The sequence below is a fragment of the Capnocytophaga sp. genome (assembly GCF_030532915.1).
In the GTDB taxonomy this organism is placed as follows: domain Bacteria; phylum Bacteroidota; class Bacteroidia; order Flavobacteriales; family Flavobacteriaceae; genus Capnocytophaga.
The window spans coordinates 1-57,671 of sequence record NZ_JAUNKD010000015.1 but is presented as its reverse complement, the minus strand read 5'-3'; the positions used below and the strand labels follow the sequence as shown (position 1 = coordinate 57,671).

Annotated in this window: 58 protein-coding genes, 1 tRNA gene and 1 riboswitch (1 of these 60 running past the window's edge); of the genes, 39 read left to right on the top strand and 20 right to left on the bottom strand. The window is 38.5% G+C overall.

Features of this window, described 5'->3' with window-relative positions; all coding sequences use genetic code 11:
• The 6 genes from clpB to Q4D72_RS06380 form a co-directional block, all read right to left on the bottom strand.
• Positions 1 to 1,748, bottom strand: the 5' portion of a protein-coding gene (gene clpB, locus Q4D72_RS06405; protein WP_303076848.1) for an ATP-dependent chaperone ClpB. The gene continues 838 nt to the left of window position 1, outside the view; only the first 1,748 of its 2,586 coding nucleotides appear in the window; its start codon is at positions 1,746 to 1,748; its stop codon lies off the left edge, out of view.
• Between the two features lie 262 nt (positions 1,749 to 2,010).
• Entirely contained in the window at positions 2,011 to 3,483 is a 1,473-nt protein-coding gene (guaB, locus tag Q4D72_RS06400; protein ID WP_303076847.1) for an IMP dehydrogenase, read from the bottom strand.
• Between the two features lie 90 nt (positions 3,484 to 3,573).
• Entirely contained in the window at positions 3,574 to 4,419 is an 846-nt protein-coding gene (locus Q4D72_RS06395) for a DUF2911 domain-containing protein (protein ID WP_303076846.1), read from the bottom strand.
• A 114-nt stretch (positions 4,420 to 4,533) separates the two neighbouring features.
• Positions 4,534 to 4,917: a methylglyoxal synthase gene (locus Q4D72_RS06390; protein WP_303076845.1), complete on the bottom strand. Its 384-nt coding sequence runs from the start codon at positions 4,915 to 4,917 to the stop codon at positions 4,534 to 4,536.
• A 12-nt stretch (positions 4,918 to 4,929) separates the two neighbouring features.
• Entirely contained in the window at positions 4,930 to 5,817 is an 888-nt protein-coding gene (locus tag Q4D72_RS06385; protein WP_303076843.1) for an exopolyphosphatase, read from the bottom strand.
• A gap of 148 nt (positions 5,818 to 5,965) precedes the next feature.
• Positions 5,966 to 7,018 carry a hypothetical protein gene (locus Q4D72_RS06380; RefSeq protein ID WP_303076841.1) on the bottom strand — a complete coding sequence of 351 codons (1,053 nt, stop codon included), beginning with the start codon at positions 7,016 to 7,018 and terminating at the stop codon, positions 5,966 to 5,968.
• Between the two features lie 174 nt (positions 7,019 to 7,192).
• Between Q4D72_RS06380 and Q4D72_RS06375 the strand changes: the two genes are divergently transcribed.
• From Q4D72_RS06375 to Q4D72_RS06310, 14 genes are all read left to right on the top strand, one after another.
• Positions 7,193 to 7,714, top strand: a complete 522-nt coding sequence (locus Q4D72_RS06375; RefSeq protein ID WP_303076840.1) for a 30S ribosomal protein S16 — start codon at positions 7,193 to 7,195, stop codon at positions 7,712 to 7,714.
• Between the two features lie 3 nt (positions 7,715 to 7,717).
• A complete protein-coding gene (rimM, locus tag Q4D72_RS06370; protein WP_303076839.1) occupies positions 7,718 to 8,245 on the top strand; it encodes a ribosome maturation factor RimM in 528 nt (175 codons plus the stop codon).
• 237 nt (positions 8,246 to 8,482) lie between these two features.
• Positions 8,483 to 9,745 carry a hypothetical protein gene (locus Q4D72_RS06365; protein WP_303076838.1) on the top strand — a complete coding sequence of 421 codons (1,263 nt, stop codon included), beginning with the start codon at positions 8,483 to 8,485 and terminating at the stop codon, positions 9,743 to 9,745.
• An 11-nt stretch (positions 9,746 to 9,756) separates the two neighbouring features.
• The gene (locus Q4D72_RS06360; protein WP_303076837.1) at positions 9,757 to 10,611 is read left to right on the top strand and encodes a hypothetical protein; all 855 of its coding nucleotides are present in this window, start codon (positions 9,757 to 9,759) and stop codon (positions 10,609 to 10,611) included.
• A gap of 112 nt (positions 10,612 to 10,723) precedes the next feature.
• A complete protein-coding gene (locus Q4D72_RS06355; RefSeq protein ID WP_303076836.1) occupies positions 10,724 to 11,587 on the top strand; it encodes a hypothetical protein in 864 nt (287 codons plus the stop codon).
• 17 nt (positions 11,588 to 11,604) lie between these two features.
• The gene (locus tag Q4D72_RS06350) at positions 11,605 to 12,801 is read left to right on the top strand and encodes a clostripain-related cysteine peptidase (RefSeq protein WP_303076835.1); all 1,197 of its coding nucleotides are present in this window, start codon (positions 11,605 to 11,607) and stop codon (positions 12,799 to 12,801) included.
• Positions 12,740 to 13,084, top strand: a complete 345-nt coding sequence (locus tag Q4D72_RS06345; RefSeq protein WP_303076834.1) for a hypothetical protein — start codon at positions 12,740 to 12,742, stop codon at positions 13,082 to 13,084. The genes Q4D72_RS06350 and Q4D72_RS06345 overlap by 62 nt, the downstream gene beginning before the upstream one ends.
• A gap of 154 nt (positions 13,085 to 13,238) precedes the next feature.
• Positions 13,239 to 14,267, top strand: coding sequence for a rod shape-determining protein (locus tag Q4D72_RS06340; RefSeq protein WP_303076833.1), 1,029 nt, complete (start codon positions 13,239 to 13,241; stop codon positions 14,265 to 14,267).
• Between the two features lie 63 nt (positions 14,268 to 14,330).
• Positions 14,331 to 15,167 (top strand): rod shape-determining protein MreC, encoded by an 837-nt coding sequence (mreC, locus tag Q4D72_RS06335; RefSeq protein WP_303076831.1) that lies wholly within the window; start codon positions 14,331 to 14,333, stop codon positions 15,165 to 15,167.
• Positions 15,160 to 15,666 carry a rod shape-determining protein MreD gene (locus Q4D72_RS06330; protein ID WP_303076829.1) on the top strand — a complete coding sequence of 169 codons (507 nt, stop codon included), beginning with the start codon at positions 15,160 to 15,162 and terminating at the stop codon, positions 15,664 to 15,666. Before mreC ends, Q4D72_RS06330 begins: the two co-directional genes overlap by 8 nt.
• Positions 15,663 to 17,525 (top strand): penicillin-binding protein 2, encoded by a 1,863-nt coding sequence (gene mrdA / locus Q4D72_RS06325; protein WP_303076828.1) that lies wholly within the window; start codon positions 15,663 to 15,665, stop codon positions 17,523 to 17,525. The genes Q4D72_RS06330 and mrdA overlap by 4 nt, the downstream gene beginning before the upstream one ends.
• A 34-nt stretch (positions 17,526 to 17,559) precedes the next feature.
• Entirely contained in the window at positions 17,560 to 18,936 is a 1,377-nt protein-coding gene (gene hisS, locus Q4D72_RS06320) for a histidine--tRNA ligase (RefSeq protein WP_303076826.1), read from the top strand.
• A 167-nt stretch (positions 18,937 to 19,103) separates the two neighbouring features.
• Positions 19,104 to 19,844 (top strand): Fe-S cluster assembly ATPase SufC, encoded by a 741-nt coding sequence (sufC, locus tag Q4D72_RS06315; protein WP_303076819.1) that lies wholly within the window; start codon positions 19,104 to 19,106, stop codon positions 19,842 to 19,844.
• 199 nt (positions 19,845 to 20,043) lie between these two features.
• Positions 20,044 to 21,201 carry a class I SAM-dependent RNA methyltransferase gene (locus Q4D72_RS06310; protein WP_303076818.1) on the top strand — a complete coding sequence of 386 codons (1,158 nt, stop codon included), beginning with the start codon at positions 20,044 to 20,046 and terminating at the stop codon, positions 21,199 to 21,201.
• Positions 21,202 to 21,256: 55 nt separating this feature from the next.
• Here Q4D72_RS06310 and Q4D72_RS06305 read toward each other — a convergent pair whose 3' ends face one another.
• From Q4D72_RS06305 to Q4D72_RS06250, 12 genes are all read right to left on the bottom strand, one after another.
• Entirely contained in the window at positions 21,257 to 22,015 is a 759-nt protein-coding gene (locus tag Q4D72_RS06305) for a tetratricopeptide repeat protein (protein WP_303076816.1), read from the bottom strand.
• Positions 22,016 to 22,019: 4 nt separating this feature from the next.
• Entirely contained in the window at positions 22,020 to 23,783 is a 1,764-nt protein-coding gene (locus Q4D72_RS06300) for a BatD family protein (RefSeq protein WP_303076815.1), read from the bottom strand.
• A 52-nt stretch (positions 23,784 to 23,835) separates the two neighbouring features.
• Entirely contained in the window at positions 23,836 to 24,729 is an 894-nt protein-coding gene (locus tag Q4D72_RS06295) for a M48 family metallopeptidase (RefSeq protein ID WP_303076814.1), read from the bottom strand.
• 53 nt (positions 24,730 to 24,782) lie between these two features.
• Positions 24,783 to 25,814, bottom strand: coding sequence for a VWA domain-containing protein (locus Q4D72_RS06290; RefSeq protein ID WP_303076813.1), 1,032 nt, complete (start codon positions 25,812 to 25,814; stop codon positions 24,783 to 24,785).
• Between the two features lie 184 nt (positions 25,815 to 25,998).
• Positions 25,999 to 27,000, bottom strand: coding sequence for a VWA domain-containing protein (locus Q4D72_RS06285; protein ID WP_303076812.1), 1,002 nt, complete (start codon positions 26,998 to 27,000; stop codon positions 25,999 to 26,001).
• A 15-nt stretch (positions 27,001 to 27,015) separates the two neighbouring features.
• Positions 27,016 to 28,617: a hypothetical protein gene (locus Q4D72_RS06280; protein WP_303076811.1), complete on the bottom strand. Its 1,602-nt coding sequence runs from the start codon at positions 28,615 to 28,617 to the stop codon at positions 27,016 to 27,018.
• A gap of 153 nt (positions 28,618 to 28,770) precedes the next feature.
• Positions 28,771 to 29,637, bottom strand: a complete 867-nt coding sequence (locus Q4D72_RS06275) for a DUF58 domain-containing protein (RefSeq protein WP_303076810.1) — start codon at positions 29,635 to 29,637, stop codon at positions 28,771 to 28,773.
• 138 nt (positions 29,638 to 29,775) lie between these two features.
• Positions 29,776 to 30,459, bottom strand: coding sequence for a DUF6261 family protein (locus Q4D72_RS06270; RefSeq protein WP_303076808.1), 684 nt, complete (start codon positions 30,457 to 30,459; stop codon positions 29,776 to 29,778).
• A 406-nt stretch (positions 30,460 to 30,865) separates the two neighbouring features.
• Positions 30,866 to 31,258, bottom strand: coding sequence for a hypothetical protein (locus Q4D72_RS06265; RefSeq protein ID WP_303076807.1), 393 nt, complete (start codon positions 31,256 to 31,258; stop codon positions 30,866 to 30,868).
• Between the two features lie 31 nt (positions 31,259 to 31,289).
• Complete coding sequence (locus tag Q4D72_RS06260) at positions 31,290 to 32,291, bottom strand: MoxR family ATPase (RefSeq protein WP_303076806.1); 1,002 nt, start codon at positions 32,289 to 32,291, stop codon at positions 31,290 to 31,292.
• 176 nt (positions 32,292 to 32,467) lie between these two features.
• The gene (locus tag Q4D72_RS06255; protein WP_303076805.1) at positions 32,468 to 33,691 is read right to left on the bottom strand and encodes an HD domain-containing protein; all 1,224 of its coding nucleotides are present in this window, start codon (positions 33,689 to 33,691) and stop codon (positions 32,468 to 32,470) included.
• 117 nt (positions 33,692 to 33,808) lie between these two features.
• Entirely contained in the window at positions 33,809 to 34,408 is a 600-nt protein-coding gene (locus Q4D72_RS06250) for a DUF4254 domain-containing protein (RefSeq protein ID WP_303076804.1), read from the bottom strand.
• A gap of 157 nt (positions 34,409 to 34,565) precedes the next feature.
• On the opposite strand from Q4D72_RS06250, the gene Q4D72_RS06245 reads away from it, so the two are divergent.
• The 5 genes from Q4D72_RS06245 to Q4D72_RS06225 all read left to right on the top strand — a co-directional run bounded on the left by Q4D72_RS06245 (position 34,566) and on the right by Q4D72_RS06225 (position 37,738).
• Positions 34,566 to 34,796, top strand: a complete 231-nt coding sequence (locus tag Q4D72_RS06245) for a hypothetical protein (RefSeq protein WP_303076803.1) — start codon at positions 34,566 to 34,568, stop codon at positions 34,794 to 34,796.
• Positions 34,797 to 34,857: 61 nt separating this feature from the next.
• A complete protein-coding gene (locus tag Q4D72_RS06240; protein WP_303076802.1) occupies positions 34,858 to 35,310 on the top strand; it encodes a copper resistance protein NlpE in 453 nt (150 codons plus the stop codon).
• Between the two features lie 63 nt (positions 35,311 to 35,373).
• Positions 35,374 to 35,883, top strand: a complete 510-nt coding sequence (locus Q4D72_RS06235; protein ID WP_303076801.1) for a GNAT family N-acetyltransferase — start codon at positions 35,374 to 35,376, stop codon at positions 35,881 to 35,883.
• Positions 35,884 to 35,945: 62 nt separating this feature from the next.
• Positions 35,946 to 36,974: a YeiH family protein gene (locus tag Q4D72_RS06230; RefSeq protein WP_303076800.1), complete on the top strand. Its 1,029-nt coding sequence runs from the start codon at positions 35,946 to 35,948 to the stop codon at positions 36,972 to 36,974.
• A gap of 83 nt (positions 36,975 to 37,057) precedes the next feature.
• The gene (locus Q4D72_RS06225; protein WP_303076799.1) at positions 37,058 to 37,738 is read left to right on the top strand and encodes a DUF4377 domain-containing protein; all 681 of its coding nucleotides are present in this window, start codon (positions 37,058 to 37,060) and stop codon (positions 37,736 to 37,738) included.
• 128 nt (positions 37,739 to 37,866) lie between these two features.
• On the opposite strand, the gene Q4D72_RS06220 is transcribed toward Q4D72_RS06225, so the two are convergent.
• Positions 37,867 to 38,172 carry a hypothetical protein gene (locus Q4D72_RS06220; protein WP_303076797.1) on the bottom strand — a complete coding sequence of 102 codons (306 nt, stop codon included), beginning with the start codon at positions 38,170 to 38,172 and terminating at the stop codon, positions 37,867 to 37,869.
• Positions 38,173 to 38,393: 221 nt separating this feature from the next.
• Entirely contained in the window at positions 38,394 to 38,828 is a 435-nt protein-coding gene (locus tag Q4D72_RS06215; RefSeq protein ID WP_303076795.1) for a retropepsin-like aspartic protease, read from the bottom strand.
• 50 nt (positions 38,829 to 38,878) lie between these two features.
• Here Q4D72_RS06215 and Q4D72_RS06210 point away from each other — a divergent pair, with 50 nt between their 5' ends.
• The 20 genes from Q4D72_RS06210 (at position 38,879) to Q4D72_RS06115 (ending at position 57,496) form a co-directional block, all read left to right on the top strand.
• Positions 38,879 to 39,640, top strand: coding sequence for a TatD family hydrolase (locus Q4D72_RS06210; RefSeq protein WP_303076858.1), 762 nt, complete (start codon positions 38,879 to 38,881; stop codon positions 39,638 to 39,640).
• Positions 39,641 to 39,705: 65 nt separating this feature from the next.
• Positions 39,706 to 40,845 carry a 1-acyl-sn-glycerol-3-phosphate acyltransferase gene (locus Q4D72_RS06205; protein ID WP_303076794.1) on the top strand — a complete coding sequence of 380 codons (1,140 nt, stop codon included), beginning with the start codon at positions 39,706 to 39,708 and terminating at the stop codon, positions 40,843 to 40,845.
• Positions 40,842 to 41,873, top strand: a complete 1,032-nt coding sequence (locus tag Q4D72_RS06200; protein ID WP_303076792.1) for an asparaginase — start codon at positions 40,842 to 40,844, stop codon at positions 41,871 to 41,873. Before Q4D72_RS06205 ends, Q4D72_RS06200 begins: the two co-directional genes overlap by 4 nt.
• Positions 41,874 to 41,931: 58 nt before the next feature.
• A tRNA-Ser gene (locus tag Q4D72_RS06195) sits at positions 41,932 to 42,019 on the top strand.
• A gap of 85 nt (positions 42,020 to 42,104) precedes the next feature.
• On the top strand, positions 42,105 to 42,833 hold the full coding sequence (locus tag Q4D72_RS06190) for a MotA/TolQ/ExbB proton channel family protein (protein WP_303076791.1): 729 nt from the start codon (positions 42,105 to 42,107) through the stop codon (positions 42,831 to 42,833).
• 29 nt (positions 42,834 to 42,862) lie between these two features.
• Positions 42,863 to 43,252, top strand: a complete 390-nt coding sequence (locus Q4D72_RS06185) for a hypothetical protein (protein WP_303076790.1) — start codon at positions 42,863 to 42,865, stop codon at positions 43,250 to 43,252.
• A 4-nt stretch (positions 43,253 to 43,256) separates the two neighbouring features.
• The gene (locus Q4D72_RS06180) at positions 43,257 to 43,871 is read left to right on the top strand and encodes a biopolymer transporter ExbD (RefSeq protein WP_303076788.1); all 615 of its coding nucleotides are present in this window, start codon (positions 43,257 to 43,259) and stop codon (positions 43,869 to 43,871) included.
• 14 nt (positions 43,872 to 43,885) lie between these two features.
• The gene (locus Q4D72_RS06175) at positions 43,886 to 44,365 is read left to right on the top strand and encodes a biopolymer transporter ExbD (protein WP_303076787.1); all 480 of its coding nucleotides are present in this window, start codon (positions 43,886 to 43,888) and stop codon (positions 44,363 to 44,365) included.
• A gap of 133 nt (positions 44,366 to 44,498) precedes the next feature.
• Positions 44,499 to 45,026 (top strand): DUF3575 domain-containing protein, encoded by a 528-nt coding sequence (locus Q4D72_RS06170; protein ID WP_303076785.1) that lies wholly within the window; start codon positions 44,499 to 44,501, stop codon positions 45,024 to 45,026.
• A 176-nt stretch (positions 45,027 to 45,202) separates the two neighbouring features.
• Complete coding sequence (gene ccsA, locus Q4D72_RS06165; protein ID WP_303076783.1) at positions 45,203 to 48,325, top strand: cytochrome c biogenesis protein; 3,123 nt, start codon at positions 45,203 to 45,205, stop codon at positions 48,323 to 48,325.
• A gap of 229 nt (positions 48,326 to 48,554) precedes the next feature.
• Entirely contained in the window at positions 48,555 to 49,817 is a 1,263-nt protein-coding gene (locus tag Q4D72_RS06160) for a pyridoxal phosphate-dependent aminotransferase family protein (protein WP_303076782.1), read from the top strand.
• A gap of 76 nt (positions 49,818 to 49,893) precedes the next feature.
• Positions 49,894 to 51,378 carry a hypothetical protein gene (locus tag Q4D72_RS06155; protein WP_303076780.1) on the top strand — a complete coding sequence of 495 codons (1,485 nt, stop codon included), beginning with the start codon at positions 49,894 to 49,896 and terminating at the stop codon, positions 51,376 to 51,378.
• Positions 51,379 to 51,472: 94 nt separating this feature from the next.
• Positions 51,473 to 52,180: a polyprenol monophosphomannose synthase gene (locus Q4D72_RS06150; protein ID WP_303076778.1), complete on the top strand. Its 708-nt coding sequence runs from the start codon at positions 51,473 to 51,475 to the stop codon at positions 52,178 to 52,180.
• Between the two features lie 24 nt (positions 52,181 to 52,204).
• Positions 52,205 to 52,564 (top strand): diacylglycerol kinase family protein, encoded by a 360-nt coding sequence (locus Q4D72_RS06145; protein WP_303076776.1) that lies wholly within the window; start codon positions 52,205 to 52,207, stop codon positions 52,562 to 52,564.
• A 25-nt stretch (positions 52,565 to 52,589) separates the two neighbouring features.
• Complete coding sequence (locus tag Q4D72_RS06140; RefSeq protein WP_303076774.1) at positions 52,590 to 53,156, top strand: 1-acyl-sn-glycerol-3-phosphate acyltransferase; 567 nt, start codon at positions 52,590 to 52,592, stop codon at positions 53,154 to 53,156.
• 296 nt (positions 53,157 to 53,452) lie between these two features.
• On the top strand, positions 53,453 to 54,046 hold the full coding sequence (locus Q4D72_RS06135) for a hypothetical protein (RefSeq protein WP_303076773.1): 594 nt from the start codon (positions 53,453 to 53,455) through the stop codon (positions 54,044 to 54,046).
• A 206-nt stretch (positions 54,047 to 54,252) separates the two neighbouring features.
• Entirely contained in the window at positions 54,253 to 54,954 is a 702-nt protein-coding gene (locus Q4D72_RS06130) for a M949_RS01915 family surface polysaccharide biosynthesis protein (RefSeq protein ID WP_303076771.1), read from the top strand.
• Positions 54,955 to 54,984: 30 nt separating this feature from the next.
• Positions 54,985 to 55,545, top strand: coding sequence for a hypothetical protein (locus tag Q4D72_RS06125; protein ID WP_303076770.1), 561 nt, complete (start codon positions 54,985 to 54,987; stop codon positions 55,543 to 55,545).
• Positions 55,546 to 55,613: 68 nt separating this feature from the next.
• Positions 55,614 to 57,005, top strand: a complete 1,392-nt coding sequence (locus Q4D72_RS06120) for an RtcB family protein (protein WP_303076769.1) — start codon at positions 55,614 to 55,616, stop codon at positions 57,003 to 57,005.
• A gap of 70 nt (positions 57,006 to 57,075) precedes the next feature.
• Positions 57,076 to 57,174: riboswitch (SAM-I-IV-variant riboswitch) on the top strand.
• 58 nt (positions 57,175 to 57,232) lie between these two features.
• On the top strand, positions 57,233 to 57,496 hold the full coding sequence (locus Q4D72_RS06115; RefSeq protein ID WP_303076768.1) for a hypothetical protein: 264 nt from the start codon (positions 57,233 to 57,235) through the stop codon (positions 57,494 to 57,496).
• Positions 57,497 to 57,671: the final 175 nt, after the last annotated feature.

The window sequence follows — 57,671 nt, the reverse complement described above, 5'->3', positions numbered from 1 at the left end:
CGGCGAATGGCATCGGAAATGGCTTCGATGGCTTCCTCTTGCCCCACCACGCGTTTGTGGAGTTCGCTTTCCAATTTCAGTAATTTTTCGCGTTCGCCCTGCAACATTTTCGTAACCGGAATGCCCGTCCATTTGGCAACCACTTCGGCGATGTTTTCGGAGGTAACTTCCTCTTTTATAAGCGAATTACCTTGTGCTTCATCCAATTTTTCTTGTAACAGAACGAGCTTGTCTTGTGCTTCTTTGATTTTTCCGTAACGAAGCTCGGCTACTTTGGCGTAATCGCCTTCGCGTTCGGCTTTTTCGGCTTCCAATTTGTAATTTTCAATGGCTTCTTTGGTGATTTGCACCTCATCGATGACCGATTTTTCGCTTTGCCATTTGGCGAAAATGGCGTTGCGTTCTTCCTTTAAATTGGCTACGTCGGCATAAAGCGTTTTGAGTTTCTCTTCGTCGTCTTCCCGTTTAATTGCCTCGATTTCAATTTCTAACTGCATTATTTTTCGGTCAAGCACGTCCAATTCTTCGGGTTTGGAATTGATTTCCATTCGCAATTTGGCTGCGGCTTCGTCCATCAAATCAATGGCTTTATCGGGCAGAAATCGATTGGTAATGTACCGCTCTGAAAGTTCCACGGCGGCGATAATGGCTTCGTCTTTAATGCGGACTTTATGATGCGTTTCGTACTTTTCCTTAATTCCGCGAAGGATAGAAATGGCACTTTCCGTATCGGGTTCTTCCACCATAACTTTCTGAAAACGACGCTCTAAGGCTTTGTCTTTTTCAAAATATTTTTGGTATTCGTCTAGCGTCGTTGCCCCGATGGCACGCAATTCGCCCCGAGCCAACGCCGGTTTTAAGATGTTGGCAGCATCCATCGCTCCTTCGCCACCGCCTGCCCCGACAAGTGTGTGGATTTCATCGATGAACAAAATGATATTTCCGTCGGAAGCGGTAACTTCTTTCACTACGGATTTGAGCCGTTCCTCGAACTCGCCTTTGTATTTAGCTCCGGCGATAAGTGCCCCCATATCAAGTGAATAGATGATTTTATCTTTCAGATTTTCGGGTACGTCGCCCTGCACGATACGGTGTGCGAGTCCTTCGGCGATGGCGGTTTTTCCTACACCGGGTTCGCCCACAAGCATCGGGTTGTTTTTTGTTCTTCGCGAAAGAATTTGCAACACGCGACGGATTTCCTCATCACGCCCGATGACGGGGTCAAGTTTCCCGCTATCAGCCAGTTGATTCAAATTTTTGGCGTATTTATTGAGCGAATTGTAGGTTTCTTCGGCAGAAGCGGAGGTTACGCGTCCGCCTTTGCGAAGCTCTTGAATGGCTTTTTCGATGTCTTTTTCCTTTACGCCTTGGTCTTTCAAAGCCTGACCTATCTTGCTGTTTGACTTGAAGATAGCCAAAATCAGATGCTCGATGGAAACGTACTCGTCGTTCATTTTTTTGGCGATGATTGCTGCTTCGTTAAGCATTGTGCCTGCTTCCCGCGAAAGCGACATTTGTCCGCCACTGACTTTGGGGAAACTCTGTAAGGCTTTTTCCAGTACGTTGCTGAGTTGTTCCTTGTTGATATTCAGTTTTTTAAGTAGGAAAGGCAACACGTTTTCGTCGATTTCTTCAATGGCTTTGAAAAAATGTTCGTTTTGCAATTCCTGATGTCCGTACCCTTGTGCGATTTGCTGTGCTTGTTGTACGGCTTCTTGCGATTTAATGGTATAATTGTTAAAATTCATAGTCTTAAAATAATTTTGTGTGTTTCTGCGTGAAGAAAGGCAAGTTTTATGCCGAAGTGATTTTTATGACTTTTTGTCAGTTTTTGTAAGCGGAGTTTTTGTTGTTTTGAGCTTAGTTTGTTTGTAATTAGGTTTTTATTGATATTTTATATTAATGACAATTTGTCAAATTGTTTTAAGAAATAAGAAAGATTGCTGTGAATAGAGTTGTTTTTTTAGAGTATCATAAAAAAGCCTCACTTCTGTGAGGCTTTTTATCATTTTATCTTGAATAATTAGGTGCTTCTTTGGTGATGGTGATGTTGTGCGGGTGGCTTTCTGTAATGCCGCTGGCGGTAATACGAACAAAACGACTCACCTCTTGCAACGTTTGAATGTCTTTCGCGCCACAGTAGCCCATTCCGGCACGAAGCCCGCCGATGAATTGATGCATACTTTCTTGTAATTCACCTTTGTAAGCCACTCTGCCAACGATGCCTTCCGGAACTAATTTTTTAATATCGTCTTCCACATCTTGGAAATAGCGGTCTTTACTGCCTTGTTTCATTGCTTCGACAGACCCCATTCCGCGGTAGGATTTGTATTTTCTTCCTTCAAAAATAATGGTTTCACCGGGCGATTCTTTCGTGCCTGCCAGCAAAGACCCCAGCATCACGCAATGAGCACCTGCGGCGATGGCTTTCACGATGTCGCCCGTATATCGAATTCCGCCGTCGGCAATAACCGGAACGCCCGAGTTTTTCAGTGCGCCGGCAACTCCCATTACGGCAGAAAGTTGCGGGTATCCTACTCCGGCAACTACGCGCGTAGTACAGATAGACCCCGGTCCGATACCTACTTTTACGGCATCGGCGCCATTTTGAGCCAAGTAAACAGCGGCTTCGGGGGTGGCAATATTCCCGACAACTACATCTAAATCAGGGAATTTGGCTTTCACGGCTTTCAGTACCGATACAACGCCTTGCGTATGTCCGTGAGCGGTATCGATAATTACGGCATCAACGCCCGAATGCACTAAGGCTTCGGCACGTTCTACGGCATCGGCAGTTACACCCAACGCCGCTGCTACACGCAATCTGCCTAAACTATCTTTGTTGGAAATTGATTTTTCTTGCAGATTGGCAATATCACGGAAGGTTATAAGCCCGATGAGTTTGTTGTTTTTATCAACAACGGGCAGTTTTTCGATTTTGTTTTTTTGCAGAATTTTCTCGGCATCTTTCATCGAAGTACCTTCACTGGCGGTGATTAAATTTTCGGAAGTCATCACCTCGGCAATGGGGCGATTAGCGTTCTGTTCGAACCGTAAATCGCGATTGGTAACGATACCTTTTAGCGTTCCGTTTTGATCAACGATAGGGATACCGCCGATGCTGTTTTCTTTCATACACTTTTTGGCATCGGACACTTTGGTGTCTAAGCCCAGCGTAACGGGGTCGATAATCATTCCGCTTTCGGCACGTTTAACCTTGCGGATTTGAGTGGCCTGCTCGCTGATTGTCATATTTTTGTGAAGCACCCCAATACCGCCTTCACGCGCCATCGCAATAGCCATTGCCGCTTCGGTTACGGTGTCCATCGCTGCCGAAATAATCGGAACGTTCAGTGAAATGTTGCGTGTAAACCGGGTTGTGATGGAAACATCACGCGGAAGCACTTCGGAATAATTAGGAATAAGCAGTACGTCGTCATAGGTAAGCCCTTCACCTATAATTTTATTTTCTTGAAGATTCATAAAGCAACTTGAAATTTAGTTGCGTGCAAATGTAAGTATTTTTTTTCAAAATAAAAAACGAGTTGATTATTTTTCAACTCGTTTGGTGTTTTACTTTTTTTGCCATTGGGATATGTTTTCTTGAAGCACTTTAACATAACCTTCGTTACCGGCTTTTTGGGCTACTTCCAATGCTTTTTGAGCTGTTTTTAGGGCTTCTTTATAATCTTTTTTGGCGGCTTGAATGTCCGATTTTAGTTTCAACGTCCAATATGCGTTGGGACTCATTTCGGCAGCTTTATGTGCCCACTCGGCAGCCTTGTTTAAGTCGATATTTTCTTCAAAATAATATTGTGCGGCTCGGTGGTAATCGCTGGCGGTAGGCCCGTTCATTGTTTTTCCGATGCTTTCCATTACGGCATCACGCGTGTTTACTTTGATGGGAACTTTAACCAAAATATTGTCCCAAGCCAGCGTTAGTTGCGCATCGTTGTTTCTGACATTGTCAAAGCCGATTGAAAAAGTTTCTATTTTCGGGCTGACATTCTGTGTTTTAACGCTGGTTTGGGCTACGACTTTGTTGGGGTCGTAATTCTTTCCGGGGTCGCCCCATAGCTGATAATCAGCATACAATAACACTTTCCATTCATTGGCTTCGGGAACTGAATACAGTGCGTATTTTCCGGCTTTAACGGCTGTTTCTCCGAAAGTTACGTCGGTTGAAAATTCAATTACCGTGGCGGCATTGGCACCGGTACGCCAAATTTTTCCGTACGGAACTAAATCCCCGAAAACGGTACGCCCTTTGATGGACGGGCGGGAGTACACTACTTCAATATCAGTTAAGCCAACTGTTTGATTAATAACCGATTTAGGACTTGCGTTTGGGGTTTTCAGTTGTGCAAACCCGATGTTGAGAGCAAAAAATGCTGTAATTGAAATGATTATATTCTTCATAATTAGGTAATTTTTGTAATTGGGCAAATGTACGTTAAAAAGTGAAAAAATCAAAAGAAAATCGTGAAAACAAAAAAAGCAATCCTTTTTTTGAGGATTGCTATTATGTTGAATTTATTCGCTTTTAGTTTCATCGGCTAATCCTTTAAGGACAAGTTCGGCAGTGGCAGGATTGGTAGCGATTGGAATGTTGTGTACATCGCAAATCCGCATAAGCATCAGAATATCAGGTTCGTGAGGGTGTTTGTCAAGTGGGTCTCTGAAAAAGAACACGCCTCTGATTTTTCCTTCAACAATTTGTGCGGCTATTTGTGCGTCGCCTCCTTTGGGGCCGGAAAGCACCTTTTCAACTGAAAGTCCCGCATTTTGAGCGTGTTGCCCCGTTGTTCCGGTGGCTATGATTTGAATGTTTGCTGAGTGCAATACGTTTAAATTTTTCATCAGAAACGAAACCATTTCGGCTTTTTTTCCGTCGTGTGCAATGACTGCTAATTTCATTGGGTATAAATTTTATTTATTGTTGTAAATAGTTTTGATGATTCCGTCGGCTAAACCGATTCGGGGGACGTGAATTTTTTTGGCATTGCTCCATTTCATCGCACTGATGTAAATTTGGAGTGCGTGCAAGATTACGTCGGCACGGTCGGGGTTCAGTCCCAAAACGCGGATACGCTCTTCGTACGTAAAAGACGAAAGGTATTTTGCGTAATCCTTTAAGTACTTGTACGATAGCGGCTGTCCGTCTTTTTTACCTGAATTTTTGAACGTTTTGTTGATATTTCCGCCCGAGCCGATAGCTTCAAGATTGTCAATGTGTTGCGTTGCGTTTTTTATCCAGTTTTCGACTTCTTTCCACATTTTTGAACTGACCATTCCGTCCAAAAGCCGAACCGTACCGATGGGGAACGAGCGTGAATTTTCAATTTTTCCGTTTACGAAAACAGTAAATTCGGTGCTTCCACCGCCCACGTCTATGTACAGGTAGGCTTTGTTTTGTTTTTCGACCAATGAATAAATATCGGTAGAGGCGATGATGCGGGCTTCTTCCTGTCCGTCAATTATTTGAATGGTTACGCCTGTTTTTTTGAAGATTTCTTCGGCAACTTGCTTACCGTTAGAGGCTTCGCGCATTGCCGAGGTGGCACACGCCATATATTTTTCAACCTTGTAAACCTTCATAAGCAGACTAAAAGCCTGCATTGATTCGCTAAGTCGTGCAATATTTTCGTCGGATATTTGCCGATTAAGGAAAACGTCGGCACCTAAACGAATCGGCACCCGAACCAAGCTGCTTTTTCTGAATAATGGAGGTTGCCCTTCTGTTTCTAAAACGTTGGCAATTAGTAATCTAACGCCGTTTGAACCAATGTCAATAGCTCCTAACTTTTTGATTTTCATCTGATGGATGGTTTCCTTTGAATGTGATTGCTAAACGTGAGCAAAATTACTCAAAAAAATATTCAAAAAAGTATTTTTTTGTAAATTTTTTATCGGTTAGCAAAAAAGAATTGTTTTTAATTGTATGATAATTAGTTGTTTAGTGTGTTTACTCCACCCACAAACCTAATTGCTCGGCGAGGGCATAAATGACATATTTTTCGTCTTTTTGAGCAACGATAAAATTACAATCGTCGTTTCCGCTGGCAAGGTCGAGCAGGGTGTATTCGGTGTGGAGTTCCAATTTTTGGCGAACAAGCTCCCAATCGTTGCCTACTTCTTTGAAAGTGATTTTGAAAGGTTCACCGATTTCTTCGGAAATAAACCGACATAATTCTTTCACGTCAAATTTCCAATCGTCTTTAAATACCCGAAATTTTTCGGTAAACGCCCAGTACAGTAGATAATCTTTCTGATAATCATCTAAATACTCTAAATCTTCTTCGTACCAAATGCCTTCATCAATAAGTCGGTCGGCAAAGGCTCGGCGATTGTGATTGATATTTTTCCAATCGGTTTTTAATTCGGAAATATCGCTGTTTGTCAGATAGTTATTGTAATTCAGTACACACACCAATTCATCAAAGGCTTCCTCATCGGACAAAGATGCTTTTTCAAAATTCCCTTGGTTTTGTTTTGTTTCGATTTCAAGTTCCTTGCAAATATCTTCCGTGAATTTAAGCATCTCATCGAAATGAAATTTTCCTGTTTTGTCGGCAAATTCATAGATAAACGGCTCACTATCAATGAGCATTTGCTTGTAAGTGGATTCGGTATCGACATCGTTGCAGTGCATATAACCGAATTTTCCGTTATCGTACAACATCATCGCAAACGAAACGTTCTGTTTTTCAGTTGATTTGCTGTTTTTTCGGGTTCTAAAAAGCAATTGCATAATCATAAACCCGTTTCCTTTGCGAATTTCTTCCAATTCTTCTTCGTTCAGGCTTTTAAGTCCCACTTTGTGGAAAATGCTGTTAGTCAGTTCAATTTCTTCCTTGTAATCGTAATCGTCCGCCACTTCATCAGTATTGAAATAGAAGGGCATATACCAGAAAATAACATCGCCAATCCATTGACCATAAGTGTTATACACGTTTTCTTGACTCGTGTCATTATCACGCATATACTCGTAGATTTTCAGTAGGTTTTCGTGTTTCATAATTTTGAAAGAATTTTTTGAGTGCAAATGTAAGGCTTTTTCTCATAAACGCCAGCGGGCAAAACATTTAAAAGCGAGATTTTTTGTTACTTTCTCTTTGTAAATCAAAAAAATGATGTATCTTTGCGCCCTGAATTAATAATCGGGGTCGTGAACCCCATAAATTAAATTTTTATGCCTGTAAAAATCAGATTACAAAGACACGGAAAAAAAGGCAAGCCTTTTTATTGGGTGGTTGCCGCCGATTCACGTGCAAAAAGAGATGGTAAATTCCTTGAAAAAATAGGAACTTACAACCCTGTTTCAAACCCCGCTAAAATTGAACTTAATGTTGATGCGGCGGTTAAATGGTTAAAAAATGGTGCGCAACCAACTGATACTGCGCGTCGTATTCTTTCTTACAAAGGTGCGTTGCTGAAGTATCACTTGTTGGGTGGTGTTGCCAAAGGTGCCTTGACTTTGGAGCAAGCCGAAGCAAAATTCAACGCTTGGGTAGAGCAAAAAGCCGGAAAAATTGCTTCAAAAGAAGAAAAATTGGCAAAAGACAAAGCCAGTGCAAAAGCATCGGCGTTGGCTGCTGAAAAAGAAGCGAACGAAAAACGCAAAAACGCTGCAATAGCCAAAGCAAACGAAACTGAAAACGTTGCTGATGCTGAGGTAGTTGCAACAGAAGAGAACAACGAAACTGAGGCTTAATTTATGACATTGAAAGATTGTTTTTATGTAGGAACAATTGTGTCAAAGTTCAGTTTTAAGGGGGAAGTTTTAGTGAAATTAGACTCTGACGACCCTGAATTGTATGAAAATTTGGAATCAGTTTTTATTGCCTTGGGCAATAATCTGGTTCCTTTTTTTATTGAACGCTGTTCTTTGCATAAGTCTGATTTATTGCGTATTAAGTTTGAAGACGTTACCACCGAAGCAGATGCCGATGCCTTACTTAAACACAAGTTGTACTTGCCGCTGTCTTTCTTGCCGAAACTTAGCGGAAACAAATTTTATTATCACGAAATTATCGGTTTTGCGATGGAAGATGTCAGTTACGGATACGTGGGGGTAATCACGGGGGTTAATGACAGCACGGCACAAGCGCTTTTTGAAGTGGAAAATAATGGTTGTCAGGTGCTTATACCGATGAATGATGCGTTTATAAAACAAGTTGATAGAGAAAACCGAAAAATTGTTGTACAAACGCCCGAAGGGCTGATTGACTTGTATTTGGGTTAGAAAACGATTGAATGTGAATTGAGTTCACTAAAAAAAGAAGTTATTTTTTCTTATTAACGCAAAAGTTTTGTTTGTTGTGTTTTTATTTATATATTCGCTCCATTATTAATAACACAAACAGTATAATAATGAAAAAAATAATTTTGTTAGTAGGATTATTATCCTTAACGGCTTGTCAAGAAAAAGAATTCTTGACACCTGAAATTTGGTGATACGTCAATTACCAAAAATCGAAAAGTGGAAGATTTACATTTTCCGTTTGCTGACTTGGAAGAACTTGATCGGTTTAAAAACCTAAGCAATGTGGTTCATTATGAAATGGCTCGGAAAATCGCTTTGTTGGAGATGCAGTTGTCGGGACACGTTCAAGACTTGAACTGGAATGGCTATCATTTGTCAGAAAAGCCTATGTTAATTTATGATTTGGAATCTACTCCCCGTTTTTACGATTTTATAGCATTGGATGTAGAAAATAACCCAATAGGTACTCTACGGGTAAATGCTACAAAAAACCAAAATTCTGTAATTAAAAATATTTTTACAAAAACACTCAATTACAATGAGATGTTATCTAAATCTTCGGTAAGTACTCCTTCATTTTTTGTAGATTGGAAAGGGACTGAATTTATTGGTGTGAAATCAAAATTTGGAGACACTCCTACTCAGATTACTTCCATAGAGACAGGTGATATAATAGCACAAAATGAAATAAAGGAATTGAAAAATGACGAGATTATTGATGTTATAACAAAAATGCTATCAGAGTTTCATAAAGAAAACAATCAACCAATCGATATTAATGTAGTGCGTGATTCTATGCTGATAGCTTTGGAAGAAAATATAAAAGGAGCTGAAGCTTATTGGCAATCAATGGAAGAGATAGAAGATGAACTTATGGAAGTCTCGGACGAAGAAATTAACAACAGTAATAGCAAATTTTTTGGGAGAATCAGGCGTTGGTTCAGTAGAAAAGTTTTAAAAACAGATGAAACTCCGTATGTAATTGATAAGTATCATAATGAGAGATTTAATTACAGGCCAGGCAATGGTTTTTGGTGTGGACCTTGGGTATGTGGTTATATTTTGTGGGTAAATGAGCAAGTGGATAGATATGAAGAATTTTTAAGTCACGCATCCACAAGAGGGGAAATGTTTATACCAGGGGCTGTTTTTAGATGGTTTGGAGGAAGACCTATGACACCAGATGAGATGCACATTTCTATGCATACAATATCACAAGGTAGAATAACAATTAGCCCCAAATATAACTACAGAAGCGATACACCATATCAACATATTAAACACCAACGACCTGCTATACGCCTCTGTGCTACTGGGGGTGAATTACATTGGACTGTATGTTACGGAGCAAAAAAAACAGGACCTGTTGTTTGGCGTAGATATGAATTTCGTGAGATAGATAACGGAGCAAAAGTGGGAAAATCAGGTGATTTTGTAACTCCTGATTGGTGGAATGTTTGGTTGTTGGTACATTACTAATTGATGACGATATGAAAAAGATAATTTTTAAACTATTAGTGTTTATAGCCATTACTATTAGCTTTCAGGGGAGTTGCAGCAAACCCGAAGATGCCATAGTACAAGTAGGCAAAACAAAAGTTATTAAACACAACTACATAGTTGTTAATTCCGTCAGTAATGCACCTGTTCAAGTAGAGGTGAAATATTCGGTTTTTGTTGCAGAAAATTCTCAAAATATCATAAAAACAGAAACTTTTACTACGCCCTTTGTTATTGGTGGCGAGGAAGTGAAAGTTGTATATGACAGCATTCAAACTATTCATAATAAGCGAGTTGTTTCTGGATATACATCGTTAAAAAGAGATTACACTCCAAAAGGTGGTGAATATTTATCAATAAAAAATTTATCTTCTGAAACATTAGAATATTGTATTATAGGGAATAACAAAATAACTTTTGATGACATAAATAATGTAAAAACAAACCCTTTACCTGTTTATAAAGGGACACCTGTTTTGTTTTTGTTAAAGTCTAATGAGGCAGTATATGACTCCATTTTTGTCGCAAAATATGAAGGTTCAGCAGTACATAGAAAGCGAATAACTTTGAAAAAACCCATTCTCGGTGATATAACATTAACAGCACCTTATTCACTACAAGAAATCATTAGTTTGTATAAACAAGAAGCGAGTGGCGGAAATACATTGTTTTTATCATTGGAAGATTATGTAAATAACAGAGGTTCAATGGGTAAAAATAAACTTTTTGGGCAAATTTCCCCCAATGAAACGTTAAATAATGCTGGGCAAATATGGTTTTTAAATTTATATACAGGTTTTAGACCACTTGCTGGAAGAATAGATGTAAACGATACCCTAAATTAACGAGAAATATTTATGTATAATTAAATTATCCGTAGCAATGTAAGACATTACCTCATAAATACTTAATTGGTGGAATGTTTGGTTATTGGTTTGGGATTAAAATAGCTTAATTATGAAACGATATATCATAAAATTATTGCTCATTATTGGTATTTTTATTAGTTTTCAAGGAAGTTGTACTAAGCCTGAGATAGAGCGTGTTACAGAAAAAACAAAAACGCTTAAACACAATTATATTATAATCAATTCTGTTGATGGTTCTCCTGCGGAAGTAGAGATAAGCTATTCGGTTTTTGTGGTAGGAAATACTGAAAATATCGTAAAAACAGAAACTCTAACCACTCCTTTTGTTATTGGTGGAGAAGAAGTTACCGTGGTTTATGATAGTTTAACTATTGGTTATAGACCCAATGAAAAAAGGCATCTTCATAATCTGTTAAAAAGAAATTACAACCCAAAAGGAGCTGATTATCTTTCTGTTAAAAATTTATCAAATACAGAATTGGAATATTGTGTAATTGGAAATCAATCTATTCAGTATCATTCAGTAGCTGATGTAAAGCTAATATTTTCAAATACAAATGAGATAGACATAACGAGGGTTGTAAAAAGTAGCCCAAGTCCTATCTATAAAGATACGCCTGTTTTGTATTTGATAAAACCTGAGTTAGCCCCTCAAACAGATGTCTATACACAAAAAAACAATCCTAAAATAGCAGAAAAAATATCACTAAAAACTCCTTATTTTGGACAAGTAGTGGCACACACTCCCTATTCTGTTTCTCAAATAATTGATTTGTATAAACAGGAATATAATTACAGTAATGTTCTTTATTTCAGTTACTATGTTCAGTATGTTGAAAAAAATAGTGCAAATAGTGGTAAAAATGAAATTAAACATTACGGAAAAATTCCTGCTGGGCAAACCTTAACCAATTCAGGGCAAGTATGGTTTATAAATACGCGTCAAGGTTAATGATATTTTTGAAGAATATGGAGAATAATAAAATGTTAAAACCACTTGTAATAGTACTATTGCAGGTGGTTCTTTTAGTGAGCTGCAATAAAAGTGAATATACACAGACAGAACTGTTGCCCAAAAGCAATGCAGTATTCATTTATATGATAGCCGATAATGATTTGGATTTTTACGCCACTGCCAACATCAATGAAATGGAAGCATTTGCGGCACAAAATCCCAATGCGGGAAGTGTGTATGTATACATCGACCGAGCCAAAAATCGAAAAACAGCACATCCCGTTTTATATCAAATTTCGGCAGACACAACCGCAAAAATAAATTCCAAAATTTTAAAGGTTTATCCTGAAAATAATTCAGCAAATGAACAAATTTTTAAAAACGTTTTAGATGAAGTTTTTGCAATAACCATCACCAAAAATGAAAAGTTAAGGAGGCTTGTGCTTTGGTCACACGGCAGTGCTTGGTTGCTTCATAGTTCTTTGTTAACTTCAAATAGAGCCACTGCCGTAAAGTCATTTGGGTTAGACCAAACAAATATGGACGGAGGGAGTTTTCATTCGGAAATGGATATTCGAAAATTGGCTTCATCTTTAAAAGGCTGTCATTTTGATTTTTTATTGTTTGACGCTTGTTTTATGGCTTCTATTGAAGTTTTTTATGAATTAAAAAATAATTTTGATTATATTATAGCTTCTCCTACGGAAGTTTTGGCATCGGGCTTTCCGTATAAAGAAATATTGGGTGATATGTTGGCACAGCAGGTAAATTATAAAAATATTTCACAAAAATATGTGTCTCATTTTCAGCAGAAAAAAGGTATTTTGCAATCGGCTTCGGCAGTTGTAATTAAAACAGATGAACTTGATAATTTCGCCAAAGAACTTAAAAAATATGTATCTGATAGTAAAGAAATAAACACTGCAAATTGGTTGCAATATGACCAAGGAAACGCAGGCTATCTCTTTGATATGGGCGATTTTATAACACACTTGCAAGAAAACCAAGCCGATAATAAACTTTTAGACCAATTTGAAAAAATGAGGGTGGCATATCATCATACACCTTATTTTTTTAATACAATTCCGCTTGCAAAAAGTTCAGGGATTAGTGTTTTTATTCCCAAAAAAACAACAAAAAAAGAAGAATATGACTTTTACAAAACATTTTCTTGGAGTAGTATTGTTACTATGCTTACTCTTGCCAAATAGTGCTTGTAAAAAAGAACAGGTATTTCAAGAAAAGTATCGAATTGGAGTGCAAAATCATTATTTTGAAATGATTGATTCGGTAAAAGTGGGTGAACATATGATAAAGAATCCTATTTTGGTTGGAGAAAAAAGTTTTTTTGACAAAAAGTTTTCAAGTGCTTATTATTTGGTGCATTTTTATACTTCGTCCAATCTGATAGTGCAAGCCAAATTTAATGCAATTAGCCATCAAGATACCATTTTGTTAGCGCTAAATTCAGCCGGAAAAATTATAATAAAGTAAAATTTTACTTGGCAGTTGTATATCTTTTGTAGTAAAATCAAATTTCGTTTGGAAAAAACATTTTTTTTTTATAAAATTGCACTCGCATAAAACCGACAGTTGTTTTTAGTTAAACAACTGATTTATAATATTTTATTAATACAACTACAAAAATATGGGCTTTTTTGATTTCCTAACAGAAGAAATTGCAATCGATTTAGGTACTGCAAACACACTAATTATTCACAATGATAAAGTGGTGGTTGATAGCCCCTCGATCGTGGCGCAAGACCGTACCTCACACAAAATCATCGCCGTAGGGAAAGAGGCACGATTAATGCAAGGCAAAACACACCCCAACATAAAAACGATTCGCCCATTGAAAGACGGGGTTATCGCTGATTTTGACGCATCTGAGCAAATGATTAGTATGCTCATTCGTAGCGTGCCGGCTTTGCGCAGACGCTTTTTTTCGCCTTCGTTGCGTATGGTGGTTTGTATTCCGTCGGGGATTACTGAGGTAGAGACCCGTGCTGTTCGTGAATCGTGTGAGCGCGTTAACGGAAAGGATATTTACCTGATTCACGAGCCGATGGCGGCAGCTATCGGTATCGGGCTAGACATTATGCAACCCAAAGGAAATATGATTATTGATATCGGTGGGGGAACTACTGAAATTGCCGTAATTGCCTTAGGCGGAATTGTTTGTGATAAGTCGGTGAAAATTGCGGGGGATATTTTCAACTCAGATATTGTGCATTATATGCGTACGCAACACAACCTGTATGTGGGTGAAAGTACTGCCGAAAACATTAAAATAACCGTAGGTGCCGCTACTGAGGATTTGGAACTTCCGCCGGACGACATTATGGTGCAAGGGCGTGATTTGCTTACCGGAAAGCCCAAACAAGTGCAAGTATCATATCGTGAGATGGTTAAGGCTCTTGATAAATCTATCTTGCGCATTGAAGATTCCATTATGGAAACGCTTTCACAAACACCGCCTGAATTGGCTGCCGATATCTATAACACAGGTATTTATATGGCAGGAGGCGGAGCTATGTTGCGCGGATTGGACAAACGTATTTCACTCAAAACAGACCTTCCGGTGTATGTAGCCGAAGATCCGCTTCGTGCCGTGGTGCGCGGAACAGGTATTGCGCTCAAAAATATAGATAAATTTAAGAGTATTCTCCTTAAATAGTTGATAAGTAAGTGAATAAGGTGTTATTGCCTGTGATTACATTTAAATTATAATTTAGAAATTATGCAACAAATCATTTTGTTTTTTATCCGTAAAAGAAACTTTTTTGTGTTTTTGTTGCTTTTTTCTTTTTCTATCTTTTTGGTTGTCAAAGATAATTATTATCCTCAAAGTAAGTACATTAACTCGGCTAATGCGGTTTCGGGTAATTTGTATGATTTTTCAAACCATTGGGTGCAATATTTTCACCTGCGCACCGAAAATAATCTTTTGAGCGAAGAAAACCAACGCCTGCACAAGCAAATTTTTGCATTGGAAGAAAAATTAAAACAAAATACAATAGTCACGGATAGTTTATCATTGTCCGAAGGTGCTGTGTATCACGTTGGTAGAGCCAATGTTATTGATAATAGTTATTTACTGAAAAAGAATTATTTAACAATTGACAAAGGTGAGAAAGACGGCGTGAAGCAAGATATGGGAGTCATTTCTCCACAAGGTATTGTCGGGATTGTGGAAAGCACCTCGGGCAGGTTTGCTACGGTTCAGAGTGTGTTAAACACAAAATCGTCACTCAACGCAATGGTGAAAAAAACAGGGCATTTTGGTTCTCTTAAATGGAACGGACAAGAATTAAATATTGTGCAATTGGTTGATATACCGAATATTGCGCCCGTTCAAAAAGGAGATACGATTGTAACCGGCGGGATGTCAAGCATTTTTCCGAAGGGTATTCCGGTGGGGCGTGTGCTGAATATTTCCAGAAGTAAAATGGATAATTCACTGGTTGTTGATGTGAAGTTGTTTACCGATATGTCAAACGTAAATCACATCTATCTTGTTGAAAATAAAGATAAAGAAGAAATTGATAATTTAGAAAATCAAATCCCGAATGAATAATCTTTTTATCAGAAATACGTTTTTATTTATTGGGCTAGTATTTTTGCAGGTACTTGTGTTCAATAATATCAAATATTTGGGATACGTAAACCCGATGGTATACCTGATTTTTTTGATTCTTTATCCGCATAACGAAAATAAAATTCCGTTTCTGTTTGGGGCTTTTCTGCTTGGGCTAACCGTTGATATTTTTTCAAACACGGGCGGAATTCACGCGGCAAGTGCCGTTTTTATTGCCTATGTGCGTATTCAGATTTTAAAAATTATTTTTGGACAAAAACTTGACTTTCAGGAAATAAAATTAATGCAATTCCCCTTTGCGAAAGTTTTTTCGTACACAACAACCATAGTGTTGTTGCATCACACCTTGTTTTATTTTCTTGAAGTGTTTAACTTTAACCACCTGCTTACCACCTTTGTAAAAATCGGAATGGCATCGGCATCAACCATTGCCGTTTGTTTATTGTTCATCTATATATTCAGCTCTCAAAAGAAATGAGAAAATATTTGTTGTTTATCGTAATCATCTTAACATCAATTGTTTTTGTAATTCGTTTGGTGTATTTACAAGTGTTGGCATTTGATGATAATTCACGTCCGGATAAAGATGTGGCTATTGAGGTGGTGTATGATTATCCGGAGAGAGGGTATATTTATGACAGAAACGGCGAGCTTTTGGTTTCAAACCAGCCGGCGTATGATGTGATGGTTATTCCTAACGAAGTCAAGAAGTTAGATACCTTGGAACTTTGTCAGCTGCTTGCGATAAAAAAAGAAGATTTTGTCCAACGATTGGAAAAAGCCAAGAAATATTCGCGCCGAAAACCTTCGGTTGTGGTGAGTCAGCTATCAAAGGCTGATTATGCCGTTTTGCAAGAAAAACTACGAAAATTTGATGGTTTTTATATTCAAAGACGGTCATTACGCCATTATTTAACCCGAAATGCCGGAAATGTTCTGGGGTACATCAGCGAGGTAAACGAATGGGAACTGAAAGAAAATTCATACTATCTTTCGGGTGAACTAATTGGAAGACAAGGGGTTGAAAAACAATATGAATCTTTTTTACGAGGCGAGAAAGGCGTTCGTTATTTTCAGAAAGACCGCCACAATCGCCAAATAAGCAGTTATAAAAACGGAAATTTAGATACCTTGCCCGTAATGGGTCAGTCGCTTGAATTGACCATTGACATCGGTTTGCAAGCCTACGGCGAAGAACTGATGCAACACAAACGCGGCGGAATTGTAGCCATCGAACCGAAAACCGGTGAAATACTGGCGTTGGTTTCGGCACCGACTTTTGATCCCGGTTTGCTCGTCGGTAGGCAGCGCTCAAAAAACTATACCGCCTTATATCAAGATTCGATTGCTAAACCGTTGTATGACAGAACATTGTTGGCTGAATATCCGCCCGGTTCACCCTTTAAAGTCATCACGGCATTGATAGCCTTACAAGAAGGAATTATACAACCCTCAACCACTTTCAGCTGCGGAGGCGGGTATCGATACGGAAACCGAACGATGGGATGCCATTGCAGGCGCTCATCAAACGATTTACTGCACGGAATTGCTCACTCGTGTAATTCGTACTTTGCCAATTCATACCGAAAAACGATTGAAAAATCAGAAAAAGCCTCTATCGGAATGGATGTTTGGAGCAAACACGTTAAAAGTTTTGGTCTGGGAGGCTTTTTGGGAAGCGATTTCCCGACAGGGCGCCCCGGTAAAGTACCAACCACGGCATTGTATGACAAGCAGTATGGACAAGGGCGTTGGGCGGCAACTTTCAACATTTCAAACGCCATCGGGCAAGGCGAGGTGCTCACTACGCCCATTCAGTTGGCTAACGTAATGGCGATTATTGCCAATCGCGGATATTTTTATACGCCTCATATCGTGCGTAAAATCGACAATGCCGTAACGCCGTTTACCGAATTTACTACCCCAAAACGCACCACCATTGATGAAAAGCATTTTGACCCCGTCATACAAGGTATGAACACTGCCTACAATGCCGGAACCGCGCGAGGCACTCAAATTGAGGGGATTAACATAGGGGCAAAAACCGGAACCGCCGAAAATTTTATCCGAATAGGCGGTAAGCGTATGCAACTTACTGACCACTCCATCTTTGTGGCGTTTGCCCCCATTGAAGATCCAAAAATAGCCATTGCTGTTTTTGTTGAAAACGGATATTATGGTGCAAGGGTGGCAGGACCTATCGCTTCACTGATGATTGAGCGTTACATTAAAGGAGAGGTTTTTCGTTGCGATTTGGAAAAACGAATGTTGGAAAAAAGTCTGGAAGAGGAATATGCCAAGCCTTATAGCGGGCAACCTTTCCGAATTAATCAATAAAATAAACTGCTGTTTAAACTTAAAAAATCATTTTATGGCTGTACAAAAACCCGGTATCCCGAAAGGAACTCGTGATTTTTCACCGTTAGAATTAGCAAAACGCAATTTTATTATGGATAAAATTCGCACTGAATTTAAAAAATTCGGATTTCAACCCATTGAAACTCCGAGCTTTGAAAATTATCAAACGTTAATGGGAAAATACGGAGAAGAAGGTGACCGTTTGATTTTTAAAATATTAAATTCAGGTAATTTTGCCGAAAAAGTAAACGCTTCCGATTGGGAAAACAAAGACGTTCAGAAACTTACGCCACAAATTTCCGAAAAAGCACTACGATATGATTTGACCGTGCCTTTTGCGCGTTATGTAGTTCAGCATCAGAATGATATAACATTCCCGTTCAAGCGTTATCAAATCCAACCGGTTTGGCGTGCTGACCGTCCTCAAAAAGGGCGTTTTCGTGAGTTTTATCAATGTGATGCCGATGTGGTGGGAAGCAACAGCCTTTGGCAAGAAGTGGAGTTAATACAATTGTATGATTCGGTGTTTACTTCATTGAATTTGAGTGGTGTAACTATTAAAATCAACAATCGGAAAATATTGAGCGGTTTTGCCGAAGTTATCGGTGAGCGTGATAAACTCATTGATTTTACGGTGGCTTTGGATAAGCTCGACAAAATAGGGCAGGAGGGGGTTGTTACCGAAATGCTTGCAAAAGGAATTTCTCCCGAAGCGGTTGAAAAAATAACGCCCATATTTAAACTCACCGGAAGCTTCTCACAGAAAATTACGCTTCTCACAGATATTTTAAAAGATTCAGAAACAGGGCAAAAAGGTATTGAAGAGTTGGAATTTATTGAAAAAGTCATTGCCCAATTGCCATTGGAAACCGCCACGTTGGATTTGGATGTAACCTTGGCGCGCGGGCTAAATTATTACACCGGTGCTATTTTTGAAGTGGCTGCACCCGAAGGAGTTACGATGGGGTCTATCGGTGGAGGCGGGCGTTATGATGATTTGACCGGCATATTCGGATTAAAAAATATGAGCGGAGTAGGCATTTCGTTTGGATTGGACCGCATTTACCTTGTTATGGAAGAACTTTCGCTGTTTCCGAAAGCAATTTCCGATAGTTTAGATGTTTTGTGCGTAAATTTTGGTCAGCAAGAAGCCTTACAAAGTATGAAAGTCATTCAAAAATTGCGAAATATGGGGCTGAAATCTGAACTTTACCCCGATAATGCCAAAATGAAGAAGCAAATGGACTATGCCAATAAGCGAAACGTTCCGTTTGTGGTAATTATTGGTGAATCGGAGCTTCAAAAAGGAAGTTTTTTGCTAAAAAATATGCAAACCGGCGACCAAAAAGAGTGTTTTTTGAACCAAATTTCCGTTGAACTTTTTTCATAAAAACCAAATTTTTCTGAATTATCAAAAATTTTTAGGTATTTAGCACAGCAAAATACACATTTTGAAAACAAAATAGATTCTTTTATTGCATTGTAATTCAAGAAAAAAGTATATTTTTGCAGGCATATTTATCAAAAAACGAATAACAAACTAAAAAACTACTTAAAATGTTAGAAATAAAAAACTTACGTGCTTCCGTAGAAGATAAAGAAATTTTAAAAGGTATCAACTTATCCATTAAACCGGGTGAAGTACACGCGATAATGGGACCCAATGGTGCCGGAAAATCAACCCTTTCAGCGGTGATTTCAGGAAATGAAAGTTTTGAGGTAACCGAAGGCGATATCATCCTTGACGGGGAAAGTATTTTGGAAGATGCGCCCGAAGAAAGAGCTCACAAAGGCATTTTTATGTCATTTCAATATCCGGTAGAAATACCCGGGATTTCAGTAACGAATTTTATAAAAACGGCTGTAAATGAGGCTCGTAAAGCACGTGGTGAAGAAGAAATTCCTGCGGCTGAATTGCTCAAAAAAATCAGAGAAAAAGCCGAATTGTTGGAAATCAATAAAGACTTTTTGTCGCGCTCACTCAACGAAGGATTTTCCGGAGGAGAGAAAAAACGAAACGAAATCTTCCAGATGGCAATGCTTGAACCCAAAGTAGCCATTTTAGATGAAACCGATTCAGGGCTTGACATTGACGCACTTCGTATCGTTGCAAACGGTGTGAATAAACTCAAAAGTAAAGAAAATGCAGTGGTGGTCATCACGCACTATCAGCGTTTGTTGGAATACATCGTTCCGGATTTCGTTCACGTATTGGCAGACGGGAAAATTGTAAAATCAGGCGGAAAAGAGCTCGCTTTGGAGTTGGAAGAAAAAGGATACGATTGGGTAACAAAGTAAAGAAAATCAGTTAGATACAAAAAACGCAATTAATTTACAATTAGTTGCGTTTTTTATTTGAAATACAATTTAATTAACTGAAAAATAGTGTTTTATAAATCTGTTTTACTGAAAAAAGTTTTTTAACAAATGTTTTTACCTTCATTTGGTTAAAAATGCTGTTTTTTGTATTACTTTTGTGGCGTATTAATCAATAAAGATGGAAAAAAATTATCCGATGCTCGCTAAAACCTTTTTTGGTTTTGAAGATATTTTAGCAACCGAATTACAAAAATTGGGTGCCGTAAAAATAGAAAAAGGCGTTCGTAGTGTGTCTTTTGAAGGAGATAAAGGCTTTATGTACAAGGCAAATTTGTGTTTACGTACCGCTTTGAAAATCTTAAAACCGATTCACAAATTTTTTGTGCGGAATGAAAAAGATTACTATCAAAAATTGTACGATTTTGCTTGGGAAAAATATTTCTCTGTAAATCAAACGTTTGCAGTTTCGGTTACATTGCAAACGGAGCTGTTTAACCATTCACAATATGTGGCATTACGAGCCAAAGATGCTATTGTTGACCGATTTCGAGCCAAGGTGGGCAAACGTCCTAATGTTGATACGCTACATCCTGATTTGCAGATACATATACACGTTCAAAAAAATGAAGTTATCGTGTCATTAGATACCTCGGGTGTATCACTGCATCAACGGGGTTACCGTACTTCAACCAATATAGCGCCTATAAATGAGGTACTTGCAGCAGGGATTTTATTATTAAGCGGTTGGCAAGGACAGTCTGATTTTCTTGACCCAATGTGCGGAAGTGGTACTTTTTTGATTGAAGCAGCGATGATTGCGTGTAATATTCCGGCAAATATTCATCGTAAAGAATTTGCTTTTGAAAAATGGAACGATTATGATGCCCAGCTGTTTGAGACCATTTTTGAAAATTGCTTGAAAAAAACACGAGAGTTTCATTATCAGATAGTTGGCTATGATAAAGCTCCGTCGGCAGTGGCAAAGGCAAAAGAAAATTTAAAGAATGCCAATCTGTCTGATTATATTGACGTTTTTCAGAAAAACTTTTTTGAAACCCAAAAAGAAAACAAATCAACTGCTTTGCAAATGGTGTTTAATCCGCCGTATAATGAACGTTTACAGATTGATATTCAGCAGTTTTATGGCGAAATCGGTAATACGCTCAAAAACGGCTATCCCAATACAGATGCGTGGTTTATAACGTCTAATTTAGAAGCGTTGAAATATGTGGGGCTTCGTCCGTCGCGAAAAATAAAACTTTTTAACGGCAAGTTGGAGAGTAAACTGTTGAATTACAAAATGTATGAAGGAAGTAAAAAACAGCAATATTCATAAAAAATATCCCCTAAAATATTATTTTTTAGGGGATTTTTTTTACTATAAGATTGGATTACAATGTTTTAAGAACATTTTGTTTTATCCAACCTGTTTTCCCGTCTGCTAATTTAATTTTTACCCAATCGTTGAGGTTTTCTGTAATTTCTACTTTTGTGCCTTCGTGCAATGAAAAAACTTCGGAACTGTACGCATTAGGCTCGGAAAAAACACGCACATTTTTGTCAAATAGTATGGCAAATTTTTCCATTTCGATATTATTTTGGTGAAAATCAGCAATAAAATACGTCCCGATGCTGAAAATTACAGACACCAACATCGCCGTGAAAAAAATCCGTTTCAAAATGGTTCTTTCCAGAAAATAATACAACAAAAAACTGATTACAAAACCAAAAATCCCCAATATGGAAAAAACAGCCCACGTATCGGGTAAAAAAAGTTTGGTGATGCCGTCAGAAATTCGTTTCAGCCACGTTTTCGGAAGCGGCGTAATGGCATCAATGGTCATTTGATTGGCAAAAAACAAATTGTTTTTAGCATCTTCATTTTCAGGGTTTAACATCAATGCTTTTTCGTAATAATAAACGCATTCAGCCACGTGATTGAGCTTGTAGTGTGCGTTCGCTAAATTGTAATAAAGCGATGACGACTCAAATCCCGAATTTAAAATGGACATATAGGCATCTACCGCCTCTTGAAAATTTCCGGAATTGTAACTTTCAGTGGCTTTTGAAAAAAGTTTTTCATTATGCTGTGATTGCGAAAATCCTAAAAATGAGAATAATAGAATAGATATATATATAAAACGCTTCATTTGATTACTTTTTTATTTGTTTGTCTAATTCTGATAAGATTTGCACCGATTTTTGATAATCGTTTTCCATTGAAACTGTGTCAAAAGGCGAATAACGTGCCATTTCACAATTTTTTAGCAATCCTAAAAATTCCGAAACTGTTTGCTGACTTGCATTTCGTTGTAAGAGCAAATCCGAAATATTTTCTTTGCTCATTTCCGAAGTTTCAATTTTCAGTTTGGCTTTCAGATAGTTATGTAAAGCTCGCTCTAAGGCTTCATAAAACGTATTTTTATCGCCCAATTTTTGTTTGGCTTCACCTAAATATTTTTTTGCTAATCGATTGGCTGTTCGGGCTTTATTTCCTTCAATGTCGCCGGCTCTTTTTTGTCGGTTCTTCCAGAAAATCAACGAAATAGGGATTATCAATAGCGGAAGCAATAACCATAAATAATAACGCGTTGAGCCAAAAAACATTTTTTGGTTTGCGGGTTGTAAATCGGCATTGAGTTGCAAGAAACGGAATTGATTGGCTTGTGTGATAACATCTTGTTTTACAATATTTTCCGAAGGATTTCGCAGGTTTCCGCCCGTTGGACCTTCCGTAACGTCAATCCATATTTCATTGGATTTCAAGGTTTCATATTTTTCTGTTCTTGGATTGAAATATGAAAACGAAATTCCAGCAATCGGATATTTTCCTTTAAATTGTGGAACTACGGTGTAAAATTCCTCTACGCGACCTCGCATTCCTGACAATGAGGTATTTATGTCATCTTTCTTTTCCGGATTGTACACTTCCAAAGCCGTGGGGAAAGTCAGTTTGGGTATGTCAAACAATTTCAAATTCCCGCTTCCTGAAATTTCAACTTTGGCTTGCAGACTTTCATTGGCTTTTAATTCTCTTTTTGAGGTAGTTACGTTGAATGAAAATTCTCCAACGGCTCCTGAAAAATTGTCAGGCTTGCCTTGTTGCGGTAAATCTCTTATATTGAGCGTTTTCGTTCCTGCCGAAACCCTCTTGCTGACTTGCTCCATAACGGGTCTGCCAAAAAAATCACGTTGGGCGGTAGGTACGCTCAAAATGGCATCCAAACTGAGTGGTTCAAGGGTGATGTTACCTGTTTTTTGCGGGTACAAAACCACTTTTTTCACTACGATACATCGGAATGGCTTTCCGTTATGGGTGCAATTTTCAATTTCATAATTCTGCATTCGGATTTCCTGACTCCAAAAATTAGGAAATTTAGGAATGTCCACCAAACGTAAGTCATTGAGTGCCACTTGTCCGCCGACATACAACCGATATACAACGCTTACGGCTTCATTCAAAAACGGATTGGGTTTTGAAACTTCGGCAACCAAAAACAAGTTGTCTCTTGCTACGTCATTACTTGTTTTATCAATAGAAGGTGTGCTAACTGCCTCTGTTACCGTAATTTGCACGGTAGCGGTTTTGTAAGTTTTGCCTTTAATTTCAATGCTCGCCTGCCCGATGGTAAATTTTCCTTTGGCGTTGGGTTGCAAAATATATCCGTAAGTTTTTGAAAATTTGCGAGTTCCGTTTATCCACGACTCCGAAACGGATTGTGAAGGTCCCATAACCACCGTGAAGTTTTTGAAATTCGGCGGCGTGAAATTGTCCCCGTTTTCATTCATCGTAAACTCAATGCGTAAACGCTCATTCACACCCAGCGTTTCTTTGCTTACTTTGGCTGTAAATTCAACGTTTTGTGAATGCAACAGATTGATTACAAAACTAATAAAAAACAATATGCGGTATTTCATCTTCATTGTATTTTTAACATTGTCGGCTCTTTGTTTGGTGTTTCTTTTTTGATTACCAATCTTTTTCTGATTTTGAGCGAGTTCCTTTTACTTTTTGAGCGTTAATTTTTTCTTGTGTTTTTTGGTCTTCATTGTTCATTGCCTCCAAAATGCGTTCCATTTGCTGAGGCGACAGTGAAGACGGGCGATTTTGTCCTTTGCCTTCTCCATTCGGATTTTTGTCATCTCCTTCTTGGTTGGGGTCTTTTTGGTCTTTTCCTTGATTTTTGTCCTGCTTTTCTTTATTATCGCCTTGATTTTGCTTGTCTTTATCGTCGTTTCCTTTATTTTTATCGTTTTGTTTGTCTTTTTGGTCTTGTTTGTCCTTGTTTTGGTCTTTTTTGTCTTGATTTTCGTTGTTATTTTGATTGTTTTGCTGATTTTTATCGTCTTTATTTTGCTGATTGTCCTTATTATCTTTGTTTTCTTCGGGTTTTGGCGGATTTTTCTTTAACATTTCTTGTGCAACAGCCAAATTATAACGCGTTTGCTCATCAGACGGATTATTGCGAAGGGCTTCTTTGTAGGCTTCAACCGCTTTGTCATAAGTTTTTTCCTGCATAAAGGTATTACCCAGATTATGAAATATTTGATGTTTTTCTTCTCGGCTCACTTCATTGGACGTAGCTGCATTTTTCAGCCGAACAAAAGCCTCATTGTAGCTTTTTTGTTTGTAGTACATCGTGCCTAAATTGTACTGAGCCACGCCATTATCCTTGTTTTTGGCAATGGCATTGCGATAATCCACTTCGGCTTGTACGGGTTTATCATTTTTTAGCGCATCATTACCTTGATGAGTGTATTTTTTTGATATTTCTTTTGATTTTAACACCTCTTTTGACTCTTTTTGCTGAGCGAAAGAGAAAAATACGGTTAAAAATGCGATATATACTAAATTTCTTTTCATTTTTTGATTCAAAATAGGGTAATTCGTTTAAAATATAAGTATAAATGACTTCATTACGATTCGTTAAACAGATTTAATTTCTTAACCCAAAGCGTTTTTCGTTCAAAAATAAACAAATCTAAGAACAAAATGAGCAGAGCCCCTGCCAAAAACCACTGAAATTGGTCGTTGTAATCAACAAACTTCTGGGTTTCAAATTCGCTTTTTTCGGTTCCGTCCAAAATTTTACTAATTTCATCAACGGCTTGCTTGGTGTTGTCGCCATTTATGTACTTACCGCCCGCATTCTGAGCGATTTGCTGTAACAACTCACTGTTAAGCCGCGTGATGACAACCTCTCCGTTTCGGTCGCGTTTGTACGACTGCCCGTTTCCTTCCTTTATGGGAATGGGAGCTCCTTTTTCCGTGCCTACGCCAATGGTGTAGATTGAAATCCCTTGATTCATAGCCTCCGAAGCAATTTCCGTAGCCCCCATTTCGTGGTCTTCGCCGTCGGAAATGATAAACAACACGCGGGCTGTTTCCTGATTTTCATCGAAATAACTACTTCCCATTCGTATTGCCTCCTGAATTGCCGTGCCTTGCGATGAAAGCATATCGGTATTCATACTTTGCAGGAACATTTTCGCTGCCGAGTGGTCAGTAGTTAAAGGAAGTTGCGGATAAGCACTGGCGGCGTAAGCAACTATCCCGATACGGTCGCCTTTGAGTGTGTTGAAAGTTTCAAACACCAAACGTTTGGCTTTTTCCAGTCGGTTGGGGGCCACATCTTCGGCTAACATACTTTTTGATACGTCAATGGCAAAGACAACATCAACGCCTTCACGCTTAACGGTCTCAATTTTTGTGCCAATTTTCGGGTTTGCCAAAGCAACGCACAAAAGCACGATAACAACAGCCAGCAAAACGAACTTTACCCAAGGTTTGAAACGGGAATAATTCGGGGCGAGTCGTTTTAAGAGCCGTTCGTCAGCAAATTGTTTCTGTTTTTTGCGTTTTCGCAGTTGTGAAAGCACAAAAACAAGAAATAACACCCCTACAATGGGGATAAACCATAAATATATCTTTTCGTCAATATGTATCATACGGTGTGTTTTGAAATAAGATGTTACAATTTATATTGAAATCTTATAATTTTTCAGACTTATTTATTTTGTAATTACCATTTGAAATACGGTTGCAATCGTCAAACAGCTTTATTATATGGTGTAAGGCAATTGGTTTTAGTCTCAATCAGCAAGTGTTCAAGCTGTATATGATGTAATTTTGCTAAATTTCATTTCTAAGCAAGGTGTGTTTGAGCAAAAATTCAAGCAAAAGTAACAATCCTGCGAGAATAACCAGCGCTCGGAACTTCTCATCAACTTGGGTATATTTAAACTCTTCAACCTTTGTGGTTTCCATCTGATTGATTTCAGCGTATATCTCCTCTAATTTTTTGTTGTTTGTGGCACGAAAATAGCGTCCTTCGGTGGTTTTTGCGATATTTTTCATCAGTGCCTCATCGATTTCAACCTGTTGCATCCGATACATAATGCTCCCGTCGGCGTTAAGGGCATATGGCGAGAGCGCCATACCGTTTGTGCCGATGCCAATGGTATAAACCTTGATACCATATTCGGCTGCCAGCTCGGCGGCGGTCTGCGGGTCGATAAAACCACTGTTGTTCACTCCGTCAGTAAGCAGAATGATAACGCGACTTTTAGCTTTACTCTCTTTGAGACGATTAACGGCTGTTGCAAGTCCCATTCCTATGGCGGTTCCGTCCTCAATCTGTCCGTAAGTAAGCTCTTTAATGGCATTCAATATAATGGATTTGTCCGTGGTTACGGGCGTTTTGGTGTAGCTCTCGCCCGAATAGACAACCAACCCGATGCGATCAGAAACGCGATCCTTTATAAACTGCGAAGCTACCTTTTTTAGAGCCTCGAAACGGTTTGGTTTTAAGTCTTGTGAGAGCATACTTGCCGAAACATCGATTGCCATAACGATGTCAATGCCGTCCGTGACTTTGGTCTTTGCCGAATGCGAGCGTGTTTGGGGGCGTGCCAGTGCGACAATGATTAGTATCACGGCTAACGTTCGCAGTACAAACAAAAGATGGTGTAATTTATTGCTGAATGTTCCCGTCTTTTTGAAAGCTCCGGTTGTTGAAACGGTCAATGCGGCTTTTGATTTCTTGTTCCAAAAGAAATACCACCCAATCATTAAAGGTATCAGCAATAACAACCAAAAAAAGGACGGATTTGCAAAAGTTATAGTGTCAAACATACGTAATTCTCTTTATCAATCGGTTTTAAAATTTAAGGAATGGACTATTCGTTGTGCCATTTCGCTTGCTTGCACGGTATCAACATACGTAATGAGTAGTTGTTGTAATGCTCCATTCTGCGTGAAGCTATATAATTCATACTTAGCATCGAAAGATTTTTTGGTTTTGGCATCATTCAGTGTCATTTTGCCCGAAACTTTGATACCTGCTGCCCCGTTGGGTAACGTATAATCCTCTTTCAGGGTCGTAATGTTCTGAGCACCGGCAGCATCAAGCTGTGAAAGCACAATTTCGTTCACCATTTCGGGGTCAAGATTGAAATTCTGTTGTGAATCGGATTGTTTGAACGTAATAACACTAGTCATCACGTAAAATTCAGAATTAATCTGACCAAAATCAAACACGTATTGTTTATTTATAGCCTCTTCAAAGCCTTTAATATCAATTATCTGCCTACGTGAGAGTATCTTTGGCGAGCTAATCTCGGTAATGGGATACCCGTACTCACTTGTTACCCATTCACTTCGGCTTAATTTCTCGATAGAATGCCCCCCAAAGAAGTTATAAACAAGATAATACGTTAGCATTCCGATAATAAGAGCCGATAAAACACCGATTCCCGCCCCTATAAGGATTTTATGTCTGCGTTGTTTCTTTTGGAAAATTTCCGTGTTTTCAATGATTGTCGCTCCGTTTTCATCAGTAATTTCCGGAATTGCCCGTTTTGTCTTTACAACCACATCTTCAATAGTCTCACGATCATATTCTGCGGTGTGGTCAGCGGGCTTACTTTTGGCGAACTTCACCAAATCGGCGGTTTGCAATACCCTTTTCAGACTGGAAATCGTCTCATTTGAGAGTGAAAGTTTACCGCTATCTTGCAGAATGCGAATTTTCTCCAATAATTCATCACTGGTACTTTCCTTGGCGGAAATATGCACCTCATCTTCCAAGTATTCCCGAATAATGTCGGTCAGGTCAGAATAATATTCTTTGTGTTTCGACTCTATAAGGTATCTGGATTGCTGTAATTTTTTAAGCTCCTCGATGGCGCGCTCAAAGGGTGGCAGGTTTTTCAGACGTTCTTCCTCCGAAAGTCGTCGTTTGCGGAATATGAACAGATAAACCAACAACAGAATCAGGCAAATCAAAGCCAAAATCGAACCAACCCACAGCCATATGTTTATGCTTTTGGGCGGAACTACATCAACAATTGGTTTGATGTCATATAAGGGTTGCTTAATGGTGTCAACCACAACCGAATTTACGGCAATTTGAAGCGAATCCGTATAAAAATCCTTCGTGTTTACGCGGATTCGTTGTCGGGGTATGGTGTAATTTCCCGAATCGAATTGGGTGAGGGAATATTCCTTCTCTAAACGGAACTTTTCTCCTTTGGATAAGGTATCAACGGGCGTGGTTCGCACCATTTCCAAAGGGAAAAAGGTCTGACCATCAGGAAATACAACCGATTCTTCGCCCGATGTTTCCACCGATATTTTGTATTTTATCTGTTCTCCTATTTTTATCTCTTTGGTATCGGTTTCAACGGTGACTTCTTGTGCCTTTACAACCGAAACCAACAGCAATAGAGCATATAAAATCTTATTTTTCATTCTGATTCTTCATTATTCGTCAAAATTTCTCTCTAATTCATCAATCATTCTGTCTTATTCACTTAAAAAATATCCCCATTCATTATTCATTGTTAATTGTTCATTGAAAAATTTATCTGTTTCATTATTCATTGTTAATTGTTCACTAAAAAACTACCCCCTTCGTTTGAAATATCCTAATAGTTTTTGGGTGTAACTCTCATCACAACGACAACTTACGGTTCCCGCACCTGATTTCTTTAATAAATTCTCGAAATAAGCGACCGTTTCGCGGTAGTACTCTTCATATTGTTTGCGTGTTGTTGCCGACCCGGTGTTGATGGTCATTCGCTCGCCGGTTTCTGCGTCCTTCACCGTGATGTAACCCAGCTGCGGAAGCGTCATTTCCTTCTCGTCATAGACCCGAATGCCCGTAACGTCGTGCTTACGCGAGGCAATCTGAATGGGTTTTTCGTAATTTCGGTCCATAAAGTCCGATAACACGAAAACAATTGCCTTTTTCTTCATCACACTACTCAAAAACTGAAACGCTTCGGCTATGTTGGTTCGGTAACTTTTGGGTTTAAACTCGATAAGCTCCCGAATGATACGCAAAACGTGTGATTTTCCTTTCTTGGGAGGAATGTACAACTCAATTTGGTCTGAAAACAGAATGAGTCCCGTCTTGTCATTGTTTTGAAGTGCCGAGAACGCCAGCGTGGCGGCAATTTCGGTAATCATTTCACTCTTAAACTGATGCGAGGTGCCGAAAAGTTCGCTACCACTAACATCAACTATCAGCATAAGGGTCAGTTCGCGTTCCTCTTCAAATACTTTCACGAAAGGTTCGTTATATCGGGCGGTAACATTCCAGTCGATATTGCGAATATCATCACCATATTGATACGGACGTACCTCTGAAAACATCATTCCACGCCCTTTGAAGGTCGAATGATACTCGCCCCCAAATATATTGTCACTAAGCCGACGTGTTTTTATCTCAATCTTTCGTACTTTCTTTAATATTTCTTTGGTGTCCATTAGTAAATTTCATTTTGTTACCTTGTTTAGAAGGGAAAAGTGTGCATACTTACTGCATACCCCTCTGAGCGAAGTTAAAAACAACTCATTTTTTTGAAATATAACACCTCTCAGTTGGACAAACAGTGGTTTTACAGCCTATATCACACGTTGTTTATAGCGGGTGATGATGCTATTAATGTTATTGATACAGTTGGCGTAGTCGGTTTCACCTTCCACGATGGCAAGGGCATTGATGAGCTTCACCAACTGACGATATGCATCGTCGGTCTCTTTACGTGCGGACTTCATCGCACCCGTTTTATGCTCTTTCTTCTCTTCATAGCGTTCCGACATTCCTTTTACTACCTTGTCATTGATTTGTTTCAGTGGCGAAACAATCTTGTTCAGCCCCAAAACACTCACATCAGAGGCATATTTGGTCTCTAACTCCTCAATGAACTTCACAAGCAAGCCCGTTTGTTCGTCGAGCTTCATTGTAGTTTTTATGCCGTAGTCCTTAATCAGTTGCGAAAGTCGTTTTTGCGATGCCTTTACGTTCTCATCAGGAACAGAACCAAATGCAGCGACTGCGGTTTTGAACCCCATATAGAGCTTGTCACGCTCGCTATCGGCAGTTCTGATGTCATCGGTCTTAAAACTTTTCTTGGATTGGTTCATCGCCTCCTTTTCCTTGGCAACTGCCGTTTTGTAGGGTTCCAATCGCTTCTGAACCTTCTCAGAAACGAATGTATCTGTCTCCACGAAGTTTAAAACTTCACTGTGAAACACAAAATGTGCTCCGTTTGTAATTGTCCTTAGTGTTAATTCATTTATTTCCATAATAGTATTGATTTAATTATGTTGAATTTCTGTTTGTAACTCACTTCTACATTATCAAAAACCATACCAAATTTTTACATACTTGTTTGTTATTGTTTCAAAAACAGAATACGTACAAGCTGTTTGGTGTTTGTTTTTGGGTGTTGCCTGTTTATTTATAGTGTATAAATCATCTATTTTTGTTTGAAATCAGATTTTATATAGTCTATAACTAATTTGTTTTTGTATTTTGACAGGTAAAATATATCTTGTATTTAATATGTTTTATATTTTTACATATTTATATATAGATTATAATTTATCTGATTTTGTGTGTTAAATAGTTTGTTATAGTCTATAATTGATTTGTTTTTATGTGTGATGTAATGATTTATATGCTATAAAAAATCTATTTTTGTTTAGTATGTTATTCTAATACCCCTGTTTTTATCGCTTTGTCTAACTCGGCAAGACTCATATCTTGAATTTTTTTGAGTTTGTTTATCGAAAATAGTAAGACTATGATAAGTACGGGCAGTAAAAGGATAGAACGTATAAAATCCCATACTGAACCTTCATTGCTGTCGAGGCAAAATCGTTCTTCCATATTGAAGGTGTCGCTTATTTTTATGTTGAAACGCTCTGTAAATAGCTTGAAAAATGCCCGTATTTGTTCATCTTCAAACTCGAAAGTTTTGATGAGGGTCATATCGGGTGTGAAAACTTTGTATTTTTTGTCCGCGATGATGACTTCATCAAGAAAAGTATATAATTCCGGACTGATGCCGGTCTGCTCGGGTGTTGAAACAGGCGGTTTCATCAGAAAAACAATCCGATTTTATACCTTATTATTAAGGAACTTCAATAGTATTGACAATTTTGTGAATCATTTCAACCGAGGTAATGTTCTCGGCTTCCGCTTCGTACGTAATTCCGATACGATGACGCAACACATCGAACACAACCGCCCGCACATCTTCCGGAATCACATAACCGCGACGCTTGATGAAGGCGTAACATTTCGATGCCATCGCCAAATTGATGCTACCACGCGGCGAAGCACCGAAGTTAATGAGTGGTTTGAGTTCGGATAGGTTGTATTTCTCAGGGTAACGTGTGGCGAAGATGATGTCTAAGATGTATTTCTCTATCTTTTCATCCATATACACCTCACGTACGGCTTGTTGTGCGCGTAGAATTTGTTCGAGCGACACTGTTTGATTAACGATTGTTTGCGTATTGAGCAGATTGTCACGCATAATGCGTTGCTCTTCATCGAGTTTCGGGTAATCGATAACCGTTTTGAGCATAAAACGGTCTACTTGCGCTTCGGGGAGCGGATAAGTTCCTTCTTGTTCAACCGGGTTTTGGGTTGCCATAACCATAAACGGAGCATCAAGTTTGAAGGTCGAGTCGCCGATGGTTACTTGTCGCTCTTGCATAGCCTCTAACAAGGCTGATTGCACCTTGGCGGGGGCTCGGTTTATCTCGTCCGCCAGCACGAAGTTAGCGAAAATGGGTCCTTTCTTGATGGAAAATTCGTTTTGTTTGATGTTGTAGGTCATCGTCCCGATAACATCGGCGGGGAGCAGGTCGGGCGTGAACTGAATGCGGCTGAAACTGCCGTGAACTGCCTTCGCCAAGGTGTTGATGGATAGGGTTTTTGCCAGTCCGGGTACGCCTTCAAGCAAAATATGACCTTTTCCGAGCAGACCGATAAGCAAGGCGTTCACCATATGCTTTTGCCCCACGATTACTTTGTTCATTTCGGAGGTAAGTGCGTCAATAAAAACGCTTTCTCGTTCAATTCGCTCGTTGATTTGACTGATATCTACGGGTGTTTTGTGTTCCATAATTAAAATGATATTGTTTGTATGTTAAAAATTATAAGGTTATGTATATTTTGCCACGCAAGTTATAAAATTTTTCGCTGTTTTGTGTTAAAAAATTTCTAAAACTTTAAATTTATTGTCAGATGATAAAGTAAAACATATCGTAACGGAAAAAGGTTTCATTGGTAAAGCTTTAATTATAAGTCTTTTGGATAGCAAAGATAATGTTTCACGACGGGTTTTGACAATGCTTCCAGATTGAGCTGGTCAGAGGCTTTGACAACATCAATGATTTTTCCTTTTTTGGTCAGAATTTGTATGTTTTGTTGCTGTGCATTGTAAGCAGTGTTTGCTATTTTATCCGAAAACACGAAATATTCAGCCTCTTTCGGAGTTATTTCATAAACGGAAGTGACCTTTTCGTATAAAAGAAGGGTCTTTTCAATATCAAAAGGGGTGTTTTGTAGCTTGACTTTGGGCAAATCACGGTTTAAAAGCATTTTGCTTAGCTTTGAAATGATAAAATCGGGATGAAATTGCCATTCTTTCATCGCTGAAATGATGTCAGTGTCGTCTAAAAGTGCGAATTTATTGAGTATATCCTTACTAAATTGCTGTTTATTTATCTTATTTTGAATAAAAAACAATAATGCGTTTGACATCGGTAGGCTTTCCCCGCTTTGAACCAGTTCTTTGGCACGTTTTAATACTCTAATTAACAGTTGTTCTCCGGCAACGCTCGTTTTGTGAAGATAGACTTGCCAGTACATCAGCCGGCGTGCTACCAAAAATTTTTCAACCGAATAGATTCCTTTTTCTTCAACAACCAATTCATCGTTTCGCACATTGAGCATTGAAATGATACGTTCCGGATTGATGTTTCCTTCCGCTACGCCGGTGTAAAAACTGTCTCGTTTGAGATAGTCCGACCTGTCCATATCCAGTTGACTTGAAATGAGTTGATGCAAAAACGTACGCGGATAGCTTCCTTGAAAAATGGCGATGGCGATGTCCAATTTTCCTTTAAATTCGCGATTGAGTTCTTGCATAAACAGCAGTGAAATTTCTTCGTGAGCGATGTTTTCAACGATGCTGTGTTCCATTGCGTGTGAAAAAGGTCCGTGACCAATGTCGTGCAATAAAATAGCGATGTAAAGGGCTTCGGCTTCTTTGTCGGAAATAGCAACTCCTTTATAACGAAGGCTTTCTACGGCTTTCTGCATCAGGTGCATACAGCCCAAAGCGTGCTGAAAACGCGTATGTCTGGCACCGGGATATACCAAATAAGATAATCCCATTTGTGTGATTCGCCTTAAACGCTGAAAATAAGGGTGTTCAATCAAATCGAAGATAAGGCTGTTCGGGATGTGAATAAATCCGTGAACGGGGTCGTTGATGATTTTTAATTTGTTTCGTTTCACTTTCAAAAAATTGGGCTTGCAAACTTACGGAAAATGAGTGAACTTCACAAATAAAAACTTTGGCAAAAGTTGGTGTTTTGCCAAAGTCAGTAAATTTAAATAAACATTTCAGTGATGTTATTTTTTTCTTAAAATCGGGTTGAGTTCCTCGTCATTGTACATTTTCATCTGTTTGTACACTTTCATATATTTTTTGCCAAGTTCAATATCCTTTAATAATTGGTCAAGTGCCTCGGAAAGGTCTTTTTTCTGTTCCAAAAGAACGTTTAATTTTTCTTGACACTTAGCACGATGTTCGGGAGAGGCATCGGGGCGGTTTGCTTCTTCTTGCATATGATATATTTTTAAGGCAAGAATTGATAGGCGATCGATTGCCCACGCCGGACTTTCCGTATTGATAGTGGCATCGGGTAGGGGTTTTACATCCTTATGGAGATGTAAAAAATAGCTGTCGATATACTCCACGGTATCGGTGCGGTCTTGGTTTGAGGCGTCAATCTTACGTTTTAAATCTAAGGCAGTTACAGGATTTATTTCCGGGTCGCGGATAATATCTTCATAATGCCATTGCACCGTATCAATCCAATTTTTCCGATAGAGCAAATGCTCAATACTTGCGGAAGGATATGGGTTTTCAAACGGTTGATACACATTATCTAAAATGTGATATTTATGAATGCTTTCTTCAAAAATTTTAAATGCTTTTTGGCTAAACATAAGTGAATTATTTTTTTACAAAGATACAATATTATTTATAATACGTGTTATTTTTTTTTGGATATTTTCTGAATTATTAAATAAAGTTGCAAAAAATAGCAGAAATTAAGTGCTGTTTCAAATTATTTTATTAATTTTACGGTTCAATTGAAAAAAGATGAGTCAAGGATTTTCAAATTTTCGTTTTTTTCTTGAAAAATATGGTTTTGCGGTGTCGTCTCGTTTGTCTGAAAAACTGGGAATGCGCGCAAAAGATATTCGTATTTTTTTTATTTACGGAACATTTGCAACGCTCGGGGCGTGGTTTGGGATATATCTTTTACTGGCTTTCTTGCTGCGTATCAAGGATTTATTTTACACCAAACGCAATTCGGTTTTTGATTTATAGAAATGACGTATTTTTTGGAATGGTTTTTGTTGTTCATCACAAAATTAAATTTGAATAAACAATGAGAAAAATGTTTTTATTGGCGGCAAGCTTTGCCGTTTTTATGGCGTGCAAGAATAATACGCAAAACACAAATGATTCTGTTTCAGAACTTTCACAAGAGGAAATGATGGTAGATTCACACAATGCAGAAAATTCACTGGATTGGATGGGCACTTATAAAGGGGTCATTCCGGCGGCGAGCAGTCCCGGAATTGAAGTAACCCTCACTCTTTTTGATGACGGAACGTACCGAAAAACAGATGTTTACATAGACGAAAAAGACGGAACGTTTAAAGAAGAAGGCAATTTTATGTGGTCAGAAGACGGAAGCAAAGTGATTTTAACCTTAAAAGACGGTGAAAAACAGCAATATAAAGTGCAGGAAGGACGTGTGCTTTTGCTTGACCAAGAAGGTAATGAAATCACGGGTGAATTGGCTTCGCACTATATTTTAAACAAGGTGGAAGAATGATTTAATGTGTTTATAATCAATAAATAGTGATGTAATTATCACTATTTTTTTATTTATAAAGCAATGAATTTCAGAAAAGCGTCAATACAGGATTTTCAGGACATATGGCAACTTATTTTGTATGCCAAAAATGTTCGTAAGGCGGAGGGCAGTACGCAATGGCAAGATGGTTACCCCACTGAGCAAACCATTGAAAATGATATTCTTTCAGGAAATGGATATGTGTTTACGCAAAACGGAACCGTTTTGGGATATGTGGCTATTATTTTTGGAGAGGAACCAGCTTATGAGGCTATTGAAGGAGAGTGGTTGTCCCAATCTCCTTACGTGGTGGTACATCGGATGGCTGTGGCAGCCCAAGCCAAAGGAAAGGGATTGGGCAGCCAAATGTTGCAAAAAGCCGAACAATTGGCGCGCGACAATGCTGTTGAGAGCGTGCGTGTTGATACCAATTATGATAATTTTGCAATGCTGAAAATACTTGATAAACAAGGGTATACCTATCGGGGTGAAGTGTATTTCAGAGGTTCGGCTCGGAAAGCATTTGAAAAAATAATAAAATCCAATCCTTAAAAATAATTAATATTTTTGTAAAAAATGATAAATTTTGTACTTTTGTAAAAAATAGTCAAAATATGTTTAACGATAAGAAAAAAACAAAACATTTTTTCTTTGGGGTTTTAATAGTTCTACTGGTAACCATACTCGGTTTTTATTTAGATAAAACACATATTTTCAAATCCTTTGGGTTTAGCGGACTTACCTTAGCCATTGTTATCGGAATTCTATTGGGCAATACGTTTTATCCTAAAATAGCTCCGTTTTGTAATGAAGGTGTGGTGTTTAGCAAATCAAAATTACTCAAATTAGGGATTGTTTTATATGGTTTTCGGCTGACCTTTCAAGAGGTAGTAAGCATCGGATTTAAAGGGATTTTAATAGATTTCTTGATGTTGTCAACTACTTTTTTGTTAGCTTATTGGTTGGGAAACAGAGTTTTGAAAATTGATAAGCACATAGCTGTTTTAATCGGTTCGGGATGTTCAATTTGTGGGGCTGCGGCTGTGATGGCAACCGAACCGATAGTCCGTGCTAGATCGGAAAAAACAACCATAGCCATTGCCGTGGTAGTTATTTTCGGGACGATAGGTATATTCTTGTATCCTGCTATGTATCAATGGGATTTCTGGGGGCTTTCCGATGCTTCGTGGGGTGTTTATATGGGTGCGACCATTCACGAGGTAGGGCAGGTGGTCGCTGCCGGCGACATTGTCGGGAGTGCCGTTGCACCGATTGCCGTTACAACCAAAATGATTCGTGTAATGATGCTCGCCCCGTTTTTGATTTTTCTTTCGGCTTTGATGCAAAAAAACGAGTCAGTAGCGGGGCAACAATCACAAAAAATTACCATTCCGTGGTTTGCCGTGGGGTTTATATTGGTTGTGTGTATCAATTCGTTACAACTTATTCCTCAAAAATGGGTTGACTTATTTTTAACGCTTGATACTCTTTTGTTGACAATGGCTATGGCGGCGCTGGGACTAACCACTCATATTCGTGCTGTTAAACAAGCGGGTGTAAAACCTTTTGTTTTGGGTGTTTTACTGATGCTTTGGTTAGTTATTATGGGAGGCGTTTTTACAAAGTTGTTTGAGGATATTTGAATGTGATTTTGGCATATTATTTGATATAAATGCAACTAAAATAAGGAAATAATAAATTAAAAATTGATAAAAACTTTTAAAAGATGAAAAAAATTAAAAACATCGTTTTAGTGATGACCGTAATGGGAATGACATCGTGTGCAACTTCGTCAAAACAAGTTTATTGGGTTGCGGGTTCAAAGGCAGAATGTAGCGGAGGAGCCGGTAAAATGCAATGCCTGCAAGTGTCAAAAAATCCTGAATTGAGTAAAGCCAATTGGGAGTACTTTTATGCGCCCATAGAAAATTTTGTTTTTGAAGAAGGATTTTTAAAGAAAATAGAACTTTCACAAACCCAGTTAGACCCGAAAAACGTTCCTGCTGATGCGTCATCAATCAAGTACACAATGCTGAAAGAATTGGAAAAAATTACCGACCCAACCACCTTGTTAAACGGTAAATGGGTGCTTGAAAAGCTTAATGAAGAAACTGTAACGGTTCAGCTTCGTCCTGAATTGGAAATTCATTTGCAAGAAAATCGCATCAATGGAACGGGAGGTTGTAATTTGTATTTTGCAGATATAGAACAAGTTAATCCCAATACAATCCATTTTGGCGTTGTTGGTTCTACTCGAAAAATGTGTTTTGAGCCTCAAATTGAAAATCAATATTTTATGACCTTGGAACAAGTGAAGCAGTTTCAAATTGAGGACAATACGTTGGTTTTATCTGATAAAAAAGGAAAAAAATTACTCACTTTTGTACGAAAAAACGAATCGAATTAAATCAAGAGATTAAAAAACAAAAAAAATCAAGACTGTTTTATTGCAACGGTCTTGATTTTTTTGTTTTTCAGATTTTAAGGCGGAATTTGTAAGTTGAAAAGAATTAAAAATCCTTTTTAGTAAGAAACTTACTCCTCGTCATCTATTGAATCGTCAGGAATGTCCAAATTGCTACTTCCCAAGTCATCACTCTCGCCTGAAATTGAAAAATCGTCATCTTCATCAAAATTCTCCATCGTGTCAGCCAAGCGGGTACTTACCTTGACCAAGTAAATGGTATCGTCGGTTCGTACTTCCAAGGCTTCAACCGTTTCATTTTTTGCGTTTTTGAAGCGAATTACGTCATCATCGCCATATCCGTCCGGATATTTTTCAACCAACATTGATAAGATTTCGTTTGTAAGTTTCTTATAATCAACTATTACACGTTTCATACTTCATTTTATTTTTAGGGCGCTAATGTACTTCAATTTTTATAATTACAAAATAAAAATACTGAAAATATATCCACAAAATACGCGACCGATTTTTACGTAAATGAATTATGTGTTATTTTTAAGTTATGTATTTGTAAATTAATGTTTTATAATTATTTTTGTAAGAAGTATCTTAAAGTAACATTCGTTTTTTCGGTCTAATTTTTATTGATTAAAAATTATTTCAGAAAAACGCGTTTTTTTGGATAATCAATAATGGCTTTGCCTTTTTTGAGTATGTCAGCACCGATAATTCCGTGTACGGGGGCAATATTATGCTGAATAAGCGCGTTATTCACGTGCGTGAGGTCAAACAAAACGATGGTTGCCCGAGGGTGTATCCACTTACCGATTTCAAGAATGTTTTTTCGTGAAATTTGAGTGTCCATTTCGCTGGCGCCTGCACCTGAGGCTTTTATTTCGGAATGTTCCACGTTTAATTTAAAATAGTCGCTGTTTTCAATGCCTAAACAGGTGTTGGAAGCGCCGGTATCTAAAATAAAGCGCCCTTCGATGCCGTTAATTTTCGCTTCGATGGCAAAATGTTGTGAAACGGTGTGTGTTAAGGCAATCGAAACATAGCCCTGCCCGGTCAATAATTTTTTTAAAGTCATTATATTTTTATATTTTTGCAAACATACAAAATATTTACATTATAATGATAATTACCGATACGCACGCACACCTTTATAGTGAAGCTTTTGATGAGGATCGACACGAAATGATACAACGTGCTATGAATCAGGGGGTAACACGCTTTTTTATTCCTGCCATTGATTCAAAATACACCCAACGGATGTTCGCATTAAAAGAAGAATATCCTGATAATGTGTTTTTAATGAACGGGTTGCATCCGTGTGATGTGAAAGAAAATTATGAAGAAGAATTGGCACACGTTGAAAAATTGATGCAGCAACATTCGTTTTGTGCCATTGGTGAAATCGGAATTGATTTGTACTGGGACAAAACTTTTTTTAAAGAACAACAGGAAGCATTTCGCCGACAAATACGATTGGCAAAACAACACAATTTGCCCGTTGTTATTCATTGCCGGGAGGCTTTTGACGCCATTTTTGAGGTGCTTGAATCGGAAAAAGACGAAAAACTTTTCGGGATTTTTCATTGTTTTACCGGAACCGAAGCGCAAGCCCGCCAAGCCATCGGTTATAATTTAAAGTTAGGAATTGGCGGTGTGGTTACGTTTAAAAACGGAAAAATAGATACTTTTTTGCATAAAATTGATTTGGAACATATCGTTTTGGAAACCGATTCGCCCTATTTAGCGCCCGTTCCGTATCGTGGAAAACGAAATGAAAGTGCATACATTGTTAAAGTTTTAGAGAAAGTTTCGACCCTCTATAACCTTACCAAAGAGCAAGTTGCGTACATAACCACTGAAAATGCTAAAAAAATTTTTAAGATTTAGTATTGTTTTATGAAAAAAAAATCGTTTCTTTGCTATTCGTTACAAACATAAATAGGAATACTACTGTGGATTATTTCAAATCAATTCGCCCTTATTATGATCGTGAAGTAGCCGATGTGTTGCACAAAATAAAGGATCATTCATTTATAAGAGCGTTGTTAGCTTACGGGTTTCCGGAGCTTTCGGAAGATGAAAGGTTGCAATTGTTGTTCTCTTGTGAGTCCATTTTTGATTTTCAACATAAGATAATGTACAAAGTGGTAAAAAAAGCAACGGAGAAAAGCATCACAGAGTTTACTTATGAAGGATTTGACAAACTGGACACGCAAAAAGCCTATGTGTTCATTTCTAATCATCGGGACATTGTGCTTGATACGTCGCTTTTGAATGTAACCTTGCACGATTATGATTTGCGGATGACCACTTCGGCAATGGGTGATAATCTCATTCAGAAGGAGTATTTGCGAAAATTGGCAAAACTGAATCGTAACTTTGTTATTTTTAGAAATTTGCCGCCACGTGAAGCCTTGGAACATTCAAAATTAGTTTCGGAGTATATTCGTCATTGTGTAGTTGAGGAAAAACGTTCGGTTTGGACGGCACAGCGCGAGGGGCGCACCAAAGACGGCGATGACCGCACACAGCAGGGCGTTTTGAAAATGCTTTCGTTGGCAACCCCCGAGGGAAGTACTACATTGCAGTATTTCAAAACGTTGAATATTGTGCCGGTGTCAATCTCGTATGAATTTGACCCTACTGATATGCTTAAAATACCGGCGCTGGTGGCGCAATATTATGGTGTTGAGTATGTAAAGTCAAAAAAAGAAGATTTTGAGAACATTATACAAGGTTGGTTCGGGCAGAAGGGGCGTGTGCATATTTCCGTTGGGAAACCTTTAAATGAGGAACTTACGGCTATTGAGCAGGAATATACACATATAAACAGACAGTTACAAGCCTTGGCGGAAATGCTGGATAAAGCCATACATAAATTATATAAACTTTTTCCGGCGAATTACATAGCGTACGATTTTTTAAACAGTACCGATACCTATAAGGATTATTACAACGAAAAAGAAGTACGCCAATTTGAACGGCGAATACACAATCGTAGTAAGTCGGGCAATGCGGTTTCACAGAAAAAGTTCTTGGAGATGTATGCTAATCCGGTGAAAAATAAACACAGTTATCAATTAGGAGAATGAAAACCGAAGACTCAAAAATATTGCTGATTTACACCGGCGGCACCATCGGGATGGTTAAGGATTATCAGACTGGTGTGTTGCGTGCTTTTGAGTTTGAGAACATATACCATCGCATTCCGGAGCTGGCGCATTTAGATTGTGTTATTGATTCGGTTTCGTTTAAAAAGGCAATTGATTCTTCGGATATGAATCCGCAACATTGGATTGACATAGCCGAAATTATTGAAAAGAATTACCAAGCCTATGACGGTTTTGTGGTTTTGCACGGAAGTGATACGATGAGTTATTCGGCTTCGGCGCTTAGTTTTATGCTTGAAGGGCTTTCTAAGCCGGTGATTTTTACCGGTTCGCAGCTTCCGATAGGTGATTTGCGCACCGATGCCAAAGAAAATTTAATCACGTCAATTCAGTTGGCAGCCTTGAAAGAAAACGGCGTTTCGGTGATTCAGGAAGTTGGTTTGTACTTTGAGTATAAATTATATCGAGGCAACCGAACCACGAAAATTAATGCTGAGAATTTTCAGGCATTCGTTTCGATGAATTACCCAACCCTTGCTGAAAGCGGTGTTCATTTGAAAGTGTTGAAAGAGAATTTGTTGTCGCACAAAAATAACTCAAAACTTACGGTCCGGAAAACGTTTGAGCAAAATGTAGCCGTAGTAAAATTGTTTCCGGGCATTACCGAGCAAATTTTAAACGGGTTTTTTAATATTCCGAATTTGAAGGCGGTGGTTTTGGAAACTTACGGTTCGGGTAACGCACCCACCGAGCAATGGTTTTTGGCGAGCATAGAAAAAGCCATCAAAAAAGGGATACATATAGTTAATGTAACTCAATGTTCCGGCGGAAGTGTTATTTTAGGTAAGTACGAAGCCAGTGAATACCTTAAAAAGTTAGGAATTATAAACGGAAAAGACATAACAACCGAGGCAGCCATCACAAAATTGATGATTTTGCTGAAAAAAAACATACCAGATAATGAGTTGAAAGTCAGGTTTGAAGAAAATATTTGTGGAGAAATTTCATAAAAAAACTCTTTTTTTCTTTCCTAATACAAAAAAAATTCGTTATTTGGCATTCTCAAACAGAGAGGTGTCCGAGTGGTTGAAGGAGCACGCCTGGAAAGTGTGTATACGTCAAAAGCGTATCGAGGGTTCGAATCCCTTCCTCTCTGCGATGTTGTACTTAATTGATTTTTAGGTACATAAATAAACCATTAAATAATTATTAAATTAACTAACAAATTAAAAAGATTAACAATGAAAAAAATGTCATCTAAGCTACTTTTGGTAGCTATGCTAATTTTAAACGTTGCTATGGTTAGCGCACAAGAGGTTCAAGCAGCAGCCGACTCAAAAGGGTTTCACCAAGTGTTGAAGGAGCGTTTCATTGAGGGTGGTCCTGAGTTTATGGGGGTTGTATTGTTGTGTTTGATTTTAGGTTTGGCAGTAGCCATTGAAAGAATCATCTACTTGAATATGGCAACAACCAACACCAAGAAATTAATTGCCGATGTTGAATCAGCTTTGGATACGGGAGGTGTTGAAGCTGCAAAAGAAGTTTGCCGTAACACCAAAGGGCCTGTTGCTTCTATTTTCTATCAAGGTTTAGACCGTTCAAGCGAAGGTATTGATATGGTTGAAAAATCAGTAGTTGCTTACGGTGGTGTGCAAATGGGGCAACTTGAAAAGAACGTTTCTTGGGTTTCTTTGTTTATCGCTATCGCTCCAATGCTCGGGTTTATGGGTACGGTAATCGGTATGATTCAGGCGTTTGACAAGATTAGTGCCGCCGGTGGTTTGGACGCTTCATTGATTGCCGGTGATATTAAAGTGGCGTTATTGACAACCGTATTCGGACTTATCGTTGCCATTATCCTGCAAGTGTTCTACAACTACATTATCGCTAAAATTGACGCTATCGTAAATGATATGGAAGATGCTTCTATCTCATTGGTAGATTTATTGGTAGCAAGACAAAAAAGATAGTATTTCATAACAAATAAAGAGTTTAAACTATGTATAAAATATCAAAAATAGGTGCTTTGGTATTGGGTGTTATAGGAGCCTTGCTTTGGATAGTGTTGGTAACCTCAACAAACACGCAAGACGTTCAAAATGCACCTATGCAATGGATGTTTGTGATTTCGTACGCACTGCTTGCCATCGCCATATTGGTGGCCATCGTTTCGGGTGCTAAGAATATTTTGGCAAACCCCAAAGCATTGAAGAAAACGCTTATCTATACCGGAGCTTTTGTTGTTATTGTGGGGCTATCGTATGCCTTTGCATCAGGTGAAAGCACAGAAAAGTTAGTAAGCACAGGTTTAATTTCGTTCTATATCCTTACAATAGTGGCAGTTGCACTATTGATATTCTCAGGGATAAAGGGCGCTTTAACAAAATAATATTATGGCAAAAAGAGCACTTCCGGAGGTGAATGCCGGTTCAATGGCTGATATTGCGTTCTTGTTGTTGATATTCTTTTTGGTAACAACAACCATTGAAACCAATGCAGGTATTACCACAAAGTTGCCTCCAAAAACTCCGGCTGATATGCCGCCACCGCCACCGGTAAAAGAGAAAAACGTATTGGTTGTGGTTGTGAATAAAAACAACCAGTTGTTGGTGAACAATCAGTTAGTTGAGTTGAAAGATGTACGAAAAGCGGCTGTTGATTTTTTGGATAACGGTGGTGACGGTTCTTGCGCATATTGCAAAGGAAATAAAAATCCGCTGTCATCTGACAATCCTGAAAAAGCAGTTATTTCACTTAGAAATGACCGTGAAACATCTTATAAAACCTATATTTCAGTTCAAAATGAGTTGATTGCAGCCTATAATGAATTGCGTGAGCGCGAGCGTAAGCGTCTTTTCCCCGAAGAGGTACCTTACGTTCAAATGGATGAGCAGTTTAACGCTGCCAGAACGCCCAAATCGCGCAAGGAAGAACTGGAAGGAAAAATCAAAAAATTGCAGGAGTTGTTTCCAAGAAAATTGTTAGAAGCAGCACCTAAGAAAAACTAAAAATCAGAATTAAAATGTCAAAATTTACGAAAAAGAAAAGTGGTGAATTGCCACCGGTTTCAACGGCATCTTTACCTGATATTGTTTTTATGCTTTTGTTCTTCTTTATGACCGTAACGGAGATGAAAGATAGCGATTTGATGGTTCACAATAAGGTGCCAACGGCAGATCAAGTTCAAAAACTTGACAAAAAAGACCCTGTGGTGTATATTTACGCAGGAAAACCTCTCGAAAAATACCAAGATAAATACGGTTCAAACGCAAAAATTCAAATTAATGACAAGTTTGCCGATGTGTCAGAGGTTGCGCCTTTCATATTGCAATACAGAGACGGAATCCGTGAGGAGTTGCGTGATATCTTTATCACCGCCCTTAAAGTTGACGCCGATACCAATATGGGGCTTATTAGTGATATTCGAGAGAAATTACAAGATGTTAATGCACTGAAACTTACTTATATTACACGCGAAGGCGCTGTTGTAGAAAAAAAATAAAGGTTTGATTGCTTAATATGAAATGAAAACACCCGAAACGAAATTAAACTTCGTTTCGGGTGTTTTATTTGTAATTACTTGGCTATTTTAAAAAAACATAGTACATTTGCAATTAGTTTAAAAAAATAATCAGATGAAGAAAATTATTGCCGTATGTTTGTTGTTGCTTGGAACAAAAGCATTTGCACAAGACTCAAAAGATTTTCCAAAGCACGAAGTCAAGTTAAATATTCTTAATGCTATCGCCATTGCTTCGGTGGAATTAGGTTATGAATATTTTATTGATTTTAACCAATCGATTGATGCTGAGGTGTTTTTCAATGACCGTTTTTCGTATTTCCCGAAAGATGGCGGAAAATACAAAGCTACTAGTTTCAAATTAGGATACAATTATTATTTTGATTTGGACAATTTGTCGGGTCCTTACATCAATCCGTTTATAAAAACCCGCTTTGGTGAGTGGAAAAAAGAAAATGAGGTTAAAAACTTGGATAGCTTCATTTTAGGATTGGGTGTGGGGTATCTTTGGAATTATAACGATACTTTCACCGTGGCTCCGTATGTGAACATTGCCCGTAACTTTGGTAAGGGAGTTACTGATGATAATTATTTCTGGGCTATTGAACCCAATGCGGGTGTAAAAATCGGATACAGATTTTAACAACGTTTTTAGAAGTACAAAATCAAGCCTGAGTAAAGTGTTTTACTCGGGCTTTTTTTGTGTTAAGTAAAAACAAAAGCCGAAAACTTTTGGGTTTCTGTTTTGCGCTTTGGGCTTTATGTTATATCTTTGTCGGTCATAATTTTTACGTATAAATTACTATGTTAAACCTTTTTATGAAGTTTATATTTTCAACGCGTTTGATGGCGGTGTTGTTTGTGGTGTATGCTGTTTCTTTGGGATTGGGAACTTTTATTGAGAATGATTACGGCATCGATACCGCTCGAATTTGGATTTACAATGCGTGGTGGTTTGAGTTGATAATGTTCCTTTTTATGGTGAATTTCATCGGGAATATAAAGCGTTACAGTCTTTTGAAAAAAGAAAACTGGGCGGTGCTGGTGTTGCATCTCTCGTGGGTGTTTATTATTTTCGGGGCATTCATTACGCGTTATGTGAGTGATGAGGGGCTGATTTCAATCCGTGAAGGCGAAACGGCTGATTTTTATGTGTCTGACCGTACGTATGTTACCGTTTTTGTTGATGGTCAGCACGATAGCGAAGCGCTCAGGAAAAGCAACCAAACCGAAGTGTTGTTTTCGCCCCACACAAACAACAACTACCGATGGGCTTCCGATTTTAAAGGAAAAGACTTTGAGGTGAATTATAAAAAGTTCGTCAGAGGCGTACAAGAAGGTTTTGTTACCGATGCAAATGGTGAAATGCACTTGAAATTGGTGGAATCAAGTATGGGAGAGCGCCACGAGCATTATCTCAAAGATGGCGACATCAGCAATATTCATAATATTCTCTTTGCGGTAAATCGCCCAACAGAAGGAGCTATTAATCTGATAATTAGTGAAGAAGGATATTTTATAAAAACGCCTTTTGAGGGGAATTACATGACGATGGCAACCCAAGAAAGAACTTCGGTTTTAAAGGATAGCCTTCAACCTTTACACTTGCGTTCGCTTTACACGCTGGGCGATACGCAATTTGTCGTGCCCGAACCGATGGTTAGAGGCAAGCAAGGTGTGATTCAACTACCTGAAAAAGAAGTAACAAGAGAAAGTGCCAATGCGGTGGTTTTTGAGGTGAAATCAGGAAGCGAAACCCAAGAAGTGATGGTAATGGGGCGTAAAGGTTCGGTTGAGTCGCCTAAAACCGTAACTGTTAATGGATTGGATTTTCACATCAGTTATGGTTCGCGCCGCGTGCCGATTCCGTTTGCCATAACACTCAACGATTTTATTGCGGATAAATATCCGGGTACGGAAAACAGCTATTCCGCATTTAAAAGCAAGGTAACGGTGGCATCAAAAGAGGATAAGTTTGATTATGAAATTTATATGAATAACATATTGAATTACAAAGGATATCGATTGTTTCAGGCGCAGTTTCATCCCGATGAAAAAGGCTCGGTAATTTCGGTTAATCACGATTATTGGGGCACGCTTTTCACTTACATCGGTTATTTTTTACTCTATGGCGGGCTGATTGCCTTTATGTTTGTGGGTAATTCCCGTTTTGTGAAGTTAGCCAAGCAATTGAAAGGCTTGCAACTCAAACGTGCTGCAACATTATTGGCACTTTTGATGGTTGTACCGGCTGCTTTTGCACAACATTCGATGCGACCTACTGAAAAACAGCTTGATTCCATTTTGAAGGTCACCACCGTGAGCAAACAACACGCCGAACGCTTTGGTGAGCTTGTTATTCAAGATGCCGGACGAATGAAACCCGTGCACACGTTTGCTTCTGAATTGTTGCGCAAAATGAGCAAAAACGACACGTTCAGGGATATGAACGCCAATCAGGTGTTGCTCTCAATGATGCTTAACCCGATGGCTTGGTATTACGTTGATTTGATGTCTGTTAAAAAACAAAACGATAGTCTGCACGCCATTTTAGGGGTTGAAAAAGGAAAAAAATACGTCAGTGCGGTTGATTTTTACGACGAGAAGATGAACTACAAACTGGCGCCGTTTCTGCAAGAAGCCTATGCCACCAACACGCCCAATCAGTTTCAGAAAGATTTCAAACAAGCCGATGAACGTATGGGCTTGCTCAACAGGGCGCTTTCCGGAGAGATTTTGAGAATTTTCCCGCTTTTGGATGACGCCAACAACAAATGGGTATCAACACTTGAATTTCGTGAAAATCCCAAAATGGTCAGCGATACGCTCTATGCCAATTTTATTAACGGGGCAGTGCCGATTTATTTGAATATGCTTCGGCAAGCGATACAGACCGGTGATTACACTAATCCGGATAAATTGTTAGACGCTTTTAAAACAAACCAGCAAAATCACGGCGGGGCGGTGCTTCCTTCCGAAAGTAAAATAAAAGCCGAAATTTTATACAATAAAGCTCATATTTTCAATAGATTGTTTCAGTGGTATTTATACGTAGGAACGTTGATGTTTGTCTTGCTCATTGTTGATATTTTTTCCCGAAGCAAAGTGGTTAAAAACATCATTAAAGTATGTAAATATTTGATTTTTGTATTGTTTATATTGCATACGCTGGGGCTTATCGGGCGTTGGTACATTTCGGGGCACGCCCCTTGGAGTGATGCCTATGAAAGTATGATTTATGTGGCGTGGGCTACGATGGGTATCGGTTTGGTGTTTGCCAAGCGGTCGCCTTTGTCATTGGCTTCCACGGCGTTTGTAACCTCAATGATACTGATGATTGCCCATTGGAACTGGATGGACCCTTCCATCGGAACGTTGCAACCCGTGTTGAACAGTTACTGGCTGATGATTCACGTGGCGGTGATTGTGGGCAGTTACGGACCTTTTGCACTCGGGGCAATTTTGGGCATTGTGTGTATGTTTTTGATGATTTTTACGACCCAAAAGAACAAAAAGAAACTCGCGCCGGCAATTCAAGAGTTGGTCATCGTGGGCGAATTGGCGCTTACGGTGGGCTTGGTGATGCTTACCATCGGGAATTTCTTAGGTGGAATGTGGGCAAATGAAAGCTGGGGGCGTTACTGGGGTTGGGATCCGAAAGAAACTTGGGCGCTTGTGAGTATTATGGTTTACGCCTTTGTGATTCATATGCGTTTAGTGCCGGGCTTACGCGGGAAGTGGGCGTTTAGTTTTGCCGCTACGGGTGCTTTTTTCAGCATTATGATGACCTACTTCGGGGTGAATTTTTACCTCTCCGGATTGCACAGTTACGCCAGCGGTGATAAAATCATCACCCCTTCATTTGTGTATTACTCGGTGGCTTTTGTGCTGATTTTAGGTGCGGTTTCGTATTGGAAATACCGTGTTTATTATAAGAAATAGTATATTGTAGTAAAAAAAAAATCCGTCTGTTAGGCGGATTTTTTTAGTAACCTAATATTTGAAAAAATACGTCATTCCGTAAAAAATAGTGGGAAATATTTCTGCAAAAAAAGAACTATTTTTTAGGGTGCTTACGCTATTTCGTAACGAACAAAGCGCTAAAATCCAAAAAATAAATGTATATTTGCGCCTTAATTAACAAATTGATTTCAAGGAAAAATAAATAAAAATGACAGATTTATTTAACAGAATAAAAAACGACAAAGGGAACATCGGGCGTTGGGCTTCTCACGCCGAAGGCTATTATGTTTTCCCGAAATTGGAAGGCGAATTAGGACCGAGAATGCAGTTTCAAGGCAAGGAAATCCTGAATTGGAGCATCAATGATTATTTAGGGTTGGCAAATCACCCTGAAATCCGTAAGGTAGATGCCGAAGCCGCCGCCGAATACGGAGCCGCCTATCCGATGGGAGCAAGAATGATGAGCGGGCACACTTCAATGCACGAAGAATTGGAACGCAATCTCGCCGAATTTACCCACAAAGAAGCCGCCTACTTGCTCAATTTCGGTTACCAAGGAATGGTTTCTATCATCGATGCGTTGGTTGCCAAAAACGATGTGATTGTATATGACGCTGATTCTCACGGATGTATCATCGACGGGGTGCGTTTGCATTTCGGAAAGCGTTTTACGTACCAACACAATGACGTGGAGAGCTTTGCCAAAAACATCGAACGAGCCAAAAAATGGGCAGAAGGCACGGGCGGTGGTATTCTCGTAATTACCGAAGGCGTTTTCGGAATGCGTGGGCAACAAGGCAAGCTCAAAGAAATCCTCTCGTATAAAGAAAAATACGGCTTCCGAATTTTGGTGGACGATGCGCACGGCTTCGGAACACTCGGAAAAACGGGAGCGGGAGCAGGCGAAGAACAAGGCGTTCAAGACCAAATCGACCTGTATTTTTCCACCTTTGCCAAGTCAATGGCGGGTATCGGAGCGTTTGTGTCGGGCGATAAGGAAATCATTGATTATCTGAAATATAACCTGCGTTCGCAAATGTTTGCCAAGTCACTTCCGATGATTTTCGTTAAAGGGGCTTTAAAACGTTTGGAGATGCTCCGCACGATGCCCGAACTGAAACAAAAGTTATGGGATAACGTAAATGCCCTTCAAAATGGACTGAAAGCCAGAGGGTTTAACATCGGCGACACCAACACTTGCGTAACGCCTGTTTTCCTACAAGGAAGTATTCCTGAGGCGATGGCAATGGTGAATGATTTGCGTGAAAACTACCGAATTTTCCTATCCATTGTGGTGTATCCCGTAATTCCGAAAGGAATGATTTTGCTACGAATGATTCCGACGGCTTCCCACACGATGAAAGACATCGAAGAGACACTCAACGCATTTTCGGCCATACGCGAAAAATTGGAAAGCGGTGTGTATCGCAAACAAAATGAAGCACTTGCCCAAGAAATGGGACATATGTAAAAATCGTAAAAATAGGTTATTGAGGGAAATAATTTTTCTCAATAACCTAATTATTAATTTTAAAAATAATCTTACAATGAAAAAAAGAAATCTGTTGACATTCATCGCTTTTGCGGTAACCATTATCCTTAATGCACAAGACATTAAAGTAAAAAAAGGAGAATTGTTGTTGGATAAAAAACCTGTCGCCCGAGTTGAAAAGGTAGACAAAAAATATCAATTCAGTGATTTATCAGGTAATGTGATGTTTTCTGCCATAATAACCCAACAGACAGTTCTTGGAAACTATACATCAGAAAGATGGTTACAACTAATTGGAAATAATGGAGTTGTAAAAGAATTGGAACTCCCCGGTAAGCTTACCTTTACTTTTAGTAACGAAAAATATAATATTGATGCAGTTTTAAAATCGGAACAAAATCTGCTTACAGTGAATGGAATTGACAAGGCATCAGTAGATACTTTTTTCCAAAATGAAGACAAACCGTTTTCTGACAAATGGGATGCTATTTTTGAAAAGGAAAAAGCTGTCATCAAACAAGAAGACGAATTAGCTGCTACTGACAAAATTACAATAGATAGTAAAGGAAATATCTTGAAAAAAGACCAGAAAATAGGAACAATTTCTTTTACTTCTGAAACAGGAAAAGCTCCCGGAAGTTTAACAATGAGTACCTACAAAGTAAAAGATTTAAGTGGAGGTGTTATTGCTAGCTCGAATTTTAATAATATGACCACAGACTATTATTCTGTAAAAACGTACGATCAGAAAAAAATAGAAATTTTTGCCCCTACATCCAAACAATACACTTCAATGGGAATTGACAGGGATGACTTAGCAAAAAGAATTGTTTATCGTTTGTATGCCTCAGGCTATCCTTTTGGCGATATGACTGAAGTTTATAAAAAATACATTGCTGACGCCAATCAAAAAGTAATGGATGAGAATAAAGAACGGGAAGACCAAGCTAAAAGTGCTTCATTAAATATTTATGAAACGCCAGGTTATTTGATAGATAAAAATGGTAAAAAACTTGAAGGATTTATTACCATCGAATTTGAATCAATTGATAAAAAGCTTGGTAGAGAAAAAAATGTGAGTAACCTTACTTCGTATGGTAATTCTGTTAGTATTAAAATAAGTGGTGAGAAAAAGATAAAATATCATAAAGCAAAAGACGGAGTGAAATTTTGTATCGGAAATCGTTGTTTTTTAGGAACTAAGAGTGAAGAGGATGGTGCATTTGGTCACGGAGGCTCACAATTAGATGCTCTTTCAGGCGGTTCAAGTCAATTTTTTGAAGTTCTTTATGAAAAGGATGGAAATTACGTACTGGCACACGTTAAATATCCTGAAGAGTATTACATTAAACTAAGAGGTAAAGAAAAAGCTGTATATTTGGGTTATGAAGCTACTTTCGGAAAGAAAAGTGCTGACAAAGTAGAGAAAATATTCAATAAATACATAAACTGTACATCTTTAAATTTTGTGGATTATGACACAAAATCAAAAGAAAGTGTGATTCAAATAGTAGAAGACTATATGAAATCGTGCCAATAGAGAAGAAATATCTTTACGTATAACTTGAAACTTTGCCACGTTTTGTAAAAATTGTGGCAAAGTTTTTGTTACCATCAAGTTTCATACAAAAATAATGCTTGTAATCATTCCCACATATAACGAAATCGAAAATATTGAAGCCATTATCAGAGCCGTTTTTGAGCAGTCGGAAAGGTTTCATATTTTGATTGTTGATGATAATTCGCCCGATAAAACCGCTGCAAAAGTGTGCGAATTGCAGAAGATATTCCCTGAAAAGCTGTTTTTGGAAGTCCGAACCGAGAAAAAAGGCTTAGGAACGGCATATATTCACGGATTTAAGTGGGCTTTGAGTCGGAATTACGAGTATATTTTTGAAATGGACGCTGATTTTTCGCATAATCCCGCTGATTTATTGCGTTTATACGATGAATGTTCCAAAAATGGGAGTGATATTGCCATTGGTTCGCGATATATTAAGGGTGTGAACGTGGTAAATTGGCCTCTTTCGCGTATTTTGCTTTCGTACGGAGCTTCTTTATATGTAAAAATCATCACAGGAATGAAAATTCACGACCCCACAGCGGGTTTTATTTGTTACCGCCGTTGCGTGATTGAAGCCATTGAGCTTGACAAAATTGAATTTATCGGTTATGCTTTTCAGATTGAAATGAAGTACAAAGCACACCTTAAAAAATTCAAAATCACCGAAGTACCGATTGTTTTTACCGACAGAACCAAAGGAAAGTCCAAAATGAACGGAAGCATCATCAAAGAAGCCATTTGGGGGGTGATGGCAATGAAATTACGAAATATTTTTTAAATTTGTATTACTTTTTCTCGCAAGATGATTACATTTATTAAAAACAGAATCAGGAGTTTATATTACGTATTGGTGGGTGTTTGGTATTTAGTACGCAAAGAACCACCCATTTTCGTGCACGTTTTTGTTACGCTGTTTCTCTTTTTTTTAGGGTTTTATTTTGGTATTTCAAAAACCGAATGGATGATTCAAATTTTGTGTTGCGGTAGCGTTTTAACCATTGAGAGTCTGAATACTGCCATTGAAAAAATCTGTGATTTCATTCATCCTGAATATCATAAAAAAATAGGAGTCATTAAAGATATTTCGGCAGGAGCCGTGGGTTTTGCCGTAGGCACTGCAACAATCGTATTATCAATTCTTTACTATCCTCATTTCTTCTAATTAATAACTAAAAAATCACAAAACAATGAAAAAAATAATAGGAACGCTTGTACTAAAATTATTAGGTTGGAAAATCGTTTTGGAAGGCGATGTTAATAACCTGAATCGCTGTGTGTTAGTGGTGGCGCCGCACACTTGCAATTTTGAATATTTATTGGGGAATATGGTTTATTGGAAGTTCCAAAAACCATTGAGGGTCATCATTAAAGATGCACACACAAAGGCTTGGTACGGCTTTATTATCAAGTGGTTAGGTGGAATAGGAATTAATCGTTCTCAGCGAAATAATCTCGTTCAGTTTGTGACGGAATTATTTGAAAAAGAGGATTTTAGCTTGGTAATCACACCCGAAGGAACGCGTTCACGAGTAGCAAAATGGAAGTTGGGCTTTTATCATATGGCTCTCGGTGCGAAAGTACCGCTTGTTTTGGCGGGACCCGATTTTAAAACCAAAAAAATCCATATTGGGAAAATTATCAGCGTGCAAGATTTGGAAAACCGTTCTTTTGAAGAGATTATGAGCGAATTGGAGGCATATTACAATAAATTCACGCCGCGTTATCCCGAAAAATGGAATCCTAAAATTTATTAAACAAAATTCAATTATTTACAAAAAATATTGTAATTTTGGTGATGTAAAAGATTTATTTCTGAAAAATACGCTAAAAAAAATGAAAGGAATGGCACAAAAAATATATCCGAAGTCTATGATTTCGGATTTTATTTTCTTCAAAATCAAACTTTTCAACCAGCGAATTATTTTTCTATTATGGTAATGCTAATCGTTTTGAAAACAGATTATTATGATTAGAAAACCGAATTATTCAATCAAAAACTAATTTCTTTGATTTTTAAAGGAAAAATATTCTTTTTTTAATAACTAAACTAATGAAAATCAACTATTTATTTATACTAATTGCTTGTATTTTCGCTTTGCCGATATACGCACAGGAGCAAAATTGTACTTTGCAAAACATTATCTACACTTCAAAACCCTTTGATTCACAGCGGAATACCTACGCCGAGCTATTGCCCTCAAAAACAGACATCAGCAAGGAAAATATCGCTCCGTTATTGCTGAAAAACAATTATTTAGGCTTTATCGGAAACGACAAAAAACGCTTAGAAATCAATTTTCATTCCGCTGAGAAAATGGCAAACAATCACAGCTATCAAGTGAAAGGAAATACCATAGTTGGTAAGAATAACATTGATTTTCAAGGTATTATTACCGTAAAAGAGGCGTATTCCTTCTCGTTTTATCCCTTTGGTGTAGATGATGAATTTAAAGGAAAAGTGAAAGACAAAGGCATCATCGTGTTTGGTTATGAGTTTGTGGAAGACGAAAAATTAAAGGCTTCGGGCGTTTTTCGTGGCGAAGGCGTTATCCGCTGGTATGTCAATGACAAAAACGAATTTTTGTACGACGATATCGACTATTTTTCGGATTGGTATTTCAACAACGCCTTTCTCGGCACTTAGACGAGCCACAAAACGCTGAAAACCAAGCCCTGTAACTGGGGGCAGTACCGCATTCCTTGCTCGGACGATTTGGACATCGGAGCGGGAGAATTTAGTCCCAACCCCAAATATTACAAAAACGGCTGGGAGGATTTTATGGATTTGGAATAGAAAATATCGTATTTTTGGCGTTATTTTTAATTTCTTCAATAAAAAAATAAAACACTATGAATCAATATTTTAAGATATTTTTTATTATTTTTATGCTCTTCGTTACTTCGGTTGGGAAGGCACAGATGAATGACGAGGTTGGAGGCGTTCTCTTGACAAAAACGGAGGTCGAACAGCTTTTTCCTGATGAGGTGCTGCAACAAATCGGCGTTCAGTTCCCCATTTTTAGGGTGTATTCCTTTGAGGACAAAAAGGGCAAACACTATCTGATTTTGACCGAAAACCTCACAAAAGGCAAGATAAACGATGAAAATAGCCTGAAAAAATCCATTAAGGCGTTTAATATGTATCCGTCAGATAATCAGCGGTTTAAAACAGAATGGACAATCACCGATTTCATTAACGAAACGGAGGAATCGGTTTGGTTTTGGACAAAATACCTGAATTTGAAGGATTTAGACAATGACGGACTTGCCGACCCCATAGTCGTATATGGAACCAAAGCCACTGATATAGAGGATTATGGGGAAAGCCGTTTGAAAATACTCATTTATCATCGCGGAGAAAAAATTGCCATTCGTCACCAAAATTCGACCTTAGACTACGGGCGACACACCCAAATCGACCAAAAATTTTACCAACTTCCCCTTGGCATAAAGAAAAAAGTCGATGCAATTATAGGGCTTTTGATGGAAAATTGGCATTCCGTATTCGATGCGGAAGTTATCAATAAAATCGAAAAGTCGTTGAAAAAGTAAAATTTTAACACAATTCCCAATCCAAAAAATATGAAGAGAAAACTATTGATAATCATCTTTTTAATAACTCTAATAGGCTGGGGTTGTGTTTATTACTTTAAATATAAGGAAAATAAAAAGCAAATCGAAGAAGTTCAAAAAGTAGCATTATTAGAGAAAATCGTTCTGACGGACAATTATAGAAAAACAAACGGACTTCCTTTGATAAATCAAGATTTTATAACAGAAGACAGCACAGTAATTTACGGAAAATGTATTGATGATTTTATAGAAATTTATTATGATAAAAAGAATGGGGACGAGAAAAATATTTATAAAATTTCAGATAGTATTTATCTGACTATTAAATATATACACACTCAAAATGCTCGTGCTTTGGGCATCTTTTTATCACAAGAAAAAAAGCATAAATACATCAGTTTTGTAGATTTTCACAACTCTTTAAAAAAACATAATAAGCTCTGTTTGAGCAATGACACCTTATTTTATAATGAAAAAATCAAGGACGGAAAACTAAATGATACCATCGTGAGTCGTTTTGAAAAAGAAGAATTGAAAAAGTTAAATCGTTTTGTTTTTTCTAATCAATAAAACATTGTATTTCAATACATTACAAAAACGACTAAAAGGTATTTATTTTATAATTTTAAAATCAAAAAATGGGAAATTTAAAACTCAAAGGAAAAGATATATTAAAGTTGGGATACCCTAACAATCAGTCGGTTAATGTGGCGTTGGAGGTGATGAAACGCAATTTTAACAACAAAAATCAGGCGTATGTAAAGTCGCTTTTAAAGGAAATTTTGGCAAATCCGAAAGCCTTTGAAAAAGACCTTACTTTTGGGCAAATCGCCGAAGAATTGCTGTCGTCTCAAAAAACCGAAAAACGCCAACTCAATTCCCAACGAGTTGATTTCAAAATATTTGGAACAAACATTTCGGACGATGCCAAAAACCAACTCTACACCGCCCTGAAACTGCCCATTGCCGTGAGCGGTGCCTTGATGCCTGATGCTCACAGCGGTTACGGACTGCCCATCGGAGGCGTGTTGGCGGTGGAAAATGCCGTGATTCCGTATGGCGTGGGCGTGGATATTGGTTGCCGTATGTGCTTGAGTATCTTGGATATACCTATTTCATATTTGGACGGAGCGAGGGACAAATACGAGAAAATGCTGTTGGAACACACCAAATTCGGAATGTATGAAGTGCATAAAACCCACACCGACCACGAGATTTTTGACCGCGATACTTTCGACCTCATTCCGATTCTTAAACGACTGAAAGACAAAGCTATAAAGCAAATGGGAACTTCGGGCGGAGGCAATCATTTCGTGGAGTTTGGCGAGGTGGAACTGCTGGAAGACGACCCGCAAATCGGACTTCCGAAAGGCTCGTATTTGGGAATATTGTCGCACAGCGGTTCGCGTGGTTTTGGGGCGGAAATCGCTCAATATTATGTGCGAGTGGCAGCCGAACAATGTCCTTTACCCAAAGAGGCTCAGCACTTTGCGTGGCTCGACCTTGATACGCACCTCGGTTTGGAGTACTGGAGGGCGATGAACTTGGCGGGGGATTACGCTTCGGCCTGTCATCACGACATTCACCGCCGCCTCATTCGTGCCATTGGCGGAAGATTGAAGGCTCGTATCGAAAATCACCATAATTTTGCGTGGAAGGAAACGCACAACGGCAAGGAGGTGGTGGTGCATCGCAAGGGGGCGACCCCTGCCAATGTAGGCGAGTTGGGCATCATTCCTGCCTCGATGACCGAAAAGGGTTTTATCGTTCGTGGTAAGGGCAACGCCGAGTCGCTTTGTTCGGCATCGCACGGAGCAGGTCGGGAGCATTCGCGGAGTGCCTGTAAAACGCTTTTCACCCAAAGTGACATAAAAAAAGCGCTGAAAGACAAGAATATAACCCTCATCGGAGGCAACGCCGAAGAAGCTCCAATGGCATACAAAAACATCACCGAAGTAATGAACGCCCAAACCGATTTGGTGGACATCTTGGGGACTTTCCAGCCCAGAATCGTAAGGATGGATAGGTAGTGCCGAAGATTGGAAATTAGAGGAAATCTGCACGAAAATTTGTGTGGAAATCAGGAATTGTTTATCTTTGCACAATCATCAGGAGTTTCTGAATGTCAGAACGCCAACCGAGCTTAAACCAGTCACGGTGGTTCAGAATGAGGGTAATATGCCAAAAATTAAGGTTCATTTTATGACTTCATAACTTCTGTTGTAAATGTAACGTAATCAATTAAATACATTATACAATGGAAAAAGAAAAAACACTCAAAGAACATTATCAAGATTACAAACGCAAATTTTCACAGCAAACAATTGACGAGCTGATTGAGGCATTTAATCGAGAGGTGGGTAATAATGGTTGGGTAAGTATACGAGGTGCTTACTTGAAGGCTTTACGCGAGGAACTTGTTGTCAGGGATTTAGATTGTAGTGATTTTATCTATGAAAATTCAATGTCGCTACGGCATAAAATCTATTTGGAAGGAAATAAGTTGAAAATTATAAATTAATTGTTTTTATGTGTTTACATAAGTTGAAAGTTTCTATCAAGTTGGATAAACTTGATAGAAATTTTTTTTATGAAAAATGTGAATGTTCACACGACAAAACAAAAAAAGCACCTACATTTCTGTAAGTGCTTGATTTTCTTTGCTCCCCCTACTGGACTTGAACCAGTGACCCTCT

What these genes read in the sequence shown, in the direction of transcription:
- guaB (WP_303076847.1), bottom strand. Translation starts at nt 3,483, where the DNA reads ATGAATCTTCAAGAAAATAAAATTATAGGTGAAGGGCTTACCTATGAC.
- Q4D72_RS06395 (WP_303076846.1), bottom strand. Translation starts at nt 4,419, where the DNA reads ATGAAGAATATAATCATTTCAATTACAGCATTTTTTGCTCTCAACATC.
- Q4D72_RS06390 (WP_303076845.1), bottom strand. Translation starts at nt 4,917, where the DNA reads ATGAAATTAGCAGTCATTGCACACGACGGAAAAAAAGCCGAAATGGTT.
- Q4D72_RS06385 (WP_303076843.1), bottom strand. Translation starts at nt 5,817, where the DNA reads ATGAAAATCAAAAAGTTAGGAGCTATTGACATTGGTTCAAACGGCGTT.
- Q4D72_RS06380 (WP_303076841.1), bottom strand. Translation starts at nt 7,018, where the DNA reads ATGAAACACGAAAACCTACTGAAAATCTACGAGTATATGCGTGATAAT.
- Q4D72_RS06375 (WP_303076840.1), top strand. Translation starts at nt 7,193, where the DNA reads ATGCCTGTAAAAATCAGATTACAAAGACACGGAAAAAAAGGCAAGCCT.
- rimM (WP_303076839.1), top strand. Translation starts at nt 7,718, where the DNA reads ATGACATTGAAAGATTGTTTTTATGTAGGAACAATTGTGTCAAAGTTC.
- Q4D72_RS06360 (WP_303076837.1), top strand. Translation starts at nt 9,757, where the DNA reads ATGAAAAAGATAATTTTTAAACTATTAGTGTTTATAGCCATTACTATT.
- Q4D72_RS06355 (WP_303076836.1), top strand. Translation starts at nt 10,724, where the DNA reads ATGAAACGATATATCATAAAATTATTGCTCATTATTGGTATTTTTATT.
- Q4D72_RS06350 (WP_303076835.1), top strand. Translation starts at nt 11,605, where the DNA reads ATGGAGAATAATAAAATGTTAAAACCACTTGTAATAGTACTATTGCAG.
- Q4D72_RS06345 (WP_303076834.1), top strand. Translation starts at nt 12,740, where the DNA reads ATGACTTTTACAAAACATTTTCTTGGAGTAGTATTGTTACTATGCTTA.
- Q4D72_RS06340 (WP_303076833.1), top strand. Translation starts at nt 13,239, where the DNA reads ATGGGCTTTTTTGATTTCCTAACAGAAGAAATTGCAATCGATTTAGGT.
- mreC (WP_303076831.1), top strand. Translation starts at nt 14,331, where the DNA reads ATGCAACAAATCATTTTGTTTTTTATCCGTAAAAGAAACTTTTTTGTG.
- Q4D72_RS06330 (WP_303076829.1), top strand. Translation starts at nt 15,160, where the DNA reads ATGAATAATCTTTTTATCAGAAATACGTTTTTATTTATTGGGCTAGTA.
- mrdA (WP_303076828.1), top strand. Translation starts at nt 15,663, where the DNA reads ATGAGAAAATATTTGTTGTTTATCGTAATCATCTTAACATCAATTGTT.
- hisS (WP_303076826.1), top strand. Translation starts at nt 17,560, where the DNA reads ATGGCTGTACAAAAACCCGGTATCCCGAAAGGAACTCGTGATTTTTCA.
- sufC (WP_303076819.1), top strand. Translation starts at nt 19,104, where the DNA reads ATGTTAGAAATAAAAAACTTACGTGCTTCCGTAGAAGATAAAGAAATT.
- Q4D72_RS06310 (WP_303076818.1), top strand. Translation starts at nt 20,044, where the DNA reads ATGGAAAAAAATTATCCGATGCTCGCTAAAACCTTTTTTGGTTTTGAA.
- Q4D72_RS06305 (WP_303076816.1), bottom strand. Translation starts at nt 22,015, where the DNA reads ATGAAGCGTTTTATATATATATCTATTCTATTATTCTCATTTTTAGGA.
- Q4D72_RS06300 (WP_303076815.1), bottom strand. Translation starts at nt 23,783, where the DNA reads ATGAAATACCGCATATTGTTTTTTATTAGTTTTGTAATCAATCTGTTG.
- Q4D72_RS06295 (WP_303076814.1), bottom strand. Translation starts at nt 24,729, where the DNA reads ATGAAAAGAAATTTAGTATATATCGCATTTTTAACCGTATTTTTCTCT.
- Q4D72_RS06290 (WP_303076813.1), bottom strand. Translation starts at nt 25,814, where the DNA reads ATGATACATATTGACGAAAAGATATATTTATGGTTTATCCCCATTGTA.
- Q4D72_RS06285 (WP_303076812.1), bottom strand. Translation starts at nt 27,000, where the DNA reads ATGTTTGACACTATAACTTTTGCAAATCCGTCCTTTTTTTGGTTGTTA.
- Q4D72_RS06280 (WP_303076811.1), bottom strand. Translation starts at nt 28,617, where the DNA reads ATGAAAAATAAGATTTTATATGCTCTATTGCTGTTGGTTTCGGTTGTA.
- Q4D72_RS06275 (WP_303076810.1), bottom strand. Translation starts at nt 29,637, where the DNA reads ATGGACACCAAAGAAATATTAAAGAAAGTACGAAAGATTGAGATAAAA.
- Q4D72_RS06270 (WP_303076808.1), bottom strand. Translation starts at nt 30,459, where the DNA reads ATGGAAATAAATGAATTAACACTAAGGACAATTACAAACGGAGCACAT.
- Q4D72_RS06265 (WP_303076807.1), bottom strand. Translation starts at nt 31,258, where the DNA reads ATGAAACCGCCTGTTTCAACACCCGAGCAGACCGGCATCAGTCCGGAA.
- Q4D72_RS06260 (WP_303076806.1), bottom strand. Translation starts at nt 32,291, where the DNA reads ATGGAACACAAAACACCCGTAGATATCAGTCAAATCAACGAGCGAATT.
- Q4D72_RS06250 (WP_303076804.1), bottom strand. Translation starts at nt 34,408, where the DNA reads ATGTTTAGCCAAAAAGCATTTAAAATTTTTGAAGAAAGCATTCATAAA.
- Q4D72_RS06245 (WP_303076803.1), top strand. Translation starts at nt 34,566, where the DNA reads ATGAGTCAAGGATTTTCAAATTTTCGTTTTTTTCTTGAAAAATATGGT.
- Q4D72_RS06240 (WP_303076802.1), top strand. Translation starts at nt 34,858, where the DNA reads ATGAGAAAAATGTTTTTATTGGCGGCAAGCTTTGCCGTTTTTATGGCG.
- Q4D72_RS06235 (WP_303076801.1), top strand. Translation starts at nt 35,374, where the DNA reads ATGAATTTCAGAAAAGCGTCAATACAGGATTTTCAGGACATATGGCAA.
- Q4D72_RS06230 (WP_303076800.1), top strand. Translation starts at nt 35,946, where the DNA reads ATGTTTAACGATAAGAAAAAAACAAAACATTTTTTCTTTGGGGTTTTA.
- Q4D72_RS06225 (WP_303076799.1), top strand. Translation starts at nt 37,058, where the DNA reads ATGAAAAAAATTAAAAACATCGTTTTAGTGATGACCGTAATGGGAATG.
- Q4D72_RS06220 (WP_303076797.1), bottom strand. Translation starts at nt 38,172, where the DNA reads ATGAAACGTGTAATAGTTGATTATAAGAAACTTACAAACGAAATCTTA.
- Q4D72_RS06215 (WP_303076795.1), bottom strand. Translation starts at nt 38,828, where the DNA reads ATGACTTTAAAAAAATTATTGACCGGGCAGGGCTATGTTTCGATTGCC.
- Q4D72_RS06200 (WP_303076792.1), top strand. Translation starts at nt 40,842, where the DNA reads ATGAAAACCGAAGACTCAAAAATATTGCTGATTTACACCGGCGGCACC.
- Q4D72_RS06190 (WP_303076791.1), top strand. Translation starts at nt 42,105, where the DNA reads ATGAAAAAAATGTCATCTAAGCTACTTTTGGTAGCTATGCTAATTTTA.
- Q4D72_RS06185 (WP_303076790.1), top strand. Translation starts at nt 42,863, where the DNA reads ATGTATAAAATATCAAAAATAGGTGCTTTGGTATTGGGTGTTATAGGA.
- Q4D72_RS06180 (WP_303076788.1), top strand. Translation starts at nt 43,257, where the DNA reads ATGGCAAAAAGAGCACTTCCGGAGGTGAATGCCGGTTCAATGGCTGAT.
- Q4D72_RS06175 (WP_303076787.1), top strand. Translation starts at nt 43,886, where the DNA reads ATGTCAAAATTTACGAAAAAGAAAAGTGGTGAATTGCCACCGGTTTCA.
- Q4D72_RS06170 (WP_303076785.1), top strand. Translation starts at nt 44,499, where the DNA reads ATGAAGAAAATTATTGCCGTATGTTTGTTGTTGCTTGGAACAAAAGCA.
- ccsA (WP_303076783.1), top strand. Translation starts at nt 45,203, where the DNA reads ATGAAGTTTATATTTTCAACGCGTTTGATGGCGGTGTTGTTTGTGGTG.
- Q4D72_RS06160 (WP_303076782.1), top strand. Translation starts at nt 48,555, where the DNA reads ATGACAGATTTATTTAACAGAATAAAAAACGACAAAGGGAACATCGGG.
- Q4D72_RS06155 (WP_303076780.1), top strand. Translation starts at nt 49,894, where the DNA reads ATGAAAAAAAGAAATCTGTTGACATTCATCGCTTTTGCGGTAACCATT.
- Q4D72_RS06150 (WP_303076778.1), top strand. Translation starts at nt 51,473, where the DNA reads ATGCTTGTAATCATTCCCACATATAACGAAATCGAAAATATTGAAGCC.
- Q4D72_RS06145 (WP_303076776.1), top strand. Translation starts at nt 52,205, where the DNA reads ATGATTACATTTATTAAAAACAGAATCAGGAGTTTATATTACGTATTG.
- Q4D72_RS06140 (WP_303076774.1), top strand. Translation starts at nt 52,590, where the DNA reads ATGAAAAAAATAATAGGAACGCTTGTACTAAAATTATTAGGTTGGAAA.
- Q4D72_RS06135 (WP_303076773.1), top strand. Translation starts at nt 53,453, where the DNA reads ATGAAAATCAACTATTTATTTATACTAATTGCTTGTATTTTCGCTTTG.
- Q4D72_RS06130 (WP_303076771.1), top strand. Translation starts at nt 54,253, where the DNA reads ATGAATCAATATTTTAAGATATTTTTTATTATTTTTATGCTCTTCGTT.
- Q4D72_RS06125 (WP_303076770.1), top strand. Translation starts at nt 54,985, where the DNA reads ATGAAGAGAAAACTATTGATAATCATCTTTTTAATAACTCTAATAGGC.
- Q4D72_RS06120 (WP_303076769.1), top strand. Translation starts at nt 55,614, where the DNA reads ATGGGAAATTTAAAACTCAAAGGAAAAGATATATTAAAGTTGGGATAC.
- Q4D72_RS06115 (WP_303076768.1), top strand. Translation starts at nt 57,233, where the DNA reads ATGGAAAAAGAAAAAACACTCAAAGAACATTATCAAGATTACAAACGC.